The sequence below is a fragment of the Pseudoalteromonas sp. S4492 genome, assembly GCF_005886115.1.
Classification (GTDB): domain Bacteria; phylum Pseudomonadota; class Gammaproteobacteria; order Enterobacterales; family Alteromonadaceae; genus Pseudoalteromonas; species Pseudoalteromonas gelatinilytica.
In genome coordinates this window covers 1-57,671 of the sequence record NZ_PNCP01000027.1, presented here as the reverse complement: position 1 = coordinate 57,671, position 57,671 = coordinate 1, and the positions used below count along the sequence as shown (strand labels likewise).

Here is a 57,671-nt window from a genome sequence, read left to right as displayed (position 1 = left end):
AGTTATTCAACAAATGATGTGCAATCGAGTGAGAGCTTTAGATATTGACAGGGATTAGTTGAAAACACTTATTCAGCACCAACTCACAATAATAATCTAAACTTTTCTGGCTTAACGTGAGCAACTAACTCCAGACAGTGAATTGATATTTTAAAATACTCGCTAGTTTTGACCTAACTTCAAATAAAAAGAAGTAGTACGCTACTTCCCTAATTCGATAACCCTTTACTAAAGATTCGTTTTAAATTGACTGACGGCCTCAACCACTTCTTTAGCACCTTTTTGAATATCATCGATTACACTCCCTGCGCTATTAGATAACTCTAATGCATCTTTTGCTTCTACTAGGCTAGATTCAATTTGAGTTACAGCATCTTGTGTAAGTACTTTATTTTCAGTCACGACACCTATTATCTGCTCAGTAGCGGCACTCGTTCTTGATGCAAGCTGCCTTACTTCATCAGCTACAACAGAGAACCCGCGTCCTTGTTCTCCTGCTCTTGCTGCTTCTATTGCAGCATTGAGAGCAAGTAGATTAGTTTGGTCTGCAATACCTTTAATACTATCGACCAAGTCAGCTACTTTAGCTGACTGTACATCTAATTTATTGATACCTTCACTGGCTGTTTCGAGTTTCTTAGACAGGGCGTTCATCGTTGATATTGTTTGCTTTACAACTTCTAATCCGCTTTCTGCATCGGCGTCTGTTTGCTTTGAAATATCGTAAGCAATCTCTGCAGTCTGTGAGATTGCTTGCTCTCTTCTCATTTGCTCTGTAATGACAGTAGCGAACTTAGCAACTTTATATAAAACACCATTGTCGTCATGAATTGGGTTATATGAGGCTTCAAGCCATACCTCATTCCCGTGGCTATCAATCCTTTTAAAACGGTCTGAAATAAAGCGCCCTTGCTTCAACTCAGACCAAAACTGCTGGTAAGAACTCGATTCAACTTCATGTGAGTCACAAAACATACTGTGGTGCTTTCCTAAAATTTGATTTTGAGAGTACCCCATGGCTTTCAAAAAGTTATCGTTAGCATTGAGTATTATTCCATCCAGACTAAATTCAATCACAGCAGAAGAGCGACTGAGAGCAGTAAGCATATCTTCTTTCTCTCTTGATTGAGATATAGTTCTTGTCAGTTCAGCTGAGTACACGGCAAGTTCGCCATTTATTGGTTGTAAAATGCTTCTAAGCCACAGTTCACGACCTGTATTAGTTTGTAATTGTAAGGCACCGTGCCAATGGTTTAACTTATTTATTGCCGAGAGTAATTTTTGTGTGTGGGGTTTATTAATTGATTTTTTTAGGAGCAAATCATTTAGGTTTTTACCAACTAGATCATTCGCTTGAAGGTCTAGCGCTGCTGCAAATCGCTCATTTACTTCAATGATGGTGCTATTTTTATTCAGCAAAAAATACAACATCTCTTCTTTGAGCTCATGCTTTATATTTTCGTATTCAGCAGCCTGCTCTTTTAAATAAATATTTTCGGATAACAGTTTGCGATTAGTAAACCACATTAGAAATATTCCTTTGAATTATGAACTCAAGATTTGAGAGGTTCTTATCATCATACAAATATAATTAGTTATTAATAGTACATTAAGATGAATGGGTACAAAGAGAAGTTAGAAACCATGTAAGTTAACTCTAAGCTCCAAACGTAGTTTTAAACAATACTTTCACACCAAGATCGTTCCGTTACTTATTGCACTAACGTGGTTTGCTCACGCGTTGATACTCTCTGATGAACTTATATTTGGATGTACTCATGCGTTTCCAAGTTAGTGTTTGACCTAACACTAACTTGGCTTACGTGATGGTAACAAATGGTAAGTAACACGATAAGTTTCATTGCTGTGTTACGAAATACTTAAAGTGAAAATTGAGAAAGAAATGAGTAGCCTCGTTGCGTCATGAGCAAGCCCTGATAAATCCTAGTATGGGATTTCAAGGCTTATTTAAGATGACCTAACTAAACTTTACTTTTTTAAAGGCAACATACGTTTTAAGGTATTATCAGCCAAAATGTAATGATGGAATAATGCAGCTGCGGCATGCAAGCCTATTAAGTAATAACCTACTTCACCCACAGTCTCGTGTATTTCTTTGATAGTTTTAGCAAGATCTTTATTTTCACTTGCTAGAGGAGGTAGCTCTAAGCCAAAAAATGGCACTGGTTTACCAGCCATACTCAATATCAGCCAACCTGCTATTGGCATTGCAATCATGAAGACATAGAGCGCTAGGTGCACTAGTTTGGCCAATGTATTTTGCCACATTGCAGGCTCAGGTTTTATTGCAGGCGTTGAGCCTGCCAGCACACGCACCACTAACCTGATACCTACTAGAGCTAAAACAGATAAACCCAACATAAAATGCCACATTTTAAAAGCGTCGCGGGTTTCAGTGCTTTTATCAAATAACTCGCGTAATTCAATACTGCCAAACACTGTCACGATTAAAATAAACATAAGCCAGTGCAATACAATCGAGAACGAACTGTAATGAGTCGTTGTATTTTTAATCTTCATAATGCCCCTTTCGTAAAACACGTTCAGATAACTGCTAAATTTATGGATAACAGGTAGTTAGAATTAACCTATCTTGTGATCTTTCTTGTTGTAATGATCTAAGACAAAGAACAGATATCTATAAAGGATAAATTACTTGTTCATGGGGTTACTGTATTAATTTAAACTTAAAATAAACTTAAGTTATTTGATTAAATAAGCTTTCTACTCCTTAATTGCCCTAAAGCCTCGCCATGCATTATCGATGGCAATACGCAGTTTATTGCCCTAACTGAAATGCATATTTACGAAACTCTCACCATCTACTTCTATTTGAGTTCGTAGACTTTGAAATAAAACTTTCTGAACATTACCGTGAGAATAACAATCCACTTTTCCGATTGCTACAATCTTTTTATTCCATTTTAAAGATGGGCAATAATGAGCAATACTAAACGCATCAAATTATGAGAGTTAGGGTATTCAAAATGATTAAGACAGTTACTTTTGCAATGATGCACTTCGCAATCGCTTTCACAGTAACCTACTTTTTAACAGGTAGTTTTTTAATTGGTGGCTTGGTTGCTATTGTTGAGCCAGCTGTGAACACTGTTGCGTTTTACTTCCACGAAAAAGTATGGCGTAGTCTAGAGGGTAAGGATAGCTTAAAACAAAACCCAGATGGAATAATGTTTGCCTAACGACTAACAAAAGATAAACCTAGCATTCAACGAATTACGTACTTATTCATTGGAATTCATAGCTATGGTTGTAAAACAACCTTATTCACTGTTTTCGTTAAAAAAATAAAAAATAAAATATATTCATATCTATTATTAAAATATAGTGTATAGTTTCTGCAGCTCAAATAGCGAGCTATTAATGAAAATATTTAGTACAAGTTCATCTCAGTTTCTTTTCGAATCTATTCGTCATATATGCCCTGCGACTCTTCTTCCTTCATTTCCGATTTAGTAGCTAGAAATTAAAATTTATAAATATATCGAGGTATATATGTCTAACAAGACAACTGGTTCAGTAAAGTTCTTTAACGAAACTAAAGGCTTTGGCTTTATCTCTCCAGACAATGGCAGTCAAGATGTCTTTGTTCATTTCAAATCAATTGAAGTTGATGGGTTCAAAACTTTGCGCGAAGGCCAAAAAGTAGCTTTCAATATAGAGAAAGGGACTAAAGGTCCACAAGCAAACAACGTCACACTAGGCTAAGCAGCAACTAAAGAGGTATAACTAAAATGTACCTCTTTTTTAATCACGACTATTCATTTAGTTTCTTTTCTTAATTGACAAAATCCAAAATCTCTATTTTAAATCAATAGTTACTTAAGATAGAAAAAACACGAAGAGTACCGGGAGTATAATGAAAAAGAAAATAAAAAAACCCAAACGCGTTGGTGACATTATCAACCATGATGGCATTAAGTATAAAGACATTCACTCTGTTAGACGAAAAATTGAAGACATCCTAATTGAACGTGAACGTTTAAAATTACTGGAATTATAAAAATGAAAAAATCAAGAAAACCACAGAAAAGTACAAAAAAAATAAAAAAAAGTAATTTCGAAGAAAAACTAGAACAACTTGTCAACGAATATCGAAATGAAAAAGAGTATTTAGATAATTTAGTAGAAGGCAGCATTGAGTTTAATCAGCAAAAGATAAAGTGCGACTCTCTATACGCAAAAGCAGAGAGATTTATTAATAAACAAAGTTAATCCCTATAGTTAGTACAACCTCCTACCAAAATTAAAACCCTATTAAATCAACAACAATTTAAAATATTCATAAAGTTCATTAATGCATCAAAAAAAATATGGCTCTGTTATTGAAGCCTTCCCCCCTATTCAATCAATTTCAACAAACAAACTCTGTGTAGTATTTAGAGATAGAAGCAACCTAAAACGCGTTAATTTCAAAAACTCATTAGAAAAACACGCATTTATTTCTTGGTTACTACAAATGTAACCAAGCAGTATGTAAAAAGCGAGCATATCCATATTCCCAATAAAAACACTCATAGGCTTACCTATACTGAGTTCTGTCTAGGCTAAGTTTAGTTAGTCAAACACTAGATGATGGCCACCTTTCATTAGAGCTAATACTCAAATTAGGCTTGCAATTATCAGCTTTCAGCTTACACTTGTGCGCAAAGTGAGCGTACACTTGTAAGCTAAAGGCGAAAAATGAGAGCGTTATTAAATTCATTATCAAAACATTTATTGCATCATCAGTCATGGGTAGGATACTGGGAGCCGGTGGTTCAGTGCTTTAAACCCGGTTGGCGCGAAGGCTATTTTCGTGCACAAGTAAAACATGTACAGTTGTTTGCTGAACAATGCGTTGAGTTGATTATTGAGCCAGAAAAATCATGGCCAGTTCATCAAGCAGGCCAGCACATTGCGTTAACAATCCAAACAAATGGACGATTGCTTACGCGCGTGTTTACCATCGCAAGCGAACCACAATTGGCAAGGCAGCAGCGACAAATTCGTTTATTGATCCGCAGCCAAGAGTTCGGCGCATTTACATCAAAGCTAATAACTTTGAGGCCAGGGCAATGGCTTAATATTTCTGAGCCTAAAGGCCAGTTTGTTATACCAAATACCGCGCGCTCTTTAATCATGCTTGCCGGTGGCTCAGGCATTACGCCATTTATAGCCATGCTTAAATCTTTACCTGCAGATAGCAAACACACTATAACCCTGCTTTACTATGCAAAGCCGAACAGCCACTGGCTTAAAGATGAGCTTGAGCAACTAAAGCAATCACTGAGCAATTTTGATTATCACTTACTTGAGCGCAACAAAGATGGCGATGCGACGACATGGCTGACAACAAATGCGCATAAACACTGGTTAGTGTGCGGCCCAGCTGCTTTGTATAAGCAAGCAGCCGCTTTAGCTAAGCAATTAGATACGCCTATCGACAGTGAGCATTTCAGTGCAGTCCCTGCTGTTTTAGCAACCTCTGATAAGCACGAATTAACACTCACTCATCAGGGCAAAACATTCACTATTGATAACCAACAAACCTTACTGACCCACTTACAAGCGAATAAGCAACCTGTAACAGTTGGCTGTGGTATGGGAATTTGCCATCAATGCCAATGCGTTAAAAAGCAAGGCATCGTACGTGATATTCGCACCGGTGAGCTCTCTGATAGCTCAGAGCAGTTAATTCAACTTTGTATATCGCAACCAGTCAGTGACGTGGAGTTATCAGCATGAAGACAACAAAAACAGTCAATTTTGAAAAATTAGCAGCTCAACTCGATAGCGTTAAAGCAGATGTAAAATCAAAACTCGGTGAGCAAGACGCGAAATACATTCGCCGCGTTATTGTTTTCCAGCGAATGTTTGAATGGAGTGGCCGAATTTTATTAATGCTAGGCTTTATTCAGCCTGTTTTATGGCTAGTGGGTGTGCTTAGTTTAGCCACAGCAAAAATCCTCGATAACATGGAAATTGGCCACAATGTGATGCATGGCCAATACGACTGGATGAATGATAAATATATAAATTCAAAGTCTTACGAGTGGGATATAGCATGCGATGGAGCTAGCTGGAACCGTGTTCACAACTACGAGCACCACACCTATACCAATATTATTGGTAAAGATCGCGACTTCGGCTATGGATTACTGCGCTTATCGAATGACTTTCGTTGGCGAGTAAAAAACCTATGGCAATTTGTCACTTACTTATTGCTCAGTGTGCTGTTCCAATGGGGTGTGTCGTACCATGAAATGGCAGCCGAGCGAGTATTTTTTGGCAAGAAAAAAGATGACCGCGATTACAAAGTACCGCACAGTGAACTGAAAAAGCGCTTTTTTAGTAAAGGTGCACGCCAGCTAGTGAAAGACTACCTGCTCTTTCCACTCCTTGCTGGGCCTTTATTTTTGTGGGTTTTGGCGGGCAACCTAGTGGCTAATTTATTACGTAACCTGTGGACCTCAACCATTATTTTTTGCGGGCATTTTACCGGTGAAGTTGAAACATTTAACCAGCAAGACTGCGAAAATGAATCACAAGGCCAGTGGTATTACCGCCAAGCGTTGGGGTCATCAAATATCAAAGGGGGTAACCTGTTTCATGTAATGACTGGGCACTTGAGCTATCAAATAGAGCATCACTTATTCCCTGATTTACCCGCAAAACGCTACCGCGAAATTGCCCCTAAGGTGCAAGCTATCTTTAAAGAGCACGGTATTCACTACAATACCGGCGGCTTCTTTCGCCAGTACTTTTCTGTTGTAAAACGGATTGTGCGCTACTCTTTTCCATAATTGATAAACGCCAGTGCATAGCGCTGGCTTTTTTTTAATAATTTTATGGTAAGGAATTAGCTTCGAGGATCAGTTCGTTAATTTCTAACTGTAATTCATCATCTGCTGCTTGTTCCGCGAAAGTTAAAGCTGTATTAGCAAAATTTAGCGCTTGGGCCTTATTAGCTTTCTCTAGGTAGTTCTCTGCAATCGCAAAATTAATCGACGCTAAATAATCCTCTAGTTTGAATAGCATTGCTAACTCTAGCGCCTTGAAATAATAGCTAAGTGCAACTTCTGGCTTTTGATAGGTAAAGTCAGCGAGTGTTTCCCATTGAAACGGATGATCAAGCGGTGTGCCTGCAAACTTGTCGCATATTTCTTTTATTTTATTGTACGCCGCCCACTCTTGTTGTTTATTTGGAGCATTAACAATATCAAGCGCAAGTTGATGAATCGCCTCATAATGAGGTGGCTTTTTAATTGATTCAACCTCTCCAAATTGTGCCTTATGCATTCCCTGCCCTTTCTAAGCTAATTAAATCTCATTCGATTCAGACCAAACCCGTAACTCATCGAGAATATGCAGTGCTGAGCGGCCAAAGTCAGTAAGCTCATAAGTCACCGCTATCGGGCGGGTGCTAATAACATGACGGGTGATCATCGCTCTACTTTCAAGCTCTTTTAGACGTTGGTCTATCATCTTTTTGCTTGCACCACCCAGCATACGCGTTAAATCATTAAAACGCACAGGGCCATCTTTTAAATGATAGATAATAGATCCCGTCCATTTACCGCCAATCAAACGCATGCCTTTTTCAATGGCACACGGCTCCATGCAAGCATTTAAAACTTTTTTTCTACCCTTACTATCTGTTTCTACTGAACTTTCCAAAACATCCTCGCATTTTTCAGACTAGTTACAAAAAGGTGACTGGTTGATTAAATAATCTAGGTTACTATTATATACCACATAATGTATTTTGAACACGATAAAGTAACTAGCAAACGGATACTCAACTATGAAAAACGTATTAATTCTTAACGCACATCACTATTACCCTTTTTCTGAAGGTAAGTTAAATGCTGCTTTAATCGAAAAAGCCGACGCTTTTTTTCAAGCAAAAGGGTATCAAACTCGTGTGGTTAATACACAAGACGAATTTGATGTAGAAACTGAACTTGAGAACCATCAATGGGCAGATATCGTCTTTTTGCAATCACCTATTAACTGGATGGGCATGACTTGGTCATTCAAAAAATACATGGATGAAGTGTACACCGCGGGCATGGGTGGAGCGCTTTGCCATGGTGATGGTCGCCATCAAGACAATCCAAAAGCCAATTACGGTAAAGGCGGCACCTTAAATAACACTCAATATATGATGTCGCTGACTTTAAATGCACCTGCAGAATCATTTGCAGATGCCACTGACTTTTTTGAAGGTAAAAGTGTTGATGACCTTGTTTTCCCAATGCATATGAACTTTAAGTTTTTCGGTATGCAAGGGTTACCTACTTTCGCCTGTTATGACGTGATGAAAAATGCAGACATCGAGAGCGACTTTGCGCGCTTTGAAAAACACTTAAACGAAAATTTTTAAGGAACACTCATGAGTAACGAATCTGTTTATAGCAATAAACTCCATCCGGGCAGTGCATTTCCTAGTATTAGTGCTGCACTTTTGAATGGTGAAGAGGCTGTTCTTGGTCAACCTCAACACGGTGCAAGCTGGCAGCTTGTGGTTGTTTATCGTGGTAAGCATTGCCCTTTATGTACTCGCTATTTAAATAGCCTCGAGCAGTACAAAGCTGCGCTATTAGAAACGGGTGTTGATGTAATTGCTGTTTCAGGTGATAGCAAAGAGCAGTTAGAAGCGCATTTAGAGCAGTTATCTGTGTCATTTCCACTTGCTTACGGTTTGACTACAGAGCAAATGCAAGCATTAGGTACTTACATATCTGATCCCCGTTCACCGCAAGAAACAGATCACCCTTTCGCAGAGCCTGCACTGTTTGTGGTTAACGAGCAAGGTAATGTACATGTGGTTGATTATTCTAATAACCCATTTGTAAGACCTGATTTAGCAACCTTGGTAAGTGGGCTTAGCTGGATACGCGACCCAAAAAATAACTATCCAATTCGCGGTATGCATAAGTAGAGAGTAGCCATGAGCAAATTTACAACTTTGCTGATTGGCTTGGTGAGCATAATGATGTGCTCACCACATGCTTTTTCAGCACAGCTTCCCCATGCACATATTGCTTCACCTAATCACTATGAAGTATTGCTAGATAACAGTGAAGTACTTGTTTTGCGTATGACTTTAGCACCAGGTGAGCAAGATAATTGGCACACGCATAATGCCGAAACTGTCTATTTTGAGACGGGTGGTAAGGCAACCATCAGTACAAAAGAGTCACAAACAACACTTGAGATCCCCAATGGCTATGTGATGTGGCATGACGCATGGACTCATCAAGTCAAAAATGAGGGTGAAACCACCATCACTGCAATTATTGTCGAAAGGAAATAGGTAGGATCAAGTATGGCATTAGAAAACCACCCAATGTGGCGCTTACCTAAGCATCACCTAGATTTAAAAAGTTCACATGACCATGTTCATTGGGTTGAATTATTTTATGATCTTATCCATGTGGTAATCATTTTTTTGCTAGGTAATTTTTTAAGCGACCACTTACATTTAAGTGGTTTTCTTACTTTTGCAGGTTTATTCATCACCGTATGGTTCGCGTGGGCTGACTCCAGCGTTTTTAACTCACTCTATGTCAGTACCGATGTAAAACATCGGCTGATCATGGCCTGCCAAATTGTCACCGCCATGGTTATGGCAGCCTCGATCCCTCATGTACTTGATAAAGGCTGGACATATTTTGCATTAGCCTATGCCGCAAACCGCCTTATCACGGCTTATTTATTTCATCGCACCAATCAATTGGGGGTCGAATCAACAAAGTTAGCACGCAGTGTGAGCCGTAATTACTTTGCTCTTGCTATCATCTTTGCTATCACAGCCTTTATGCCTGCACCCTATCGTTATTGGGTGTTTGGCACTGCGATTGCCGCTATCCAGGTTTTATATATGGCTCCAAAAATTGGTGTACTTGAAAATAAACGCTTTTTACCACGCCTTGGGCATATGTCTGAACGCTTTGCCCTATTACTGCTCATCGTCGTAGGCGAAGGTTTCTTTAAATTGGTGATTACTTTATCAGAAAAAGGAATTTATAAAGTCGACCCCTCTGTACTAGTAAACTTTATGTTTGGTGGTATTGCAGTATTTGTGCAATGCTGGATTTACTTTGACTTTGTTGGCAATGGTAAGCCCAAAAATCAGCACAAATGGACACTCGTAAGTTGGTGGTTAGCTCACCTGTTTTTAATGTTATGTGCCATTATGGTTGGCGTTGCACTCGCCGGCGAAGTGAAAGGCGGGTTTTGGCAGCCGTACCCCCTAAAATATGGTGTCATTGGTTGTGTAGGGTTAGCAGGCTACTTATTGAGTTTATTGTGGATCCAGCTAATGATCGAACACCGTGTGGCCCATCGTTTTGCAACAGCTAAAGTAAGAATGTTTGGCGTTATACTCGCTTTAGTTACCATTCCCATTTTACCCTATGTACCTTCGCTCATTGGCAACTTACTTTGGGGCACAGCACTGATTTCACAAATTGCCTACCCAGTCACTCGCGCATACTTTACCCTTTCAAAAGAAGAAGCTAATTCATAACAATTAAAACACCTTTGCAAAAACGACAAAGGTGTTTTGTTATCCCTGCTGTTTTTCGCAAAAACTTTCCTCGCCATAATACCGTTATTCAATCATCCCTTTTCAGGGGTTGAAACAAGCGTTAACGGACTCATGTCTGTACTAAAGGCAATGAGAAATGCCGGTGTGAATCACATTGGCCTGCACTTTAGACGTAACGAATTCCCCATCGAATGGGCATTAAAGCACATCGGCGAACATGTTTTGCCCAAGTTCCATAACTAAGGAGTTATGATGTCACAATCAATTATGCCAAAACTGGGTTTTGGTACATTTAGATTACAAGACGAAGTTGCATATCAAAGTGTCCTAACAGCTATTGAAGAGGGCTTTAGACACATCGACACCGCGCAAATATACGGTAACGAAGAAGCTGTTGGCCGAGCGATTAAAGACAGTGGTATTGCACGTGGTGAGTTATTTATCACCACCAAAGTATGGAATGATAAGTTAAATAAAACGGACTTTATTAACAGCGTCAAAGAAAGCCTGACTAAACTCCAACTAGATTACATCGACTTATTACTTATTCATTGGCCAAGCCCTGCCAATGGCGAAAGCATGCATGAGTATTTAACCGAGTTACAATCAGCAAAAGAGCTTGGTTTAACGAAAGAAATAGGTGTTTCAAACTTTACCATTGCGCAAATGGAAGAAACCTTGCGTATTTTGCCAAAAGGCGCGTTATTTACCAATCAAGTTGAAGTTCATCCATACCTAACCAATCAAAAGGTACGTGATTTTTGTGCGCAAAACGACATTCTCGTTACTGGCTATATGCCATTTGCGGTAGGCAAAGTACTTAACGATCCAACCATCAAAGCGATTGCAGACAAACACCAAGTGAGCTCCGCTGAAGTGGTCATTGCTTGGGAATTAGCGCATGACATGGTGACGATACCGTCATCGACCAAACGCGAAAATATGGCTACCAACTTAAAAGCCCTTTCGCTTAGCTTAAGCCAAGACGAGATTGATCAAATTGATGCCCTTAGCTGCGGCGACAGGCAAGCAAACCCGGATTTTGCTCCTGACTGGGATCATGATGAAGTAAAAACAACTCATGCTTGGCAATTTCAAGGGGCTGATAAAGTGCTCGCTTTGGGATTAAAAGCTGTACCAGCACTTAAAGCAGGACAAATTTTAGTTCGTAACCTTGCGATTGGTATCAATCCAGTTGATTGGAAGTTTATTCAAGCTGATCCTATTAATTGGCCAGATACACACACACCTGGCGTAGACGGTGCTGGGGTTGTTGAGCAGGTAGGCGATGGCGTAGATACCAAACTAATTGGTAAAACAGTCGCTTATCATCATAGCTTAAGTGAAAACGGCAGCTTTGCTAAGCACTCGGTTCTTTATGCTGAACGTGTTATGCAGTTACCAAAAGAGTTAGCTGCTAATGTTGCTGCTGCATTGCCTTGCCCACTGCTTACTGCGTGGCAAGCCTTTAGCAAAATACCATTACGCAAAGACGAAAAAGTATTAGTTACCGGCATGGGAGCAGTTAATAAACTACTGACGCAAATGCTGAACCACAGTGGCTTTGAAGTTCATGCATTATCAAAAAGCTTAACGGCAGAGCAAGCAGAAAAGCTTGGCGTTAAGTTAGTATTACGCGACGCACCATCTGAAGGTGGCTACTTTGCACTCTTTGATGCTAATGGCCCTGAAGAAGCTAAAAAGTTAGTGCCACTCCTACAAGCAAATGGTCATGTGATCAGTATTTTAGGGCGTATTGAAACCCCAGTCGATGAGCCATTCACACGCACTATTTCTTATCATGAAATTGCCCTTGGCGCATTACACGATTATGGTGATACACAGCAATGGCAACGTCTTGTAAGTGATGGCGAAAAGCTCCTTAATGACATTGCGTCGGGTACTTTAAATGTTGAAGAACCTACAGACTTTGAATTTAACAATCTCAACGATGCGCTTGAGTTTTCTAAAGTTCAAAAGCAAAAAGCCGTTGTCGTTGTTTAGTTATCATTTAAAAGGCCTCTTCTGAGGCCTTTTTTATTTTATGCGACTGTTTCGTTGGCTGTTTTATTGATTACAGCTAGGTGATAAATAATCACTAAGTTTGCAATAAACCACAGATCTTTAATCACAAATTGACCAAGTCCTGCTAAAACCGTCGAACTGCTAAGCGCATTCGGTGCGGTAATTAAAAATGTTTGCGTCATGATAAAAACAGCGCAACAGGCAAGCCCTGCCAATACTATTAACTTATTGTTTTTAATCAACAAGCCAACACAAAGCAACAGCACACTGACAATATCAAATACACCAATTACATTCGATGCACCCTGCACACTAAAAACCTGATATAACCACGACATAAACGGCGATGTTTCGACAAGTGTTACAATCCCCTTCGCTTCAAAAGCAAAAAACTTCATGGCGCCAATCCAAACCAGCACTAATGCCACCGATGCATAATTTAAAGCAATATGCGCTTTATCACTCAAAGCATCTTTGTAAAACACAAATAAAAACAGCGGAATAACAGCAAAATACTTAATGATCCCCTGCCCCGACCCAATTACAGGAAAGCCCCCTTCACTTGCAAGCCAACGATTAGCGCCAAACAATGTAAGTAAGCAGACAAGTGCAATGACAAGAGCTGTCACGGTAGGAAGCGCCCTATTTATAAACCCTAAATGTGAATGAAGGCTGGTAATGCCAACAAAGCAAAATGCAAAGCCTGCGATCATACTCATGATGTGAGCTGGCACCTGAGCGTCTAATTTATAAAATGAAAAGATACTGCCAATGGCATTGGGGTTTGCTCCCAAGATAAAAGACAAACCCAATAACGAAAAACTGATGGTGATAAGTGCAATCACTAAATTATTTGATGTACGTAAATTCATTTAAACCCCTCTCTACTGCTTGTTTAAAAGACCTCAGTTAGGGATAAAAACATTCACACTGAATTAAAATATAAGAAAATTCTGATAGTCATTTTTTATAAACCATTGAAAAATTATGAAAAGAATCGACACTGCTTGATTTTATTTAGGCAAAAAATAAACCTCTTTTTTTTCAATATCAGCAATTTTGTTCAAGTTTTTAGGTTGCCTGCTTCGCTATATTGGCGTAGGAATAATAACGAAGCGCACAACCTTCAGGAGCATCTGTGAGCAAAGACAATCACTTTAAGTACATCAACAACGAACAGCATCAGAGCATCTCGATGTTGACTGCGACTATGAGTGATTTTACCTATGCAAAGCATGCTCACGAAGAGTATTCAATTGGCATTACTCTACAGGGGCGGCAAGATTTCTTTTGTCGTAATGCGTTTTATAAAAGCGTACCTGGCAATGTTATTTTGTTTAACCCTGAAGATATTCACGATGGTCACTCTGGCACTGAGCAAAACCTAGAGTATCTAATGCTGTACATTCATCCCGATGAATTTCAGCCTTTGTTCAAAGCGCTAGGATATCAGCAAGATTGTACATTACGTATGGCAAACACCTTGTATGCTGATCCATTACTGCGTAATCAAGTGATTCACTTATCAAAGCTTTTACAAACCAATAGCACCAGCAAAATAGAGCGAGAAGCTGCAGTATTGCAAATGGCGCAATCTTTAGTAAGGCTAAACGGTAGCCTTGATTTACCGGCTTTAAGCACCCGAGTTGATAGCTTACTTCTGCACGCAAAAGACTACATTTTGGCAAATATCGACAATGACATTTCTATTGATGACATTGCCCATGCTGCCACTATGTCGAAGTATCATTTTATCCGCCGCTTTCGCGAGCACTTCGGTATTACTCCACATCAATATGTTTTGAACTGTCGTATTAATTATGCCCGTAGAGCGTTACAGGTTGGCCGCGATGCCACCAGCGTAGCGGTTGAATCTGGCTTTGCAGATGCCAGTCACCTCAATCGTAACTTCAAACGAGTATTCGGTATGACACCAAAACAATTTCAACTGCAATGGGCTCGTAGATAGAGCTAAATGACTGATTTGGAGCTGTTATGGCAGATATTTTTGCATATGCTATTGGCATTATGTACACCCCTGGGCCAATCAATTTACTCGGCTTAAGTAGTGGCTTAAATAAACAAACTCGTTCACACCTTGGATTTTTTATTGGCGTGGGTAGCGCGATGTTTATCTTATTTGTTCTGCTTGGCTACCTTGGCTTACAAGTGATCAATCCGCAGTTTTTGCCTTATGTGAGCTTAATTGGTTGCGGCTATATTTTGTATATTGCTTGGAAGGTCGCAAAAGCAAAAGTACAGGTGAGTGATACCTCAGCGGATGCCTCACTTAGCTTTTTCGATGGCCTGTTTATGCAGCTATTAAATCCAAAAGCCTTAGTGGCCACTTTGCCAATTGCTACGATCCAGTTCCCAAGTGCAGATATTACCGGCGCTGCAATCGTATTTTGGTCTCTTATTTTAGCCATTCTTGCCTTTGGTGCGCCTACAAGTTACTCGTTAGCGGGTTTAATGCTTGGCAAGCAAGCATCACGGCCGGGTGTTTTTAACATGTTTAATAAATTAATGGCTGTTTTGTTGGTTTATGTCGCGCTAATGATTGCCTACGAGCATGTGCTAACCCCGTTAATGGCCTAAAATTGATCATCCCTCGCAAACAGGCATAATAGCGTTATTCAGCAAACGGTTATCACAAAACAATGCAAGGCAATCTATCTATTCGCTCTTACAGTACTAAGCCTGTTAGTCATAGCCATGACTATCATCAACTTGTACTGCCCTTAAAAGGTGTGATTGCTATTAGTGTGGGTGATTTTCAAGGTAAAGTCGCCCCCGGTGAATGCGTGGTTGTCAAAGCCTCGCAAACACACCTGTTTACCGCAATGCCAGAAGCCCGATTTGTGGTGGCCGATATGCCCAAGCTACCAGATAACCTGGCCACTGCTGAGCGCTGCGTGTTTGCTATTAATCAATCACTTTGGGCATTTTTGCAGTTTGTGGCAAAGCAACTTGAGCAAGCGGTTAATCGTGAATTAGAACTTGCCATGTTTAACACCTTCAATTTGCTGTTAGCTGAGCAAATTATGCAGCCTAAGGTCGACAGCCGAATTAGCGAGGCACTGCTTTATATCGACAGTCACTTAGGTACTCCTCTTCAAATCAAACACCTTGCCAGCATTGCCTGTTTAAGCCCAACGCAATTTAAGCTGCTGTTTAAGCAACAAACAGGATTGACTGTTATGAACTATGTAACCAAACAGCGAATGGAAAAAGCCCAAGCCTTACTCAGCCATACCGACTACCCGTTGCAGCGCATTAGTGAGTTAGTTGGTTACAATGAGCTTTCATCTTTTAGCCGCAGTTTTTCAAAGTACTTTGGCTTATCACCGAGTAAATTCAAAAAGTAACTTTAGTTTTTAACGCCAACAAAACCGTCCTTTTTGTCAAAAACTGCACATCAATTTTGATTATGCTTTTGATATCTTAAATTTACAGCGAATCATCAATGAACCATACCATCGCGACCATTGCCGTTTTAGTTGCCAGTGTATTTTGGGGCACAACAGGCACAGCCGCAAGCTTTGCACCAGACATTAGCCCTTTTGCAATAGGTGCGTTTGCGATGGGATTTGGCGGCGTATTACTTTGCCTAACCTCAATAAAACAGCTAATAAACAATGCTAGTACACTGCGAAAGCACTACCCCCTAACCCTACTAGGTTCAGCTTGTGTTGCTATTTATCCGCTGGCATTTTATACCTCTATGAATAGCGCAGGTGTGGCAATTGGTACCGTTATTTCGATTGCCAGCGCCCCATTATTTACCGTCTTATTAGAATACTTAATTGAAAAAAAGCCCATTGCAACTCGCTGGCTAGTCAGCTTTTGCTTTGGTGCTATTGGCATTGGCTTAATTGCGTTAGGTAAAGAACATAACCTTGCTGCTAAGGGGCTGTTTAGCCAAAACATCGGCATTTTACTTGGCTTAATTGCAGGGCTTACCTATGCGGGTTACTCATGGGTTGCCAAACGTTTAATTAGCAACGGCGTTCATTCAAGAGCGACCATGGCAAGCCTATTTGGCGGCGCAGCATGTATACTCTTGCCTTCGTTATTAATTACTGGAGATGCGCTTTTTGCCACAGCTACCAATACCAGCGTGGCGCTTTACATGGCCATAGTACCGATGTTTTTCGGTTATTGGCTATTTAGTATTGGTTTAAAAACCATAGCGGCTAGCCAAGCTGTGCTCATTACGTTACTTGAGCCTATCATCGCCACCATACTGGCTATTGTGATTTTAAATGAGCAATTTCAGCGAATTGGCTGGCTTGGCATTGGCTTAGTGAGCATTAGCTTGGTAATTCAAACGGTCAATATTAAGCAGTTCGTGATACACTGCAAAAAACGCATATTGACGATTTAAGATGAGAAAAGACAGCCGACTATCACGGGTTTTACATGTGCTGATCCATTTAGACAGCTACAACCACCCTGTTACATCAGAGACATTAGCAAACATGTTAATGACCAACCCAGTGGTCGTGCGCCGTACTATGGCGTTACTGCGTCAAGCAGGTTATGTATCGGCAATCAAAGGTCACAATGGCGGCTGGCTACTGGCCACTCCCTTAACAGACATCACCTTATTTGATATTCACCAAGCGCTTGGCGAAAAGAACCTGTTTGTCATTGGTCTAACCGATGAGCACAGCAACTGCCCTATCGAACATGCAGTGAACAGCGCCCTGCAAAATGCGATGGATGACGCAGAAGCCCTGTTATTAAAACGTTTTGCTGAAGTGTCGCTTGCAGAGCTTGCCAGTCAATTTAAAAAGTAGACTTACCTTGAAAAACTTGGTGACTTCACAAATTCATACAGCACCTTAATTGGCAGGGGCTTACTAAAGTAATAGCCTTGTACTTGAGAGCATTCAAGCTCTTTAAGTATGTTCAGCTGCTGCTCGCTTTCAACGCCTTCAGCAATTGACTCCATATTTAACGCACTGGCTAAATCAATCATGGCTTTAACAATTGCTTTATCAGCATCGCTGGGGTTTTCTAAATCATCAATAAATGATTTGTCGATTTTTAGCTTATCGAGAGCAAAGTCTTTTAAGTAATTCATTGACGAATAGCCTGTGCCAAAGTCATCAATCGACATTTTAAACCCTGCTTCACGTAGTTTTGTAATCGTGTTTAATGCAAATTTAGGATTCCCAATAGCAATGGTTTCCGTTAACTCAAGTTCAATACATTCAGGCTCAATAGAATAAGTTTGCAACACCGAAATTAAATCACCAAGCAGCTGTTTTTTAACAAACTTCGTTGCCGATAGATTTATTGCAAAAGTAATTGGAGGCATGTTGTCATCTTGCCACTGGCGAATTGTTTTCACGGTATTTTCGAATACCCAGTCATCAATTTCGCTAATGCGGCCACTGCTTTCAGCAATAGGTATAAATTCAGCAGGTGATACATTGCCTAGAGTTTCGCTGTTCCAGCGTAATAATACTTCAACAGCCACCACAGCGCCTGAGGCTATATCTATTTGTGGTTGAAAAACTAAATAAAGCTCATTATTTTCAAGGGCAAAATTAAGAGCATTGATGATTTGTAATTGCCTAAGGCCAGATTTATTCATTTCTTCGGCGTAAAATAACGCATTGTTTCTACCCTGCCGTTTAACCTCAAACATCGCTGATTCTGCTTTTTGCAGTAGCGGCTCAAATTCTTTGCCATCCATCGGATACAGCGAAACCCCCACCGATGCCGTAACAACAATGAGTTCATCATTTATCGTAAGTGGCTCACTGATCACCCTTAATAGATCGTGGCTGCTCTTATTTATAGCGCCGGTGGAGGTATAAGGCGTAATAAATGCAAAGCGGTCGCCTTGCAGCCGTGCAACCATAATATCCTCACCCATGAAATTACAAATTCGCGCACTCAAGGTTTGTAGCACAAGGTTGCAACTCGCCATTCCCAATGCTTTATTGAGAATCTTAAAGTTATCCAACCCAATTAAAATAAAGGCTGCTTTTGTATCTGCTTGAAGCTTAATGGTTTGTTCAAATTCCATCTGCAACTTGTCTTGGTTTGCAAGCCCTGTTAGCTGATCAAAATAAGAAAGTTGATGTATGAGGGTTTCACTTTCGACTTCTTTAGTCACATCATGCTGAAACGAAATGTAGTTACTGACTTTCCCTTGTTTATCCATTATTGGGTAAATGGTCGTTTGCTCAACAATCACTTTACCGTGCTTAGTCATGTTAACCAAAGCACCCACCCAGGCTTTGTGATTATTTAGATGCTCCCACATAGCTTGATAAACAGCAGGTTCAGTTTGCCCGGCACTGATTTTATGCGGGCTCTGGCCTATTAGTTCATCATACTCGTACTGACACATATCAAGATATGCGCGATTCATATATTCAATTTTTGCATCAGTATTGGTAAACATAATGGGGTGTGGATTTTGCTCAACCGCTTGAGACAGTATGTGCATGCGTTTGTTTAAATTAATTTTATGAAACCATTGCCACACTGACTCAGCCCAAACCGTTAGCATGTTTTTATCTTGTACACTAAACACCTTGGTTTGATGCTGCAAAATAATGGCCATATGACATTGACTATGGCGTATCACGGGCACCACTAACAATGAGTTAGAGTCACTTGGTAACCCGAATTCTTTTGCATGTTTACGATTAACAATGACAGCTTCTCCTGCTGCTATTTTGGCTTGTAATTTTTCAGTGCATACTTCAAACGTATTGCCTTGCTCAGCACTGTAGGCATGCTGTTTTAGCTCGTTGCAAATAAACAAAGCCGCACCATCACAATTGGTAATTTCGAGGGCTTGGTTTACAGCATAATTTAACAACACATCTTGATCGTCTTGAAACGATATTTCGGTTAAGTGTAATAAACCCCGATTAAACTTACTTTGCTGGGCAAGTGCCGCCATACGCCCTACTTTCTCTGACACATCGCGGGCGTTCACCAAATACGTTGGGCCATCATTATCGTGCTCGAACAAAGTCACCGAAAATTCAAAATGAATCACCCAACCATTTACGCTAATGGGTAAGGTATTGACCAAACAGACACCTGATTTTTTTGCCTCCATTAGCGTTCGCATAAAATCTTGCGTATCTGATTTCGCAAACATATTACTAATATTTTGCCCAACCATCGCTTTAGTAAACACATGGCTATCGGAGTTATCACTGAATACTTCACGAAAGGTACCGTCTTTTTCTAGCTCAAAAACCGAGTCTGGCAGTGCGGTGAGCGTTGCTTTTAACTGATTAGAGGAGTTATCTAGTGCCGCATACGGTTTAGTGACGGTTTCAACAAAGAGGATTTTATACAGCAAAAAGTAGGTGAGCCCTTTATAAACATGCCCAAAAAAGTTAAAGGTGTTGGTGGTGTGTGATGCATCATTAAACATCACAAAACAAGCCTCACTTAAAATAGCTAATAGACATACTAATGTTTTACCTGCAATGTTTAAGTTTGCTCTAGGTTTACGAAGCTGTGTCGCGAACATGACGACGGCGGCACCGTAAAGCCCCAAAACAAGTAGCTCAATTAAAAACTTAATATGACTCCCGCCTACTCCTTCAATATATATTTCTGGCAGTAAATCAGGAAAGTAAAAGAATGTGCTTGCGATAGTCAAACAACAAAGCAACAAAGAGGTAAGCAAAGCACGCGCGTTTAACGGTTTATAATTAACCCAAATTCCTGCCGCAATAATTAAAAATGCAGCCCCATTAAACAACCGAGCAATAAGCCAAAAACTCAATACCAGATTCATATCAGCATGGCCGTCATGCATGCTATCAAAGGCTAAAAAATGTAATGAATCAAAAATAGCAACGCACAACATTGTGCAAGACAGTAGTAATAGTTTGTAGTTATTCGTGAAGTGCCAAGTGTTCCAACCAATCGCAAATATTAAAAACGAAATCACAACTGAAAATAATTCGACGCTCGTATGCATCGCTACATAAAAAGGAATAGCAGCAATAAGGCCTAATCGCTCAAGTAGCAAAACAACAGCCAGCAGCAATACCCCTAACGCAATATAAGGTACAGTGTGTAAAAGCTCTTTTTGATGTGATGGATGAATAACGTATTTCACTATAGCTTTTGACTATATTTAATTAATACCCTTAGAAAAAAGGATAGTAAAAATAACCAATAACGACAGTGAAATACCAAAAAAGATGAGGTAAATGCGCTAAGTATGACTTAGCGCATCTTCTATTTAGCTTTATTGAATGGGTTGCGGGTGTCTTGGTCGGCATCGAGATTACGCATCAAAATTGCGTGATCTAAATCGATATCTTCTGGCAGAGGAATTTTAACAATATGGCCAGAACCTTTTGCATCGCTAATGGCTTCGCCTTTTTTGTTTTCCATAAAATCCAGCTTGAAGTTGATGTTGCCTTTTGGTGTCATAAGCTCAAGTGAATGACCAGTACAGAACTTATTTTTCACATCAATTTCAACTAAGCCATTATCGTTGCGACCTAATACTTCACCCACAAACTGCTGTTTATCTGACACCGAATGACCGTACTCATAGTTTTGATAGTCTTGATGAGCATGGCGTTTTAAAAACCCTTCTGTATAACCACGATGCGCTAAGTTCTCAAGAGTTTTAAATAAGTTTGCGTCAAATGGACGACCAGCAACGGCATCATCAATGGCTTTACGATACACTTGTGCAGTACGAGCAACATAGTAGAAAGACTTGGTACGGCCTTCAATTTTTAAACTATGCACGCCCATTTTCGTTAGTTGATCAACATATTGAACTGCACGTAAATCTTTTGAGTTCATTATGTAAGTGCCATGCTCGTCTTCAAAAGCAGGCATGTATTCACCAGGGCGGCCCTGCTCTTCAAGCATGAATACTTCGGTACTTGGCGCACCATCACCTAGGGTTGGGATCACCGCTTTAGGGTCGATTTTATGCACCATTTCGCCGGTTTCATTTTCGGTGCCTGGTTTCACATCGTAGTTCCAACGACATGCATTAGTGCACGTTCCTTGGTTTGGATCGCGTTTATTAATATAACCCGATAACAAACAACGGCCAGAGTACGCCATGCAAAGTGCACCGTGAACAAACACTTCAAGTTCTGTATTTGGGCATAGCTCACGAATTTCAGCGATTTCTTCAAGCGATAATTCGCGCGATAAAATGACTCGCTCAATGCCCTGCTGAGCCCAAAAGTTCACTGTGGCATAGTTCACCGCATTGGCCTGCACAGATAAGTGAATCGGCATATCTGGCCATTTCTCACGCACTAGCATGATAAGCCCTGGATCTGACATGATCAGCGCATCTGGCTGCATCTCAATGACAGGCTCAATATCGCGTAAGTACGATTTTACCTTGGCATTATGAGGAGCAATGTTCGACACTACATATAATTTTTTATTTTGCGCATGCGCTTCGTTGATACCGGTTTGCAGGTTATCTAAGTCAAACTCATTGTTACGAACACGAAGGCTATAACGAGGTTGGCCAGCGTAAACGGCATCTGCACCATAAGCAAAGGCATAACGCATATTCTTTAAACTACCCGCAGGTGATAACAACTCAGGTGTAAAAGGGCGAGGGTTCAAAATAGGTGACGACATGAAAGCTCCACACATCGAACCGAGTACAAGTCGGTTGCATGAATTAATACGATAATGAAGCGCGGCAGTATAATAACCTGCTCAGTAATTTTATTGATCTAGATCATGATTGATTCATAGAGCTTATTGATGAGTAGGTGACAAACGAAAAAAGCGCCATAAGCGCTTTGGTCATAACAACAATATAGGGGAATAGTTAATGGGCTGAACCATCTCCGCCGCGTAATACATTACTAGATGCTTTACACCCATTTTCAGCGATATAATCAACAGCCGCTTTTGCTTGCACTATGCCCCAGCCGTAAGCATGATCATAACCCATACTCCCCTGATCATCGGCTGATGCTCTCAGTGCTAAACGAATGCCATTTGCAGAACACTCAGGGTAATTACTCCATACCAATGCAGCTACGCCGGAAACATGAGGAGTTGCCATCGAAGTACCTGATTTAAAGTCATGATCTGAAAACTCAGCGACAGTTATTGTGGTTTCTTTACCGAGGTTGTCCATTAAATTAAGACCCTCATTTCTTGTCACAGAGCCAGCAATCATAGAAGTAGGGTTAATAGTACCGATAAGCTGGCTTTGGTTATTATTACGAATAATAACTCCCACACCGCCATCCGCTTCACACTGCTCTACTTTTTTATAAAACGGAATTTCCCCTCGTTCGATTAAACAGATTTTTCCTGTTACATCACCACAGCTCTGAGTACCTAAACCACAATCAACTAGCTCCCCAGTAACAGTACCAAAACGCGAGCCATCCATACCATAATATTGGAAATTAACACTTTCTTGCGTGACATTAAATTTTGAAAAGCGCGCGCGGTTAACAGGCACAGTTGAGAAAACATTAACGCCTGGCGCTGCTAGTTCAATTTGACTGCTTCGCTGAGAAAAGCTTGCATGATTTTTAGTGCTATCAACCGCTGCAACTGAAATCACACTGTCATAAGATGCAGGATAGCTATGTGAAGCTTCACCAGCATTTCCTGCTGCCGCAACCATTAATATATTCGCACGAGCAACTTTATCTAACGCTTTTTCTTCAATCGGGCTTGAATATTTTCCACCAAGGCTCATCGAAATAACCGTTGAACCAGCTTGTTGACACTCATCAATCGCACCAGCTAAATCCGAAGCGTAAGCCCAGCTACCATTACCAGCAAAAACACGCACAATGTGCATATCAAGAGAATGATCATCGACAATCCCTGTCGTACCAAACTCATTGTCGATTGCGGCAATCGTGCCCGCAACATGAGTGCCATGACCAAATGGATCTTGATACCACACTCCAGCACCGCCATCGTCTGAGCCTGTAACACCAGCACTCGGCAAATCTGGGTGTTCTAAGGCATAACCGCTATCGATTACACACACTTTTTGTCCGCCTTGGTATTGAACTTGATCAGCTTGAACCATCGCTAAACCATACGGAATATATTGCGAAGCGCCTTCAGACATTAACTTTCTTGGTACGTCAGGGTAAAAAGTCTTTACGTTTGTAAGCCCTTTAACGTTGGCTAACTGAGTTTTATCAATCGAAATTGCAAAACTTTCTAGTGAACTAAGCTCTTTTTCTATTTTAATATTATTTGATAACAACTCAGATTTAAGCGCAGAGGCTTTATTACTATTTGCTTCTAGAACAATTCGCATTGATTGATCAGCTAAAGAAGGAAAACTATAAGCAAGAGCAATGCTTGCCGCTAAAACTGTTTTTTTATTTATCATCATTAAACTCCTTCTCTACTCTGCGTTGTCGTCATTTTTGCTACTTGGGCAATCTTTCACTTGTACATTGCCACTTATTGTTCCGGCATTGTTATAGCCTTGGTATGGACCAGACTCGAGTAACATCACATTCAATAACCCATTTGCACCAAATCCAGATTTAATACCTTCAGAAATATCCATCATACATGCAAAGCCAACCCCCTCTCCAGGCAGGCTAGGATTGGTTGAGTTATAATTAAACTCAACTTGATACATCCCCTCAGTGCAAATATCTTGTTTGCAAAATAATCGCTCATCACCAGACTCAGCCCCATCAGGTGATACAGGATCTTCACTACATAAGCCTGCACCATAAACCTGTGCGTTAAATGATACTCCTCCAGATTGTTGCCAATCTAATGCAGTTACATCTTTGTAATTTACTTTTCCGCTTACTTCTCCATCACAACGAGCTGCATGTGCTGTAAACACAGCTTTTCCAGCCCCACCCTTTGAATTAAGAGTGCCGCCAGCGTTAACTTGAGCGTCTAACTTTGCACATCCACCCATAATAGCGAATGATGTGATTAACAACCCTAACTGCGTTTTTTTCATATTAATTCCTTGTTGTTTGTTTTTATTAAAAACAGCTAAAACCACTCAATAGTAAAATATATTTAATTTATACAATTAGTTATGAGTGACAAAATAAGTAATAGAGGAAGTGAAATGAGAATTCAACACACTAAAAAGGGTAAAAACCATGGCAAAAAAAACGATTAAATTAATTGTAAAAAAACGCCTTAATTAACATGCCGTTAAATATTTATTTACAAAAAATAAAAGTGTATCAATCTGTACCAAAATGTAATCAAGCACTTAAATATTATAAAAACAGATACAAACTAGCACTTTAGAACTACAGAAATTAAACTAAGTAAGGACTTATACAGAAAAGAAAAAGGTGACCAATCCTATGGCCACCTTTTTAGATCAAACTCAATTAACTATCCAGGGTAATTGGTTTGGATTTGCTAATGTTAACAGCAAAGCCCTTAACATTGATATTTTTATACGCCAGTTAAGCGTTCTCGGCGTTTTTTCCACAATAAGAACTGATAACCAAGTAGGCCATCGGCCTGAATATTGATCCGCCCACCTGCGGCTTTTATCACTTGCAATTGCTTTGGCTTATCGTCGAATTCAAATTTGAATTTATATGACGTCAGTGTTTGCTTAATCAAACTAATGGCAAGCTCCTGCTCTTTTGCAGCCTGAATGGTGACCATTTCATCCTGATTAAAGCGGTACTTAATTTGTTTATTTGTTGCGATTAGTTTCGGCATCAAATTAGCGATATGTTCATTCCAGTGCGCAGACTTTTTTGCGTATTCCATTGAAGCCGCTTCATCCAGTTCCCATGTGGTCAATAGCTCTTCAGGAACATTAAACCCTTTGTTGCTTGAGCTTGCAGCTTGATGGGTTTGCGCACTAGCTTGATCAGGAATAAAGCTTAGATTACATAACCATATTATTGTTATTAATGAACTTTTATACATTAGCAGGCCTTTGTTACAAAGATATTGAAATAAAGGCCCAGCCACCTAGCCGGACCTTTAAGCGCTGAACACAAAATGGTATTAGTCATTAATATGTGCGCAGCGGCCAAATTCAGCACCTGCTGACACCGCATCAACCACTTGCTTAGGGAAGCTAAGTTCACGGTCGCGGCCGTTATCACATACAAATGCCTTATTCGCATCGATTTCAATTGATAACACTGCGCCAGCAATGCCTGCCATGATCTCAGAACCATCAGCACTTAGGCCAAACATGTTATCGGTAAGTAAGCCTTTTGCTTCAGTAACACCTTGCTTAGCAAAGAACTCTGCTGATGACATCCAGCCAATATCTTTTAAATAAATAGCGCCAACAAAACCGCCAGATAGAGGGCTACCAGCACGTCCGGTGATCATCGATAAGTCCTCATTTGCATCAAGAACCATCACTGAAGGTAAGCCAAATCCTAGTTCAACTAATTCTTCATGGCTGTAGCCTAGGTCGCAATAGTTGGTCCAGAAACTTATCGCAGGAATGTTGTCACACCAACGTAAGCTACCAATTTTTTGAGTTGTATTGGTTACTGTATCCCATACTTTTACGCCAGCAGGGCGACGGTTTTCGATTGCTCCGAAGGCGACATAACGACCATTTTCAGAGATAACTGAATTGTCGATTGCACCAAACTCCGTGTAAGTATCAACAAGCTCACCATTCACCCAGGCAATTTGTGTAAAGCCATTCGTTGAACCTGTAATTGTTTCGCCATTACCAGAGATACGATCTGCTCGCGCCCATGCCGTACGACGAATTTGCTCATCGCCATTCATAATAGCGATTTCTTTACCACTGCCATAAGAACGGTCAACCATTTGGGTGCCAGGTAAAACGCTTGCTTTACCCGTGTTTGCATCCCAAACAGTAGGCATACCAACTGAACGCGCAGCTTCGCCTTCAGCACAGCGATTTGAACCATCGTATGGGAAGCGTGTTGTACCAACAATCAACTTACCATCATCATCCATATCCCAGATGCTATGTGAGCTTTGCCCCTGCTGACTTGAAAGCGAGCAACTATTCCCCGTTAAATCTTCAAGCATTGATACTTTGCCAGAGTTTATATCCCAGACGCCGCCTTGCATCACGCCATTATCATTAAAGTGTGCGGTAATAGCAGCTTTAGTGGCTGTTTTGTTCATTGCTGTGCTTGTAGAGCTTAATAAAGCGTAGCCATCAGGGCTTACTAAAGTATCAAACGAATTAGTCGCACTGTCGTATAAGAAAGGAATACCCGAAGAGGTTGTTCCAAGTGCTTTTTTACCGTTTTTAGCGTGATCCATTACAAACGCTGAAATCAGTGGCGTATATTGAATACCATCTTGATAACCGTTGAAGTACATCTCAAGCTGTTTAGTTTCACCCGCTGAAACAACTATCTCTGTCATCGCACAGGCATTATCTATTCCCGGGTTTGCACTTTCGTTGTCATTCCAATATTCAGCTTCAGAAAGAATATTCGTTTGCTGAGTTGGATAACCACCTGCATTGATCTCTTGAGTATAAAGAGCATAACGTGCCCCCGGCGTTAAGCCATTAATGGTAAATGAGCCATCTGGGCCGATACGGCCTTGTGTCATGTTACCTGACTGTTGGCTGATCACATCTTCGTAAGGGTTATCAAGGTTACGCGCTATTAAATTCACCCCTGAGTACTCTACTCCCTCTTTTGTTAAGAGCTTACCTTGAATAGAGCCAAACTGTGATTGGTACTGCGCCGTAGGATAAAGATCTGAGATATTAACAATATCGTCTTTCACATTAATGGTGTGTTGATTTGCACCAGCACTGCCGCGCACATTAATAAACGGAAACATGGTCTCAATGGCAGAATAATCCAACATACTAGAGCTGGTAAATTTAGTGACACCCTCACAACCTGGTACACCGTCATATTGCGGGCTATAACTTGCCGACATATACACTAAATGGCCATTTGCTTGTGAGTGAGACATATTGATCGCATGGCCAAATTCATGGGTGAATACTCCACCAACTTGTGTGCCATCGGTATCACTAATATCAACAAACCAGCCATTCATTAAAGCTGTCGCTTCAATAATTTCGCCGGTTTCTTCGTCGGCCCATTCAGGGAATGCAATACCTAAAACAGCGCTTCTTGGCACACCAAAATAGTTTTCTAAAATGCTACCATCAGTGTCGTAATTGACCCAAAAGCCATAACCATTCTCAACACCATAAATTTGATCAACATTTTCTGCAGTCACATCCGCAATGCCTGTTTTCTCAAAAATCGTGCCCTGTACTGACATCTCGAAAGTTGACGTTTCTACATCAGACCACTCTTTCACAGCATTCGCCGTTACTTTGTTGGCTTGCTCAATCGTTAAAAACGTATAATCTCGGTCAAGTTCAGTGTATGCAGGGATCACTGTGCCATCAGGTAAGGTAACATCAACGTTAAATACAGTGCCTTTTTCAAGTACAGTGAAGGTTTCGACATCGTTACCGTCTTTATCTTTGATAAGTTGGCCGCCATCTGTCCACACTGGAATACTGCCTTTTGAGGTGTCCCATTTATATGGCTGCATTGTCGGTTCATGAATATAGAGTGGGCCACCGGCTAACGCACCTGTCGAAATAGTTGCAAGGGCTAATGCTGCTGCGATTTTAGAAAATTTCATTATTGTTGTACTCCAGACAGTTTACCTACTAAATCCATAAAAACTCCCACATCGACTGCACCTGGCGTGGTTAAAAGATTTTGTTGCTCTGCTGATAAGCTGCTGGTATCTAACCCTTCAAAAACACCTTTGTTAGCAAAAATGTTTTCTACTTTGCCATTGCGCACTACAAATTTACCTTGAGCAAGGCCTACGGTCGTTTGAAACCCTGTGATTGATGCTGGCTTATACATAAAGGCAATCACTTGTTCGCCTTCTTGCCATTTAGAAAAACCTTCAGGCGTTGCGCCTAAATACACTTTGCCATTGCCCATAGAGCGGGGTTTTATCAGGCCAAACTGACGAAAAGTATAATTTGAATCGTCTTTTAACTTGCCTTTTGCATCTGACGAAACCTGAATAGTCACTTCGGTATAGGGACGATTGTTATCAAAACCATCTGTTACGCTTACCACCTGGCCAGCAATAATGCTCTGTGACTCAACAGCCATCTCTTGTAAGTTTTGTTGTTTTAGTTTCATTGCATTGGCTGCGGGGCTCAAAGTCAGCATGGTGCCAAGTGCAAAAGCTGACGCGCATGACAACTTAGAAAGTGCACTGCGTAGTTTCATTGTTCTCTCCTTTGATTATTCAAATTAAAATGAAAGTAAGATTTTTTGTTTAGAAAAAATCAACTCACTAATATTTTATGATTGAATAAGTTCAGGAATTCACGAAAAACCATGTAGCGTTTTGTACACTTAAAATTAACATTTCGATTACAATTTTATTGTTGCTATTTTTCTCTGAAAAGATAGATTAAATTCACACGAAAAAATTAAAAACCAATTATTTTCAAAAAGTTAAAACATCACCACTTTATCATGGGTAATTAGCTTACCCATGATAAAGTGAACAAAAGGTTAACGGCAAAGTGGTGTTTTTACATTTTTTAAATGTGTAATGGAGCAGGTAAATTTATACCAATTAGCTTAGCTGGATGAGCAAATTGTAAGCGAGTAGAGATTGGGTATGTCAGCAGAGAAGCCCCGCTGACAATAGCTGATTAATAGCAATTTAAAAAAGCTGCACTTCTTCAGTTTCAAGCGCAAAGGTTTTGCCATTTGCAAAACTTATATCGATATAAAAAATATGACTACTCTCAACTTCTGGAGCTTGGTTAGGTTTTAGTTCAATAAATATAGGTGCAGTCGTCGGGAATACGCTTGCGAAGTCTTCAACACTGGCATAGTTGCCATCACTATAATAATCAAAATCACTATTATACATTTCTTTGATATCAAACAGGCTATTTAAACTCGTACCCGCGGTGAACTCACTGTTGTAATCAGCGCTTGAGTAAATATTAATAGCTGTAATGGTATTCGCGCTCCCTAGTACCACTGCTGGGATAGGACAGTCTGCATATTCTTTATTAGGGTCAGGCTCATCTCCTTCACTATAAACACCTTTGCCAGCACCGCCTAATTTTATGATATAGGCATCATAAGCGAGTGCTGTGTTAGCCTCGTTTTGCCCTGGGGTGACAACATAATTATCAATATCGATTGCCAGGGGAAAAGGGTGGCACGTTAGCTCATCATTTGAGTCTGAATTACAACCCGCTAAACAACTTGCGAGTAGACTGACCAGTAAAAGCTTTTTCATAATTGTCCTTATTAGTTTTGTCATTTCCTAAGATAATAATTACTTATTAAACTGCTCATAACAAGTGCTTAGCGGTGCAAGCACGCTCATTTTTTATACTCAATTTGCTATACGTAGTGAGGGTTCATGAAAATGCCATCAAATGACTATTTAATAAAATTAGGAATTTTCACGTAAAGCGCGTATAATTCGCGCCCGTTAATATTTAACCTTTAAATTTAAAAATTATTGGAGCATAAAGATGGCTTTAGAGCGTACTTTTTCAATCGTAAAACCTGATGCAGTTGCTAAAAACCACATCGGTGCTATCTACAACCGTTTCGAAACTGCGGGTCTTAAAATCGTTGCAGCTAAAATGGTTCACCTTTCAAAAGAAAAAGCTGAAGGTTTCTACGCTGAGCACAGCGAGCGTCCTTTCTTCGGTGCTTTAGTTGAGTTCATGACATCTGGTCCAGTAATGGTTACTGTTCTTGAAGGTGAGAACGCAGTACTTAAAAACCGTGAAATCATGGGTGCTACTAACCCTGCTGAAGCACTAGCTGGTACTTTACGTGCTGACTACGCAGACAGCATCGACGAAAATGCTGTTCACGGTTCTGACGCTGTTGAATCAGCTGCACGTGAAATCGCATACTTCTTCGCTGACGAAGAAATCTGCCCACGTACTCGTTAATTTCGAGTTCACAGCTAAGTCTGTGATGCAGAAGAAAAAGGGCTTTCGGGCCCTTTTTTAGTCATTAGCTAAGCCTATTGTAAATCTGTTTAGCTAATGACTAAGTCGATTAAATAATGTACAATCGCGCACCCAAACTACTTACCACCGTCACTGATTGAGGTTGTTTCATGACCACTGAAAAAAAGATTAATTTATTAGATTTAAACCGAGATGCAATGCGTGAGCTTTTTGTATCATTCGGTGAAAAGCCATTCCGTGGTGATCAGGTGATGAAATGGATTTATCATTTTGGCGTCGACAATTTTGACGACATGACAAACGTCAACAAAAAGCTGAAAGAAAAACTAAAAGCTGAATGTGAAATTGTTGCTCCTGAGATCTCAGTTAAGCAAGTAGCAAGTGATGGCACCATCAAATACGCACTTTTACTTAAAGGTGGCCAAGAAGTAGAAGCTGTTTGGATCCCAGAAAAAGACCGTGCAACTTTATGTGTATCTTCACAAGTAGGTTGTGCCCTTGAATGTACGTTCTGCTCTACAGCACAACAAGGCTTTAACCGTAACCTAGCGGTGTCTGAGATCATTGGTCAAGTTTGGCGTGTAGCGAAAGACATTGGTTTAGACGGCGACAGTACTAAGCGCCCTGTGACTAACGTGGTAATGATGGGTATGGGTGAGCCACTACTCAACCTTAAAAACGTCGTACCCGCAATGGAACTTATGATGGACGACTGGGGTTTTGGTTTATCAAAACGTCGCGTTACATTAAGCACCTCAGGTGTGGTGCCTGCTCTTGATTTATTAAAAGAGAAAATTGACGTAGCGCTGGCTATTTCACTTCACGCGCCAAACAATGAGCTGCGTGATGTACTGGTACCAATTAATAAAAAGTACCCGATTGAAGAGTTTTTAGCAGCGTGTCGTCGTTATATCGACGGCTCTAAAGCAAACAAAGATGTGACTATCGAATACGTTATGCTACAGGGTGTGAACGACAGCACAGATCAAGCACACGAATTGGTTAAAACATTAAAAGGAACACCTTCAAAAGTGAACCTGATCCCGTTTAACCCATTCCCAGGTAACGAATATGGCCGTTCAAGCAACAGCCGAATTGACCGTTTCTCTAAAGTACTACAAGCTGCGGGTATCACCTGTATTGTTCGCCGTACTCGTGGTGATGATATTGATGCTGCCTGTGGTCAATTAGTGGGTGACGTTGTTGACCGTACAAAACGTTTAGCGAAAAAGAAAATGCGCGAAGATAACGCAATTGCGGTAAATGTTCACCAAGCATAAGCGACATATTTAAAGACAAGCCTTTGTGACAAACTCGTTATTTTTAAAATAATAGATGCAACACAAAGGCTTTTCGGTAAGATAGGCATACGGAATCAAAGAAGAGATTAGGTAATGCGTTCTATACTTGCCATTACTGTTAGTGCATTCGCATTAACAGGGTGTGTTACAGAAAACAGCTACGACGGAAGCGACAGACCCGTTGTAGAAAAAAAGATTAATAATACTGGTGCTGCTCGTACTCGTATCGCCCTTGCGTTACAGTACTTAAAAACGGGCAACAACTCGCAAGCAAAATATAATCTAGAACGTGCCGCAGAATTTGCACCTGACCTTCCTGAAGTCCACTACTCTTTAGCCTATTACTATCAACAGGTTGATGAACCTGATCTCGCTGATAAAGCCTATCAACGCGCTTTAAAAATCGCCCCGAATGATCCAAACACCTTAAACAATTATGGTGTCTTTTTATGTGGCATTGGCAAATACGACCGTGCAGCAGAAGAGCTTCTTAAGGCAATTACCGTTCCTAGCTATATCCGTGTAGCTGAAAGTTACGAAAACTTAGCCTTATGCGCGATTGAATTTGATGACTTTGAAAACGCAGAAAAATACCTAAAATCAGCGCTAAACCACAGCTCGCAGCGCCCTTCTTCAATGATTAGCCTTGCCGGTTTGTATTACGCGAAAAGCGACCTTCATAAAGCTGAAGACGTGATTGAAAAATACGAATCTACCGGTCGCGTGACCCCTCGCGCACTTATGCTTAGCTACCTTATTCAGCAACGTATGGGCCATATCGAAAAAGCCGAAACAACCGCAGGTATTATTTTACAAACCTACCCAGGTTCAGTAGAAGCAAGGGCTATTTCATCAGGGCAAACTAAACGCTCAGAATTTGAAGTTCTGCGTGAAAAATATCGTCAAGCGCAGCTTGAAGAGTTGAAAATATCAAGTGATAACAGCACGGTTAGCAAAGATCAGCCAAAAATTCGTATCGTGAAAAGAAAGGCACCTGCTAAACAAACCGTTGTTGCTGAGGCGTCAGTGGCTACTGCACAGCAGAGCCCTGTACAGACAACACAGGTTCAACCTTCACAAGTAGAGCCAACACTCACTCAAGCAGAGCAAGAACCAGAAATCGTAGCGCAAAGCAATAAGCAGGTGACAGCTGAGGTAAACTCAGACAGCGAAGAGAAACCATCAACAGAGTCACTCGCCTCTGTGCAACCACGCGAAACAACGCCTAACGCGCTCACTGAGCAAACAACTGACGAAGGTTTCCAAACGGTTAGCTCTCGTAAAGTTGAACAGGCCGCTGTTATTGCACAGCAGCAAACAGACGCGCAAACACCAGCGCAAAGTAATGATGAAGTGACCATAGTGTCATTTGGTGCACCGCAAACGCCAAGCGTTCAACAACAAACGCCAGCAAACTCGCAAAATACCAAAAATGATGCCAGCACTGTGGTGTTTTACGAAGCAGAAAAAGACGAAAACGTATTTAGTGGCAGTCAAACAACGGCGTCAACCGCAAATAGCACTGACTTTAGCGTGACAAACGAGCCGCTTAACTTACCCATGCTGAACGCAAATGTACCGGCGCTGAATATCCCGTATCATATTATTGAAAATGGTGAAAACCTCTTTAGCATTTCGGTGCGATACAATGTTAAACTACAGAAGATTTTGCTGTGGAATGGCTTAAAAGAATCGGATCGTGTACAAAACGGTACTCGCATTTATTTGAACGATCCGAACATTTATCACGACATCAATGATGGCGACACACTCTTTAGCATAGCCACACAGCATAGCGTATTGATCGATCAGTTAATGCGCTGGAACAAATTGAGCCCAGATGTCGCCCTAGAACCTGGGCATAGACTCTTATTGGTAGATCCAGACTCATACGCATTATGAATGAAGAAAACAATTTAGAACAACCGCAAGAAACGCTCGGCCAAGCGCTAAAAAAGCGCCGCGAAGACGCTGGAAAGAGCCTTGAGCAACTTGCTGGTGCATTAAAATTATCCGTTTTACAGTTACAACGATTAGAAAACGACGAGCACGAATTACTTGGCCCTACGACCTTTGTAAAAGGTTATATCAGAAGCTATTGCCGTGAGCTGAAAATCGATAGCCAAGCCATGCTTGCATTATTGCCAGAGCACGTTGAGCCTGCAAAAAAATCTAAAATGCAGAGCTTTTCTCGCCGTACAGAAAAAGAAGCACATGACAGCCGCTTAATGCTGTTTAGCTACTTCATTTTAGCGGTGATCATTGGCTCGTCAGTATTTTGGTGGTGGCAAAATAGCAACCAGAATATCGAACAGCCCGTAACGACTCCGATGCCAAATCAGCTTGAAAGCAGTGAGATTTCACCTGATTTAGCTTTAGAAGCGCCTGCTGAAGAAACCATTCAACCACTCGCTGACGACGAGCAAGAAATCGTTCAGCCAGAAGCTGATGTGCCAACAAGCAACAACGAAGCACAAAACCAAGTTGCTGCTCAGCCAGAAACTGAAAAGGCTGATCCTGAGCACAGCGAAGTGGTGATGCACTTCAATGAAGATAGCTGGGTAGAAATTCACGATGGCAACGGCGATCGCATCGCATTCGGTGTTAAAAAAGCAGGTTACGTTATGACAGTAACCGGCCCACAGCCTTTTAGTGTGGTACTAGGCAAACACCAAGTGGTTGATATTACTTTTCAAGGCCAAGCCGTCGATACTTCACATCTTGCCAAAAATCGTTTAGCTAAATTTACTTTACCGTTATCAGAGTAACCGCAATGTTTTCAGAATCTCCTATTAAACGTAGAAAATCGACCCGTATTAACGTAGGTAATGTGCCAATTGGTGATGGTGCACCGATTGCCGTCCAGTCGATGACTAACACCAACACCCTAGATATCGATGCAACGGTTGCACAAATTCAAGCTATTCAAGATGCTGGCGCCGACATTGTGCGTGTATCAGTACCCACCATGGAAGCTGCTGAAGCATTTAAAAGCATTAAAGAACAGGTCACTATCCCGTTGGTAACGGATATTCACTTTGATTACCGTATTGCATTAAAAGTGGCTCAGTATGGTGCGGATTGTTTGCGTATTAACCCTGGTAACATCGGCAGCGAAGAGCGTATTCGTGCCGTTGTAGACTCAGCACGCGAGCACAATATTCCTATTCGTATTGGTGTTAATGGCGGTTCATTAGAGCGTGATTTACAAGAAAAATACGGTGAGCCAACGCCAGAAGCTTTACTTGAATCAGCTATGCGTCACGTTGAGATCTTACAACGTTTAGACTTTGATCAATTTAAAGTCTCTGTTAAAGCGTCAGATGTATTTTTAGCGGTCGGTGCGTATCGTTTACTTGCCAAAGAAATTGACCAGCCACTGCATTTAGGTATTACCGAAGCAGGCGGTATGCGCTCAGGTTCAGTTAAATCAGCTGTTGGCTTAGGTATGCTACTTGCCGAAGGCATTGGTGACACACTGCGCGTATCACTTGCAGCCGATCCGGTACAAGAGATCAAAGTGGGTTTTGATATTTTAAAATCATTACGCATTCGCTCACGCGGCATTAACTTTATTGCCTGTCCGAGCTGCTCACGCCAAGAGTTTGATGTGGTAAGCACCATGAACCAACTTGAAGAGCGCCTCGAAGACGTGGTTGAACCTATGTCAGTGTCGGTAATTGGTTGTGTGGTAAATGGTCCGGGCGAAGCACTTGTAAGTGATATTGGCCTTGCTGGTGCAAACCGTCGCTCAGGCTTATACATCAATGGCGAGCGCCAAAAAGCACGTATCGATAACGATAACATTGTCGACCAACTTGAAGGCTATGTGCGTGACTTTATCGCTAAGAAAGAGAAAGAAACGCCAATCGACATCAAAATCGTTGAATAATTCGCATATACTCGGCAAACCCTCAGGTTTGCCGTTTACCTTTAGAACCCAAACGGTATAATAGCGGGTCAATTTTTAGTTTTTCTTGAGGCGCGATTTTTTTTCAGCGCACGTACAGTATTTAGGATTTATCAGTGGCAAAACAAATTCAGGCAGTTCGTGGTATGAACGATTGTCTGCCAGGCGATACGCAAATTTGGCAGAAAGTAGAAGACATTTTACGTGAAACAGTTTCATCGTTTGGTTATCAAGAAATTCGTTTTCCAATTGTTGAATCAACCGACCTATTCAAGCGCTCTATCGGTGAAGTAACCGATATCGTAGAAAAAGAGATGTACACCTTTGCTGACCGTAATGGCGATAACTTAACACTTCGCCCTGAAGGTACGGCAGTCTGTGTGCGTGCAGGTAATGAAAACGGTTTACTGTATAACCAAGAACAACGTTTATGGTACATGGGCCCGATGTTCCGTCACGAGCGTCCGCAAAAAGGCCGTTACCGTCAATTCCACCAATTCGGTTTAGAAACATTCGGCATTGCCACTGCTGATATTGATGCAGAAGTTATTTTGCTGACAGCCCAATTATGGAAAGAGTTTGGTATCAGTGAGCACGTTCGTCTGGAGCTTAATTCATTGGGTTCAAATGAAGCACGTGCAGACTATCGTGATGCACTTGTTGCTTACTTAGAGCAACACGTCGATGTACTTGATGAAGACTCTAAGCGTCGTATGCACACCAATCCATTACGTGTGTTAGATAGCAAAAACCCTGATGTACAAGCCATTTTAACTGATGCGCCTAAACTATCTGAGCACTTAGACGCTGAATCAAAAGAACATTTTGAAAATTTATGTGAACGTTTAGACGCTGCTGGCGTCGAATACACGGTAAATGAAAAGCTTGTACGTGGCCTTGACTATTACAACCGCACCGTTTTTGAGTGGGTTACTGATAGCCTAGGCGCACAAGGAACCGTTTGTGCCGGTGGTCGTTACGATGGTCTAGTTGAACAACTAGGCGGTAAAGCAACACCAGCGGTAGGTTTTGCAATGGGTCTTGAGCGTTTAGTGTTATTACTTCAAGCACTCGAATGTGTAGGTGACATCCGCCGTAGTGCTGATGTATATTTGGCAGCCATGGGCGATAAAGCCAGCATTCAAGCGCCTATCATTGCCGCTCAATTACGTAAAGATGTTGCCGGTCTTCGTGTTATGGTGCACGCAGGCGGTGGCAACTTTAAAAAGCAATTAAAACGCGCAGATAAAAGCGATGCTCTTGTAGCGGTTATTATCGGCGAAGATGAATTAGAACAAGGCGTTGTGACAATTAAGTACTTACGTGAACGTAAAGAACAAGTCACCTTAAAACTAGAAGAAGCGAAAACGCTACTAGCTGAGCTTATTTAAGCCCAGCTAGCAACAGAGGTAAGCATGGAAATTTATTCAACAGAAGAACAACAAGAAGAAGCGCTCAAACGCTTTTTCCGTGAAAATGGTTTAGCACTTGCAATTGGCATTGTTGCAGGTTTAGGTGGTTTATATGGTTGGAAAGCTTATAACCAAAACCAAATCACCACAGCTGAGAAAGCATCTGACTCTTTCACACAACTTGTTGAAAGCGGTGCCGTGCTAGAAAAAGCGGATACGTTTATCAAAGATAATAGCGAGTCAAGCTACAGCACGCTAACAGCATTTGTAGCGGCAAAAGAAGCCGTTGAAAAGAATGACCTTGATGCAGCAAGCGAAAAGCTTAACTGGATCATCACCAACGAGCAAAACCCTGAGCTAAAAGCAACGGCAACAACGCGCCTTGCTCGTGTTCACCTTGCGCAAAAGCAATATGAGCAAGCGCTAACAACGCTAAATGCCCAGCTTCCAGCATCATTTGCTGCTGCAGTCGCTGAATTAAAAGGCGATGTTTATGCTGCACAAGGCGACAAAGACCAAGCACGCAGCCAATACCAAGCAGCGGCTGATAATGGCGGCCTTGAAAATAACCCGTTATTACAAATTAAACTTGATGACTTAGCACAAACTAGCCCAGCGGCGTAAGGGGTTAAGATGAAGAAGTTAACAGCGGCAACACTTGCTCTGTGTATCGCAACCCTAACTGGGTGTTCGTCAAGTGATGACGAAGATGAACTGGTACTGCCTGAAATTGTTAATCAATTTGAGACAGAAGTGGTTTGGCAAGAATCAATTGGTGATGGTGTTCAGCATTATTTCTCGCGCTTAACACCGGCTATTCATAACGATGTTGTGTATGTAGCAAACCGCGAAGGTGAAGTTGAAGCCCTATCGCTTGAAAATGGCGATACTCTGTGGGAAACCGATGTTCGTGAAAACCCAGCCTTTTGGCCTTGGGAAACCACAGAAAGTGCCAAGTTATCGGGTGGTATTTTACAAGCTTACGGCAAGATTTTTGTTGGTTCTGAGCATGGTTATTTAACCGCTCTAGACCGTGAAACAGGTGAGATTGTTTGGCGTAAAACAATGCCAGGCGAAGTACTTGCTAAACCTGCTGCAGGCGACGGCTTAATTTTTGTAAACCTAGGCTCAGGTAAATTATTAGCTTTACACCCAGATACAGGTGAAGAGCGTTGGAGCTTTGAACAAGAAGTGCCTCCATTAACGTTACGTGGTCAAAGTTCACCAACCGTAGCAAACGGTGGTGTATTGCTAGGCCTTGAAACAGGCAAACTTAGCGTATTAATTTCAGAAAATGGTTACTCTGCGTGGAGTGCTGAAATTGCTTCTCCAAAAGGTGCCTCTGAGTTTGAACGTTTAGTCGATGTGGATACACAAGCGTTAATTAGTGGTCCATATGCGTATGCAATCGCCTATAATGGTAACTTAGCAGCCGTTGATATTCGTTCAGGTAATGTTGTTTGGAAACGTGAATACAGCAGCTACCGTGATTTATCGATGGATAGCCAGTCTATCTATGTTGTTGATAGCGATGGTGTTATTTACGGTCTAGATAAAACATCAGGCATTGAGCGTTGGAGCCAACCGGCACTACGCGGCTGGTACTTAACAGGCCCAACTGTGGCTGGTAAATATTTAGCACTGGGTGACCAAGAAGGTAACCTACACTGGTTAGACAAAGAAACGGGCGAGCTTGTATCGCGCGAAGACTTTGACAGCTCAGGTTTCTTTATTGAGCCTGTTGTTGCCGGTGACAAATTAATTTTATACACCCGAGATGGTGAAGTTAGCGCGGTTAAAATTCCAAACTAACTTACTAATAGTAAACGTTATTTTTCTAAGGCTTCGCTTGGCGAAGCCTTTTGTTGTTTTTTTAAGAGGTAGTTTATGCTTCCCGTGATCGCTCTTGTTGGGCGACCCAATGTGGGCAAATCCACATTATTTAACCGTTTAACACGTACTCGTGACGCCCTCGTAGCCGACTTTCCTGGCTTAACACGAGATAGAAAATATGGCCAAGCAGATTACGAAGGCTATGAATTTATCGTGGTAGACACGGGTGGTATTGACGGTTCTGAGCAAGGTATCGAAACCGAAATGGCTGAGCAATCGCTACTCGCGATTGAAGAAGCCGATATCGTATTATTTTTAGTGGATGCCCGCGCAGGTATGACTGCCGCTGACCAAGCAATTGCTAACCACCTTCGTAAACAACAGAAGAAATGCTTTGTTGTAGCAAACAAAGTGGATGGTATTGATGCAGACTCATATTGTGCAGAGTTCTTCCAGTTAAGCTTAGGCGACGTACATCACATTGCTGCAGCGCATGGCCGTGGTATCACGCAATTACTTGAAACAACCTTACAGCCAGTTATTGCTGAACTTGCCGGTGAAAGTGAAGAACTTGAAGAAAGTGATGACGAACTGGTTGATCTTTACAGTGAAGATGAAGAAGGTGAAGACAGCGAACAAGCCTTTGCAGATAAGCCTGTAAAACTTGCTATCATCGGTCGCCCTAACGTTGGTAAGTCAACACTTACAAACCGTATCTTAGGTGAAGAACGTGTAATCGTTTACGATATGCCGGGTACAACTCGTGACTCTATCTATATCCCGATGACACGCAACGACAAAGAATACATTCTTATTGATACTGCGGGTGTTCGTAAGCGTAAGAAAGTAAGCGATGTTGTTGAGAAGTTCTCAGTTATTAAAACATTACAAGCCATTGAAGATGCCAACGTGGTACTTTTAGTGGTTGATGCACGCGAAGGTATTTCTGATCAAGACTTAAGCCTATTAGGTTTTGCTTTAAATGCGGGTCGTTCATTGGTTGTTGCTGTTAACAAGTGGGATGGCCTTGATGATTACGTTAAAGAACGTATTAAGTCAGAGCTTGACCGTCGTTTAGGTTTCATCGATTTCGCACGTTTACACTTTATCTCTGCTTTACACGGCACCGGTGTGGGTCATTTATTTGAGTCAGTAGACGAAGCGTACGAATCAGCAACTAAACGTATTAGCACAGCGATGCTACGTCGTATCATGGATATGGCACAAGCCGATCACCAACCGCCACTTGTTCGCGGTCGTCGTGTAAAACTTAAATATGCTCACGCAGGTGGCTATAACCCACCACGTATCGTGATCCACGGTAACCAAGTTCATGACTTACCTGATAGCTATAAACGCTACTTAATGAACTATTATCGTAAAGCATTAAATATCATGGGTACGCCGATCAAAATTGAATTTAGAGAAGGCGATAATCCATACGCAGGCCGCTCAAACAAGGTGACCTTATCACAAAAACGTAAAATCCGTGCGTTTGCGAAAGAAAACCGCAACAAGTCGTAGTTGCCACGTAAGCTTTAAGTATTAAAAAAAACCTTGTAAGTATGACTTACAAGGTTTTTTTATTGCTAAAACTATGCTTTATTTAATAAACGAATAATAAATAGAGTTGCATAAATGGCATTTTTAAGTCAGGTTATTTACGTCGATAACGTAGAAGAAGTACTCGACTTTTACTATCAAGCATTTGGATTTAATACCAATCATATCAGTGACGATGCCGAATACGGTGAACTTGTTACAGGATCCGTTAAACTTGCTTTTGCAACCCACCCGCATGCGCAATCATATTTTAAGCAGGGGTATATTCGTGCCCACCCTAAGCAACCTGCACTTGGTTTTGAGCTAAGATTCAGCTGCCACAATTTAGTCGAAAGTTACGATAAAGCCGTGCTTGCTGGTGCTGAGCCATTGTGCCCGCCAACTAAAAAAGATTCTCAACATTATGCGTATGTTCGCGCTATTGAAGGCACATTAGTGTGTTTAGTAGAAGATTAGCCTTTTGTAAGGTCCGTTTTTGTTAGGTCAGTATGCAGCTCAAGGGTTAATTCACGTAGTAACTCGATTCGCTCTAAACTCATGTTTGAGCCCGCCATTAACTTGGTTGATAATTCTTCAGCATCAATTTTAAGCTGCATGCCCTGCTCGGTTAACGAGATTACTTTTTTACGCTCATCTTCATTTGATACCTGACGCGTCAATAAACCTTTTGATTCAAGGCGTTTAACTATCGGTGTTAAGGTGCCTGAATCGAGGTGCGTGTCATGAGAAAGCGCTTTTAAACTCACTTGGTTATTATACCAAAGCGAATGCATCACAATATATTGCGGATAGGTTAAGTCATAAGCTTCGAGGATTGGTCGAAACGCTCTGATCAACGCATTGGTTGCACTATATAAAGTGAAACACACATTGTCTGATAAGTTGTTGCTCATGTAATTACCCTAAACTGAAATAAAGCCGTATTATTGCCGCAATTTAGTTTGCGCGCAAATTATTTTCCTACAGTCTATTGCCTTTTACTGTAAAGATCATTAAATTGATCGCAAATAGTTTGCGCGCAAATATTTTGCACAATTCATTAATTGATTCTGATCTAGTTCATTCGAGGTTTATATGGCGACAAGTCAACAAATTCATTTAGTTTCACGCCCAACAGGTATACCAACACAAGCCAATTTTGCGCAGGTAGACGTAACACTTCCAGATTTGAACGACGGCGAAGTATTAATTAAAAATACCTGGATGTCAGTTGACCCTTATATGCGCCCGCGCATGATTGATCGTAAATCGTATATCGCGCCATTTAACTTAAACGAAGTAATGGAAGCCGGTGCTATCGGCGAAGTGATTGAATCGCGCAATGACGACTTTCCTGTAGGAAGCAAAGTAAGTCATATTAGCGGTTGGCGTACCATGCACATTAGCAATGGCAGCGACTTAACATTACTGCCAAACGTGCCACTACCAGACCAACTATTTTTAAGTACCATGGGTATGACCGGGTTAACCGCATGGGCAGGTCTAACAAAGGTAATTAACCTAAAAGAAACTGACACTGTGTTTGTATCAGCAGCGTCAGGCGCGGTAGGTAGCATTGTTTGCCAAATTGCCAAGCTAAAAGGTTGTAAAGTGATTGCATCGGTTGGCTCTGACGAAAAAGCACAGATGGTTAAAGCGTTAGGTGCTGATGCGGTAATTAACTATAAAACGGTCGCAAACCTAACAGAAGCCCTTGAACAAGCGGCACCACAAGGTATTGATGTTTACTTTGAAAACGTAGGTGGCGATCACCTTGAAGCCGCACTCAATGTAATGAACGATTACGGCCGTATTCCTGTATGTGGCATGATCTCAGGTTACAATAACGACACAGCACAGCCAGGGCCAAGCAACCTGTTTTATATCAACTCGAAAAAGCTCACCATGCAAGGGTTTATCGTGATTGATTATTTTGATCAGTTTCCTGAGTTTATTGAGCAAATGGGTGCGTGGATCAGCGAAGGTAAAATTAAATCTGAAGAAACGGTATACCATGGCATCGAAAATGCCGTTGATGCATTTCTTGGTCTGTTCGAAGGTAAAAATAAAGGAAAAATGCTAGTTAAGCTTTAACGCTTAATTACAAATAAAGCCTGTATCTTAGTTGTTACAGGCTTCTTATTTTCAGTCATTCAAAATCGATAAATACGCAAGTTCTGCTAGTTTTTCTAAAGATGACGCGGCTTTAGACTCAGGCTTTTCAGCATGAACAGAGTAACGCCTTTTCGGGATTTTAACTTGAATAAAACCATGATTATTGGCCATATCAATACGCAGCATTTCACGTTCTTTTGGCGTTAAATGATTTTCATGGATCTTTTCAAGCTCACCATGATCAAGCCAAATAGCAGCACAATTTGGACATTCGTCTATTTCAACCACTTTTAGTGGCGTAAAAAAACGTCGCATCATCACTATGTCAGGGCACTTCGGGCAATTAATACGCGTTGCTAAATCAACACATTCTGTTGGCAGGCTTTGTAAATGAGCCAGCAGCACTTGCGCGGGTTTTAAACTCGGATCGCTAAAGTGGAATATTTGTCGGTTATCAAAAAATACGCCTCCACTTTTTGATAAATACACCTTAACGTCGCCAATGCTTACTGCTTCTAGGGCTGTTTTAGTACGCGGGCAAAACATAATACATCCTTGTTTTACAATTAATGTAGCGCTTTTGTTATTAACGGTTTAAGTGGCTCTGGTAAGCTGATGTTACCAGCTAGCACAAAGTCATGTGCTTCGTTTGACATCTTTTGCCAGGTTTTACGAATAATACCCAACCATTTTTGCTCATCGTAATCAGGCTTACTACTTGCAAAATCAAGCATGTAATGCTCAATAAACACAAGGCTTGCGATGTCTTCAATCAATTGGCTATCAGGGTTTCGCTTTATATTCTTTTTTGCCACTGCTGCGTATACACGCTCACACTCTTCTGATGCGTAACCAGCCGTTTTCATAAGGGCTGTTACACGCTCTGCATGGAAATCATATAAAGCCGTGCGCCATTGATAATAACCTTGCTTACCCATAGGGAAATCACTGCGAGGAGAGCGCCAGCGCTCAATATGTTGACCTCGTGCGGCAATGTGCATCAACTCATCAGCTTGTGGATTGAAACGGTTTAGCATATCGGTCATACGCATTGCGTATAATGATTCTTTTGCAAACTCTTGATCATCTTGTTTCACACGATTTGGATCGACAGCATTCGCTGCATCTATGGCTTTTATCACGGCTTGGTACATAGCGTTTAATCTTACTTAAGTTTGTAATCTATTGTATTTAGGTACAAATAATTCTTTAACATGCTAAAAATTCAACTAAAATCCTAGCTCTTAGCTAGACAATCAGGTAGCCCTAAACTAGTATTTTTAAAAGCAAACTTAGTACTTAAATACATACCTCATTCAGGGATGCCTTTGCGTAATATTACATATTTTTCGTTGTTATTTACTTCTTTTTTTCTCAGTTTCTGTTTATTTTCGGCTATCGCGCTAAAAGTGTTTTACGATAGACAAGAAATGCATGAAATTGAGCAAAATGCAGCACTTAACAGTTACAGCAGTAATCTTGAAAAAGCACTTGATAGCGCACTCCTTGGCCCCTACCTTGTTCGCGCCGCAATGCGTGACTTTGCATATACACAAACTGAATTCGAAACCCTTGCCACAGAGATTTTAACTCACAGTGATGGTAGCCAAACTATTCAACTCGCACCAAAGGGGGTAATAAAATACAGCTACCCGTTAACCAGTCACGAGAGCGTGATTGGTATCGACTTATTCAAGATGCAAAGCATTCAAGCGTCATTACAAACAGCGATTGATACGCAAAAAATGCAAATCGATGGACCTAAAGAGTTGGCTCAAGGTGGTCAAGGCTTAGTCGCTCGATTACCGATTTTTAATCAGAATGAGTTTTGGGGTTTTGCAATCGCGGTGCTACGTTTTCCTGAGTTTATTGCAAATTTACGACCTGACACGACTTCACACCCTCACCTCTATGAGGTTTGGCAAAAAACAGCTAATAACTACGCGCCGCTTTTAAATAACCACAGTTTTGAGCAAAAGCAATGGTCAACCTACAATCTCGATGTTGAAAATCAGCATTGGGTTGTGGGTATTAAAGATGAGTTTGCTTATCGGGCGCATGTTGAATTTTTAGTGCTGTTACTGATTGTCCTGCTATTTTCATCGGTTAGCTGCTATTTGATTACGATTACATGCCGATTACGGGAACACGAGCAAAACCTCGAAAAGCTCGTACAAAAGCAAACCTTGGAGCTGTCTGAGCAGGCACTTGAATTAAAACAAGCTCAGTTACTCAGTGGCGTGGGTAGTTGGCATTTGTCGCCTGATAAAAGCATTCGGCAATTATCGGCTCAAGCAAAAGCACTATTTAAAGAACAAAGCAAAGTGCAATCAATTACGGATGTCTGTAAAAAAATCGATAGCTTTTATAAAAATACGTTTTTAAATTTTATACATACTAAGCCTAGTAGCCCAATCGAAATTGAATACACAATCAAACTCAATGGAGAAAAACGCTGGTTTCACGAGCACGCAGAATGGAACCCTAAAACCAATACCTTGGTAGGTACGATTGAAGACATCAGTGCAGAAAAACAGCGCCAACATGAGCTTTATCAGCAAGCCCACTTTGACTCAGTCACCGGCCTTGCCAATCGCCATTACAGTGAAAAGTATATCGCCAGTTTATGCCCTGAAGACCAATACAGTAGCGGCCTGACTTTATTGTGCGCCGAGATCAAAGGCTATCGACAATTAGAAGATATTTACGGTCAAGATTACTTAAATGAACTACAAACGACCATTGCTAACCGGCTAATTGAGTTTTCTGACTTACATCAAGCGTTTTGCGCGCATATCAAACAGGGCTGCTTTTTAATGTTACTAAAAGAAGCTATTTTTGATGAAAAGCTCGCCGCCCTATTAGACAAATTTCAGCATCAGGTCGGCGGCATAATTGAAACCGCTGGTAGCGCTCATTTTTACCACTTATACATTGGCGTCGGCTATCCGCATTTACAAAACATCGATGCTGCTGAGCAAATCAATACTGCTCTGATTGCGATGAATGAATGCCCCCGCACGCAAAAACCCTTTACCGTTTATAGCCAATCTCTGAAAGAGAAGCTCATTGCACAAAGTAACCTCGAAAGTGACTTACGCCATGCGCTTTCGACTAACGAGCAGCTAAGTATGGTGTATCAGCCAATCGTTAACACTCTAGATGGTACACTGATTGGCTGTGAAGCATTGGTTCGCTGGCAACACCCTGTTCGAGGCTTTGTGTCACCTGTGGAGTTTATAGCCATCGCTGAACAATCTGAGCTCATTAATTTATTGTCTCGTTGGATTGTTGCTAAAGTTGCTGAAGATTGCCATCGCATGGTTGATAACAACATTCATATTAAAGTGTCGATCAACCTCTCACGTAAGCAGTTCTCTGATGTGCATTTAGTGAAACGACTGAGTAAAGAAAAAGCCAAGCTATTCCCAGCTAATCAAAAAATTAATCTTGAGATCACCGAATCTGCCCTATTTCAAAATACCCAGTACGCTATAAACCTAATGCATGAACTTAAATTAGCGGGTTTTAACTTATCACTCGATGACTTTGGAACAGGTTATTCATCACTGTCGTCAATTCAGCAGTTTCCGCTAGATAACGTTAAGATTGATCGTGCTTTTATCTGTAACTGCGTGGATAACCCACGAGATGGTTTATTTTTACAAACGATGAGTGATTTAGCCCATCAACTTGATTTAACGATTACCGCAGAAGGGGTCGAAAGCTCAGAGCAGTGGCAATTGGTGAGTGATAAAGGCATTGATTATATTCAAGGTTACTTAATCTCAATGCCCTTATCTATTGATGATTTTATAGCGTTTGACCCGGTTGCGTAAGATCCACTGCCAAGCTTTGTTTTGGCTTTTCGATCATACGGGTAAGCTCTTTTTCTCCATCAAGGACAATAATGGTTGGCGTATACAGTAAGTCGTGCTGTTTTGCTAACCCTGCAGGGTCAAGTTTATCGTAGCCAACAGCCACTAATTTAAGTGAGCCTAACTGTACTTTCGCTGTATCGAGAAGTTTTAAAAATCGAGGTACTTCTCGTTTTGAGTCATGACACCAAGTGCCTAAAAACACCAAAACTTGCTTACCTTGTAGTGTTTTTATCGTGGTTAACTCTTCTTCACTCGGTGTGTATTCATTGTACTGTTCACTAAATGCAGCGTAGTCTTTAAGTAAATCATCTCGACTTATCTCTCCACTGTATGGAGCGGTGTCTGCAAATATTAGGGCAGAAAATAACAAAGCGGCGATATAAATTAGTTTTTTCATTGAGTCTCCTTTTTCACCACTATAACTAAGTGAAAAATAAAGTCACAGTTTTTTGCTTATTAGCTGTTCGATGCCTTGCGCTTTATGATACAGCCAACCTTGATGGAAATAGACTTCTTTTGCCAACAAGTAATCAGCCTGAGCTTGGGTTTCCACCCCTTCAGCAACAATATCAATCTCAAGTTTTTTAGCCAGTTCGATTAACGCATCAAGTAAAATAGCCAGCTGTGAATTAGTGCCAATGGCTGCGGTGTAACTTTGATCGATTTTTAAAATATCAAAAGGCAATGATTTTAAATATTGCAGGCCAGCATAACCCGTTCCAAAGTCATCAATAGCCACTCTGACCCCCTGCTCTCTAAATAGCGTAATGGTCTCTATCACTTCAGTATCGTCAGATTCAATCAGTTCGTTTTCGGTTATTTCGAGTACCAAATGTGGGATCTGGGTGTTCAACTCAAGAGCAAGCTGCTTAAATTTGTCATCTTTGAGGTGTTCACCGGTAATGTTGATATTCACCTTTAATGTTGGATGCCACTGGGTGAGCTTTACTAAATCTTCGGTGATATTTTCAATCACAGCATAGGTCAGTGCTAAGTTAAGGCTATTGCTTTCAATATCCGGTAAAAAGCGATTCGGCGTTAAGACTCCCTCTAGTGGATGATTTAACCTTACTAACACTTCAACCCCTGCAAACTGTTTTGTGTTTGCATTCCAAATAAGCTGATAAAAGTTAATAAAATCACCAGAGTTTAAATGGTTAATCAGCTCATTTTTACGGCTACGGTAATTTTGATGGTACGCTTTAGAAAAGAAGAACAATAAAACAAATACAAACACATACAATGAAATACTTGCCAAAGGCGGGGTATAAACACCTCTGTATAAGGTATCAACATTGACAGCGACGACCAAAGCAAGACTCGGGATATCTTTGACAGGCTCAGCTAGTAAATAGTGCTGATGTGTATCGTCAAACCGATGATCATTAAGCTCAGTCGTTTTCGTTAAAGGAAACAAATCATAGTCAAGTGGCAAGGTATAACCACCCACAATCGTGATAGGTACACCCAATTTTGCATCGACTAAAGCAACAAAATCATAGGGTCTATCAAGCTCATTTATTTTTCGGCTCAATAATGGCTGCGGCAATAAAGCATTAATCTCAAAGCCATCACTGCGGGTTTTAGCTATAACCAAAGCAGCTTCACCAATGTAATTGGTATGAATTGGCCCAAAATAACGCAGCTGTTGGCTTTTAACAGGCTTAGGGCCTATGGTCTTTATTGGCTCAGGTGGAGCCCCCCAACTGGTACAGGTTAAATAGCCATCTGGGTTTACAACACCAAATTCGGCAACATTCGAGATATGAAAATGGGCTTGGCGAAGCGCTAGCAACGTCGTGCTTGAGCAGCTCGGATCAAGCGTATCTGACTGAATAAAAAAATCTTTTAATTGCTTAGTTTGCTTATCAAGATCTGATTTAAGCCATTGGTAGTCTGCCCGTATTTGCTCTCGCGCAACCTGCTTTTTTGCCGCGACTTCCATTGGGTAATCGATAGCAAAAACAAGCATCATTCCAATACTCGCAAGCGTTATGGCTTTAATTTTGTATCTGCGTTTAGGCAAAGTGCAAACTCAATATGTTATCTGATAATAAGCATTGCACATTCTAACTTAAATGCCATAAAAAAGGTGTACCTAAAAATACAAATAACGCTCTTTTTTAGCATTGTCATAGAACTGAAAAACTCAACAATTATATTCGCTAAATTGGTAAAAACGAACTACTATATTAGATATATCTAATATAAGGTTTTACTATGCTTTCCTTAAGAAATATTGTGCTATGTACTGCATTACTTTCTCCTAGTCTGTATGCCGCAACAAACTCAGCGACTCTAGAAACCGAAGCAGCTGAGCGAGCAACTGAATTTGCCACGACGCTCAAATCAGCATTGGCAGCTGCAATCAAACAAGGCGGTTTAGTTGAAGGAATTAACGTGTGCAAAATGCAAGCCCCAGCCATTGCTGAAAGCTTATCAACCGATGGTTGGACTGTAGCGCGTAAAAGCACTAAAAACCGTAATCCAAATAATAAACCTGATGACTGGGAAGCTGAAAAAATCGCTCAGTTGCTCGATATGATCAGAAACACAGAAAGCATCGATAATGTGACTTTTTCAACCAGCAAAGATGGTCAATTTCGCTTTGCTAAAGCGATAAAAGTCGCGCCAGTGTGCCTCAATTGTCATGGTCAAACGATTGCGCCAGAAGTAAAGCAAGCGCTTAGCGAGCATTACCCAAATGATTTAGCGACAGGTTATCAGCTTGGTGATTTAAGAGGAATATTCTCTATTACCAAAGAACTCGACACGTCTGAGCCATAAAATATATGCCTTGTACTCGCATAGTTTGCTCTTAGCAATTAAAATACCCTTTTAAAATCAACCAAGGTGCCATTTATGTCTTTACCTCCTTGCCCACAATGTAACTCTGAATACGTGTATGAAGATCAAAACAACTTAGTATGCCCAGAGTGCGCTCATGAGTGGGATCCAAATGCTGTTAATAACGTTGATGTAATCGATGTAAGAGATGCTAACGGTACCTTATTGGTCGATGGCGATAAAGTGACCGTTGCTAAAGATTTAAAAATTAAAGGCAGCTCACAAGTAATTAAAATTGGCACCAAAGCCGTTATCCGCCGAGTGTTAGATAAAAAAGACCACGAATTAGACTGTAAAGTTGATGGCGTCGGTGAAATGATGGTAACTGCTAAGTTTGTTAAAAAAGCTTAATAAACATATTGAGCAGTGCCCAATATAAAAACACTGCTCAATTAGTATACTTTAAAGAAACAAAAAAACATTTCAAATAGAATAGCATTTTAATTCAAAGATATAGAACTTCACTGAAAATATATTCCATTTAAAATCAAAATAATAAGAACATACCCAAAAACAACACACTGATCCCAAAACAGATCCAGAACACTTACTTTAAGGTACAGGAATAATAAATTTATACTAATTATTTTGCATTAAATAATTATTCTCCTACACTTCTTTTCAATCATTATTTCTTGAATACGGAATATGATTTAAACCACGTTTAAAAAGCAGGTATTTTGAACACTATTTAGGAACTATAAATAGGTGTTCATGCAGTCATACAAATATGTTTTTAACAAAACTAATGTATTAATACTGCCAAACCTACTGTGAGGTAGGGACGGAAAGCCACGGGTCTTCTCTGAAAGAAGTAAGGAAATGGGAAGATAGCCGGGTTGTGGAATTTGGAATCCAGAACAATGAAACATCACATCTTTAGCACAGCATTACTTGCTGTCGCTTTCACATCAACAGCTTACGCAGTAGACGATCCGAATTTTGGTGCACAGTCATTGCGAGGCGAAATCGGCACGAAAGGAGTTTTCTTGACCATTCCTTACGATGAAGTTCGTTATGGTAATGGTGATAACAAAGCATATATAAAACCTGAAGAATACAAAATGATGTATTCGGATAGCATTGGCGGCAAAGTAACCTGCCCTGCTATTAAAGGGCCAGGTCTAAAAGGATTGAATTACCATCAATTCAAAAACGGCATTGAATGCTCATGGAAATCTCGCCCCGGTAGTAATGCCGAAATTATAACTTTTACTTTGATGCCAGGTGGAGACACAGGTAAGTCGCCAAAACACTATCGAGGAAAAAATAAAGTTGTAACATGGACAGGCATTATTAACGATGCTAATGGCCAAGGTGCTGTAACGAAAAGCTATAAAACAACCCTAAGTTTGGATATGTTCGATTACCGAAATGGTAACTCTCATAAAGCTTTTGTTTTCAAAAAGAATCATAAAGTGAAGCTTGGGGATTTTACGTCGACTAAAGGTTCAATCCGTGACTTTATTTGTGACTTCAATGGTCAAAAAATAAATGTACTCAAAGATCATGCACCTGTTGGTCAATTTGGTAAAAAAGGCGTCAAGTGCACTTACATGCTTAAACAAAATGGTAAAGAGCCTCATTACTATGGTGAAGTCGTGTTTAAATAATAATTTAGAAAAATCACAATAACTAGCTTTCCTTTTCATTCAAAGCCTAGCCTGCGCTAGGCTTTTTTATTTTACTTTTTTGTCACCACGCCTTCAGGTATATGTAAAGTACGTTGTGGGAAAGGAATTGTCAGGCCTGCATTCTCGATTGACTCTTTAACTCGTTTGTTTAAATCCCAATAGGTTTGCCAATAGTCTTCATTTTTAGCCCATGCTCTTAGCTGAATATTCACCGAGCTCTCAGCCATGGCTGTCACCATCACTTGCGCCGCTGGCTCACTCAGTAAACGGCTTTCGTTCGCGGCAATATCTTTTAGCACCGCAAAGCCATCATCGATTGAATCGGCATATGAAATACCCACAACAATATCCATTCGGCGTTTGCCATTTCGCGTGAAGTTTTTAATATTGTTACCCCACACTATACCATTAGGTGATGCGATATAAAGACCATCAATCGTTTGAAAAACACTGGTGAATAGGTTTACCTCAGAGACAGTACCTTGCATCGAGCCTATCTCAACAAAATCACCGACTTTAAACGGCCTTAATATAAGTAACATCATGCCTGCTGCAATATTACTTAAGGTGTCTTTAAGGGCTAACCCTATCGCTAAACCAGCAGCACCCATTAGAGCAATAAGGCTTGCTGTATTCACGCCAAAGATATCTAAAATAAACACCCCGCCAATAATATACACGGCATAACCTGCCACAGACGACAAAATAGGCAGCAAGGTATTATCAACTTTTTTAAGGGTAGCATTGGAGTTTTTGATAGCCTTTTTCACTGACTTAGCAAGTACTGCACTGGCAATTAAAATAGCAATTGCGAGTATCACTTTATAGCCTAGCGCTATAATTGTTTCTGAGTTATTGAGCCAAAACTCATTGATAGTTTGCTTCATAAAGGTCCTTGATTTTTTGAGTTCTAAATTGCATTTATTTATAAATTGAAAGGAAAAGCCATGCGTTATAGGCAATAAAAATCAGCAATAAACCAACGCCTTCAGCGCGATTTACCCTGCCAACACCACGGTGCCCATAGGCAAAAATTAATAAAAATATTGAAAGAGAGATCATCGCCAGCCAGTCTCGCGATAATAGATCCGGTGAAAGGTTAACAGCAGGCGCTATCATCCCTGCAATACCTGTGACAGCTAAAATATTAAACATGTTTGAGCCAATCACATTACCAATCGCAATGTCGTGTTCACCTTTTCTGGCTGCGGCAATTGAAGCTGCAAGCTCAGGGAGGGAGGTGCCAAGTGCCACGATTGTGAGACCTATAATGAGGTCGCTAATCCCCATGAGTTCAGCAATATTGACCGCCCCCCATACCAATAACCTTGAACTTGCAATGAGGACTACAAGCCCAACGATAAGCCAAGTAATAGCCGCTTTAAGTGACATAGTTTGCACGTTAAGTTCGTGCTCAACATCTTTTGCTAAGCTGTCATTTTTGCTTTTAAGGCCAGAATAAATACTCCAACCAATAAAACTGCAAAAACCAAATAACAAGATACCCGCATCGAAACGTGATAAGTCGCCATCAACAATCAGTAATGCAAATAGCGCACTTACTGCAAGCAGTAGCGGGATCTCTTTTTTGACAATCAAAGAGTGAACAGTAATCGGGGCTATTAACGCGGTTATCCCTAATATAAGCCCAATATTGACAATGTTTGACCCCACAGCATTGCCTAAAGCAAGCTCAGGACTGCCATCAGCAGCAGCCATAGCCGATACCAACATCTCAGGAGCCGACGTACCAAAGCCAACCACTATCATTCCAATGAGCAAACTTGGCATACCTGCATATTTTGCGCTTACAGCGGCGCCATCAACAAAACGATCTGCACTCCAAATCAGCAATGCAAAGCCAACGATAATGGCAAGAATAAACAAGATCATCGTGCTCTCCCGCAAAAGGGTGGCAAAGCGAAATGTGGTAAATAAAGCGATTTAAGAAAACAGAAATAACCATAACAATGGTTTTGAAATGTAACAAGCACGAGACGATTCCTTAGGGCGAAGAACAATAAGGCATACATCGTGGTCGCCCATTGAACCCGATACATGCCTTAAGTCTTGTCAATCCGGCTTGCGGACATGAACGCCACGAACATTGGTTCGGAGACTGTTGACGTTCATCTTAATCTAAGAGACTACTCCCCTAAGGTTAGGTACAGACTATATAGCTAAAAGTCATACAATTAAAGCTCTATTTGTTCCTTTTTTATTTATTTTTTAGAAGCTCAAATGCTCTACAACAATCCCCGTTACTTCACAATGTTCGCAGCTCAACTGCCAGCCAGCAGCCCATGTGGTTGCGCTAATATCTCCTTTGCAAAGTGGGCAAACTTCGCCAGCAAACGTACTGGGGGTAATATCTTTAGCTTGCTTAGAAAACGGTCTTAACAACCAGAGAATATTATCGTCGATACTGATGGTTAGATCGTGGCGTAACGTCTCGCAATAAACATCAAACACCGCTTGTTTGTACTGTTTTTCGTGCTCAGTAGATTGACTGGCATAAACACTCAATGCATTTTCGATGTCTTTTAGGCGCTCGGGCCATGCTTGTGCGTCTATATTCGCTTTGCAATCTAACAACTCTTCAAGAGTGTAACTTGCATAGTTTGGTTCAAACATCATTGCCATCCTTGCTTTGGGTTATTAATTCTTTGGGTATAGCGTACCATTTTGCTTTATTTGCAAAAGCCATTGTTCAAATAAATTGTTCGCGATATTCAGCTCTTCATCTGAGAGTGTCGGGTATTGTCTTTGCTCAAACCACGCATAACGATTATACACATCGTTATTTTGCGTGATTTCCATAATGAGTCGATTTATAGCGTAGGCTTTTGCTGCACTATGCTCACCAACTTGTTCGCTGTAATACATGCTCGCTAAACTCATCAGCGCTTGTTCACTGCCCTGCTTTGCTGCTTGCTCTAAAAATACGGTTTTACGCTCTTTAAAACTATCGCGATTTTTGATGAACTCGGCACGTGACAACTTCTCAGGAAATTGCGACTTCATGTAAAATTCGGGAGTTAGCCCAGCAAACGTTTGCTGCGCAAAGGCTGACCCCTTTTCTGCTGCCATTACCAAATAACGGTAAAAAGACCGCCGCGTTGCTAAATCTACCCCTTGGCAATACTCATATTTTTCTAAAGCACGGTTTTGCGTATCGCCAGCATCGCTAAATTCATAGCTTTCGGTTAATGTTGCTTCAAGCGCCTCAGCATCTAAAGGAGCATTAAAACAGTACTTAAGATTTTGTGCGATAAGATAGCTAGCCTCAGCATCACCTTGTTCAGCGCGTTGCTTTAGCTCTGTTAAGTGGTCAATTAACACACCATCAAAACGCCATTTCGGTGCATTTTTGATAATAAGTTCACGGCTGTCATTAACTTCACTCCCTTGCTCAGTTGATTCATCAGCTAACAAACTCGCAGCAGGCTTTGTGGCTGGTATGCTTGCTTGTGCCTCAACGTGCTGCGTAGCTTTTGTATCATTTGATAATTCTGAATTGGTTACAAAGATTGCAGCTTCTCGTGAAAAAAATATATAAATAACGAACAACAGTACCACAATTAAAAATGGCTTTATTCCTTGCCTAACAAAAGCATACCCAGACATAACAACCTACTTATCATTTTTGTTGCTAAGTAAGTTACAAGAAAACAATAATAAAAGCGAAACTCAACTGCGGTTTCGCTTCGTTTGCATTAAGCAAGCAATAACAATAAAACTAATCCCTAACAATTGTTGCCCATTTACAGGGCTATCTAGAATGGTTAACTGAAGAAGGTATGAGAATACCACTGACGTATAAATGAGCGGTGCCAGTTCAGAGCCGGTGGCAACTAGTTTATATGCTAAGCTTCTAAAGTATTGCGTAGCACTACTAAATACCGCTAATAGCACTAATAAACCTAACATTAACCACGCATTCTCAACCACCCAGCTGCCTGCTGCGAATTCAACATTTAGCCCACCAACGAACAGCGGCAGAATGAAAAATAGCGTACTGAATAGTGCCGCAATTAAAAAGCAAAAACCATTGGCAACCAGAACTGGGGTTTTCTCTTTACTAATTTGAAATAAACACAATTGCGAACAAGCATTAAAAAAGCCAGCCGCCAGACCAATTAATAGCTCCCAACGTAACGTAATCCCTTGGTCGGTCATACTTTGAATGATCAGCCCTATCATCATTAACAACAAAGTCGGTACGACAAACAAGTCGATTTCTCGCTTATACACCACACTTTCAAGCAATGGGATAAACAAAGGCCCGGTGCTAAACAACACAACTGCCTCAATTAACGTAAGTTTGTAAAGCGCTAAAATAAAAAATCCTTGGCACAAGGTGATAAAAACAGCCCGTAGCATCACATTTTTTAATGCAGAAAAACTAACATAATGCCAAAACCGTGCTCGTGCTGTTGCTAACATTAAACAACCAGGTAAGAGCAACCTTAAAAATAACAGTAAAATTATTGGCAGCATGGGGGTTAACAACTGGGTAACCAGTCCATTCAGTGCTAGAGTGAGGGTAGATAGCAGCATTAAGGCACTAGAGCGGTGACTAATATTCATTTACATTGTTTATAAAGCGAGTAGATGACGCTCACGATACGCTCTGCTGAAATTATAAAAAAGCGAATAAAACCGCATTAATATGTAAGAAAAACTAACATATGAAACACAATATCCCGCTCAAATCCTTATACAGTTTCATTGCCGTTGCAGAGACTGGCAGCATGGTTAAAGCCGCAGATTCAATTCACGTTAGTCACTCGGCTATCAGCCAAGCTATCAAGTCTCTTGAGCAACAGCTTGAGGTAAAACTGTTCGATAGGGTTGGCAGACAAGTGTATTTAAATGATGCTGGAAAACTATATTATCAACGCGTTTCGCCCGCCGTTCAGGCCATTATTTCGGCAAGCGAAGAAGTTAAAAATAAAGACAAAGATCATCATTCTATTTCACTCAACATGGTGAACTCTTTGGCATTACATTGGTGGATACCAAGGGTTGATAAGCTACAAAATTGCTATGCTGAGTTAGATATTCGCTTATCAAACTTTGTTGGTGATGTTGACCTCGAAAGACGCAACATCGACATGGCTATTTTTCAGGGCGATCCGCAAAACTGGCAAAAGTACCACTGTGAGAAATTAGCAGATGATGAACTTGTTTTAGTTTGCAGCCCGTCATTATTAAAGTCAGAAACTACAAACAACATCAATGAACTATTAAACCGCTTTCCCGCCATCCAGGTACTCAATGCCCGCAGAAACAATAACTGGCAGATTTGGGCAGAGCATAACCATATTGCCTGCCCTAAAGCACAAAAAAACCGCTCTTTTGAAACCACAGCTCAAGCATTGCAAGCTGTAACAAGAGAGCTTGGCCTACTGGTTACCCATAAGCAATTTGTTTTAGAAAAGCTCGAATATGGCGAATTAGTACAGCTAGGTAGTGCAGTTATCCATCCGCAGCAGTCATTTTTCTATGCCTGCAAAGCTGACAAATTAAAACATACCAGCATTCAACAATTGATCGCATGGCTAAAAAATGAATTTGTAGCGAGTTAGTAAAGTTTACTAATATTGCTTTTAAAGTTTGGTTTTCTTAGAGTTTTGATTGTATTTACCTAACTCCTATAAGTTAGGTTTTAAAATAAGCAGAGCATTTCTGTCAGTTTTTTACTAATTTTGGTCTTTAATAGGAATATTTTGTATGGAAGCATTACCGTATCTACAAAAGGTGACACTCAAACGAGAGCACGTTTTCTCTTTTGATACATATCCATTCTCTATTCCTGCGGTTAATCAGCTCTTTGAAATAGACTTTTCAAAGCATGTCACAATATTTGTGGGTGAAAATGGTTCTGGGAAATCGACTCTTTTAGAAGCAATTGCTATCGGCTTGGGTTTTAACGCCGAAGGTGGCTCTAAAAACTTTAACTTTCAAACTCAGCACTCGCATTCAGAGCTTCATAAGTACTTGCTACTCTCAAAATCGTTTAAGAGATACAAAGATGGATTCTTTTTACGTGCCGAAAGCTTCTATAACGTTGCATCAAATATTGATGACTTAGATTTGGGATTTTCTGGGGAGCCTAAACTGATAGATGCCTATGGTGGTACATCCCTTCATCACCAATCACATGGCGAATCTTTTTTAGCGCTTATGGTAAACCGCTTTTCCGGTAATGGGCTTTACATTTTAGATGAGCCTGAGGCCGCACTTTCTCCTTCTAGGCAGTTGGCTGTTTTGAGTCGCATGTTTCAACTAATTGAGCAAAACTCTCAGTTCATTATTGCCACACACTCACCGATTTTAATGGCATACCCAGGTGCGAGGATCTACCAAGTGGGAGCACAAGGTATTGAACAAATAAATTATGAGGATACTGAGCATTACCAAATTACAAAGGCGTTTCTAAACAACCCACAGCCAATGCTCGAAGAGCTTTTCAAGCCTGAAGGTGACTGATACCAATCAGCAATAATACTTAATCATTTTGAGGGATTAAACCTGTCGCTACCTGCGTTAAAAATTTCTGAGTTAGAACAACTAAATAACGAAATTTTTGCCTTGCTATCAACGAGGTTTCTTTGCCTCAAAATAGACTACTAAATTAAG

The 57,671-nt window shown here is 40.8% G+C and carries 56 protein-coding genes, 1 pseudogene and 1 riboswitch; of the genes and pseudogenes, 34 read left to right on the top strand and 23 right to left on the bottom strand.

Annotated elements, in window-relative coordinates:
* Positions 1 to 228: 228 nt before the first annotated feature.
* A complete protein-coding gene (locus CWC28_RS08420; protein WP_105173680.1) occupies positions 229 to 1,527 on the bottom strand; it encodes a PAS domain-containing methyl-accepting chemotaxis protein in 1,299 nt (432 codons plus the stop codon).
* 462 nt (positions 1,528 to 1,989) lie between these two features.
* Complete coding sequence (locus CWC28_RS08415) at positions 1,990 to 2,541, bottom strand: cytochrome b (protein WP_138624980.1); 552 nt, start codon at positions 2,539 to 2,541, stop codon at positions 1,990 to 1,992.
* 467 nt (positions 2,542 to 3,008) lie between these two features.
* On the opposite strand from CWC28_RS08415, the gene CWC28_RS08410 reads away from it, so the two are divergent.
* The 6 genes from CWC28_RS08410 to CWC28_RS08390 all read left to right on the top strand — a co-directional run bounded on the left by CWC28_RS08410 (position 3,009) and on the right by CWC28_RS08390 (position 6,824).
* The gene (locus tag CWC28_RS08410; protein WP_063704260.1) at positions 3,009 to 3,221 is read left to right on the top strand and encodes a DUF2061 domain-containing protein; all 213 of its coding nucleotides are present in this window, start codon (positions 3,009 to 3,011) and stop codon (positions 3,219 to 3,221) included.
* A gap of 313 nt (positions 3,222 to 3,534) precedes the next feature.
* A complete protein-coding gene (locus CWC28_RS08405; protein ID WP_063704258.1) occupies positions 3,535 to 3,747 on the top strand; it encodes a cold-shock protein in 213 nt (70 codons plus the stop codon).
* 151 nt (positions 3,748 to 3,898) lie between these two features.
* Positions 3,899 to 4,042 (top strand): hypothetical protein, encoded by a 144-nt coding sequence (locus CWC28_RS21920; RefSeq protein ID WP_171038298.1) that lies wholly within the window; start codon positions 3,899 to 3,901, stop codon positions 4,040 to 4,042.
* Between the two features lie 2 nt (positions 4,043 to 4,044).
* Positions 4,045 to 4,254 (top strand): hypothetical protein, encoded by a 210-nt coding sequence (locus CWC28_RS08400; RefSeq protein WP_105173681.1) that lies wholly within the window; start codon positions 4,045 to 4,047, stop codon positions 4,252 to 4,254.
* 468 nt (positions 4,255 to 4,722) lie between these two features.
* The gene (locus tag CWC28_RS08395) at positions 4,723 to 5,766 is read left to right on the top strand and encodes a flavin reductase family protein (RefSeq protein ID WP_138624979.1); all 1,044 of its coding nucleotides are present in this window, start codon (positions 4,723 to 4,725) and stop codon (positions 5,764 to 5,766) included.
* Positions 5,763 to 6,824, top strand: a complete 1,062-nt coding sequence (locus tag CWC28_RS08390; protein WP_138624978.1) for a fatty acid desaturase family protein — start codon at positions 5,763 to 5,765, stop codon at positions 6,822 to 6,824. The genes CWC28_RS08395 and CWC28_RS08390 overlap by 4 nt, the downstream gene beginning before the upstream one ends.
* 43 nt (positions 6,825 to 6,867) lie before the next feature.
* Here the strand turns inward: CWC28_RS08390 and CWC28_RS08385 are convergent, their stop codons facing one another.
* Both CWC28_RS08385 and CWC28_RS08380 read right to left on the bottom strand, forming a co-directional pair.
* Positions 6,868 to 7,320, bottom strand: coding sequence for a hypothetical protein (locus tag CWC28_RS08385; RefSeq protein ID WP_063704250.1), 453 nt, complete (start codon positions 7,318 to 7,320; stop codon positions 6,868 to 6,870).
* Positions 7,321 to 7,341: 21 nt separating this feature from the next.
* Positions 7,342 to 7,698: a winged helix-turn-helix transcriptional regulator gene (locus CWC28_RS08380; protein ID WP_054553546.1), complete on the bottom strand. Its 357-nt coding sequence runs from the start codon at positions 7,696 to 7,698 to the stop codon at positions 7,342 to 7,344.
* Positions 7,699 to 7,825: 127 nt separating this feature from the next.
* Between CWC28_RS08380 and CWC28_RS08375 the strand changes: the two genes are divergently transcribed.
* The 6 genes and pseudogenes from CWC28_RS08375 to CWC28_RS08355 all read left to right on the top strand — a co-directional run bounded on the left by CWC28_RS08375 (position 7,826) and on the right by CWC28_RS08355 (position 12,580).
* Entirely contained in the window at positions 7,826 to 8,407 is a 582-nt protein-coding gene (locus CWC28_RS08375) for an NAD(P)H-dependent oxidoreductase (RefSeq protein ID WP_063704248.1), read from the top strand.
* A 9-nt stretch (positions 8,408 to 8,416) separates the two neighbouring features.
* Positions 8,417 to 8,965 (top strand): redoxin domain-containing protein, encoded by a 549-nt coding sequence (locus CWC28_RS08370; protein ID WP_138624977.1) that lies wholly within the window; start codon positions 8,417 to 8,419, stop codon positions 8,963 to 8,965.
* 9 nt (positions 8,966 to 8,974) lie between these two features.
* Positions 8,975 to 9,340, top strand: a complete 366-nt coding sequence (locus CWC28_RS08365) for a cupin domain-containing protein (protein WP_234003601.1) — start codon at positions 8,975 to 8,977, stop codon at positions 9,338 to 9,340.
* Positions 9,341 to 9,352: 12 nt separating this feature from the next.
* Positions 9,353 to 10,555 (top strand): low temperature requirement protein A, encoded by a 1,203-nt coding sequence (locus CWC28_RS08360; RefSeq protein WP_138624976.1) that lies wholly within the window; start codon positions 9,353 to 9,355, stop codon positions 10,553 to 10,555.
* Between the two features lie 270 nt (positions 10,556 to 10,825).
* Positions 10,826 to 11,635: pseudogene (dkgB, locus tag CWC28_RS22520) on the top strand (2,5-didehydrogluconate reductase DkgB); the annotation flags it as partial.
* Between the two features lie 51 nt (positions 11,636 to 11,686).
* The gene (locus CWC28_RS08355; RefSeq protein WP_105173803.1) at positions 11,687 to 12,580 is read left to right on the top strand and encodes an alcohol dehydrogenase catalytic domain-containing protein; all 894 of its coding nucleotides are present in this window, start codon (positions 11,687 to 11,689) and stop codon (positions 12,578 to 12,580) included.
* A gap of 38 nt (positions 12,581 to 12,618) precedes the next feature.
* Here the strand turns inward: CWC28_RS08355 and CWC28_RS08350 are convergent, their stop codons facing one another.
* Entirely contained in the window at positions 12,619 to 13,473 is an 855-nt protein-coding gene (locus CWC28_RS08350) for a DUF417 family protein (RefSeq protein ID WP_105181674.1), read from the bottom strand.
* A 266-nt stretch (positions 13,474 to 13,739) separates the two neighbouring features.
* On the opposite strand from CWC28_RS08350, the gene CWC28_RS08345 reads away from it, so the two are divergent.
* The 5 genes from CWC28_RS08345 (at position 13,740) to CWC28_RS08325 (ending at position 17,403) form a co-directional block, all read left to right on the top strand.
* Complete coding sequence (locus CWC28_RS08345) at positions 13,740 to 14,570, top strand: AraC family transcriptional regulator (protein WP_138624975.1); 831 nt, start codon at positions 13,740 to 13,742, stop codon at positions 14,568 to 14,570.
* Between the two features lie 26 nt (positions 14,571 to 14,596).
* Positions 14,597 to 15,199, top strand: coding sequence for a LysE family translocator (locus CWC28_RS08340; protein WP_105181672.1), 603 nt, complete (start codon positions 14,597 to 14,599; stop codon positions 15,197 to 15,199).
* Positions 15,200 to 15,261: 62 nt separating this feature from the next.
* Positions 15,262 to 15,969: a helix-turn-helix domain-containing protein gene (locus CWC28_RS08335; protein ID WP_063530088.1), complete on the top strand. Its 708-nt coding sequence runs from the start codon at positions 15,262 to 15,264 to the stop codon at positions 15,967 to 15,969.
* Positions 15,970 to 16,067: 98 nt separating this feature from the next.
* Positions 16,068 to 16,988: a DMT family transporter gene (locus CWC28_RS08330; RefSeq protein ID WP_105181671.1), complete on the top strand. Its 921-nt coding sequence runs from the start codon at positions 16,068 to 16,070 to the stop codon at positions 16,986 to 16,988.
* A 1-nt stretch (position 16,989) separates the two neighbouring features.
* Entirely contained in the window at positions 16,990 to 17,403 is a 414-nt protein-coding gene (locus tag CWC28_RS08325; RefSeq protein ID WP_063704231.1) for an Rrf2 family transcriptional regulator, read from the top strand.
* Positions 17,404 to 17,405: 2 nt separating this feature from the next.
* Here the strand turns inward: CWC28_RS08325 and CWC28_RS08320 are convergent, their stop codons facing one another.
* From CWC28_RS08320 to CWC28_RS08285, 8 genes are all read right to left on the bottom strand, one after another.
* The gene (locus tag CWC28_RS08320; protein WP_138624974.1) at positions 17,406 to 20,714 is read right to left on the bottom strand and encodes a bifunctional diguanylate cyclase/phosphodiesterase; all 3,309 of its coding nucleotides are present in this window, start codon (positions 20,712 to 20,714) and stop codon (positions 17,406 to 17,408) included.
* Between the two features lie 122 nt (positions 20,715 to 20,836).
* Positions 20,837 to 22,225: a prephenate-dependent tRNA uridine(34) hydroxylase TrhP gene (gene trhP, locus CWC28_RS08315; protein WP_063704218.1), complete on the bottom strand. Its 1,389-nt coding sequence runs from the start codon at positions 22,223 to 22,225 to the stop codon at positions 20,837 to 20,839.
* A gap of 196 nt (positions 22,226 to 22,421) precedes the next feature.
* The gene (locus tag CWC28_RS08310) at positions 22,422 to 23,969 is read right to left on the bottom strand and encodes a S8 family serine peptidase (RefSeq protein ID WP_082874052.1); all 1,548 of its coding nucleotides are present in this window, start codon (positions 23,967 to 23,969) and stop codon (positions 22,422 to 22,424) included.
* A gap of 12 nt (positions 23,970 to 23,981) precedes the next feature.
* Positions 23,982 to 24,563 carry a hypothetical protein gene (locus CWC28_RS08305; RefSeq protein WP_063704214.1) on the bottom strand — a complete coding sequence of 194 codons (582 nt, stop codon included), beginning with the start codon at positions 24,561 to 24,563 and terminating at the stop codon, positions 23,982 to 23,984.
* 455 nt (positions 24,564 to 25,018) lie between these two features.
* A complete protein-coding gene (locus CWC28_RS08300) occupies positions 25,019 to 25,507 on the bottom strand; it encodes a hypothetical protein (protein ID WP_063704212.1) in 489 nt (162 codons plus the stop codon).
* A gap of 81 nt (positions 25,508 to 25,588) precedes the next feature.
* Positions 25,589 to 28,210, bottom strand: coding sequence for a zinc metalloprotease (locus tag CWC28_RS08295; protein ID WP_063704210.1), 2,622 nt, complete (start codon positions 28,208 to 28,210; stop codon positions 25,589 to 25,591).
* A complete protein-coding gene (locus tag CWC28_RS08290; protein WP_063704208.1) occupies positions 28,210 to 28,821 on the bottom strand; it encodes a hypothetical protein in 612 nt (203 codons plus the stop codon). Before CWC28_RS08290 ends, CWC28_RS08295 begins: the two co-directional genes overlap by 1 nt.
* Before the next feature lie 445 nt (positions 28,822 to 29,266).
* Positions 29,267 to 29,857: a hypothetical protein gene (locus CWC28_RS08285; protein ID WP_138624973.1), complete on the bottom strand. Its 591-nt coding sequence runs from the start codon at positions 29,855 to 29,857 to the stop codon at positions 29,267 to 29,269.
* Between the two features lie 241 nt (positions 29,858 to 30,098).
* Here CWC28_RS08285 and ndk point away from each other — a divergent pair, with 241 nt between their 5' ends.
* The 10 genes from ndk (at position 30,099) to CWC28_RS08235 (ending at position 41,026) form a co-directional block, all read left to right on the top strand.
* Positions 30,099 to 30,530 (top strand): nucleoside-diphosphate kinase, encoded by a 432-nt coding sequence (ndk, locus tag CWC28_RS08280; protein WP_036972405.1) that lies wholly within the window; start codon positions 30,099 to 30,101, stop codon positions 30,528 to 30,530.
* A gap of 170 nt (positions 30,531 to 30,700) precedes the next feature.
* Positions 30,701 to 31,831 (top strand): dual-specificity RNA methyltransferase RlmN, encoded by a 1,131-nt coding sequence (gene rlmN / locus CWC28_RS08275; protein WP_063704202.1) that lies wholly within the window; start codon positions 30,701 to 30,703, stop codon positions 31,829 to 31,831.
* A gap of 114 nt (positions 31,832 to 31,945) precedes the next feature.
* On the top strand, positions 31,946 to 33,754 hold the full coding sequence (gene pilW, locus CWC28_RS08270; protein ID WP_138624972.1) for a type IV pilus biogenesis/stability protein PilW: 1,809 nt from the start codon (positions 31,946 to 31,948) through the stop codon (positions 33,752 to 33,754).
* Positions 33,751 to 34,620 carry a RodZ domain-containing protein gene (locus CWC28_RS08265; RefSeq protein WP_138624971.1) on the top strand — a complete coding sequence of 290 codons (870 nt, stop codon included), beginning with the start codon at positions 33,751 to 33,753 and terminating at the stop codon, positions 34,618 to 34,620. Before pilW ends, CWC28_RS08265 begins: the two co-directional genes overlap by 4 nt.
* Before the next feature lie 5 nt (positions 34,621 to 34,625).
* Positions 34,626 to 35,744 (top strand): flavodoxin-dependent (E)-4-hydroxy-3-methylbut-2-enyl-diphosphate synthase, encoded by a 1,119-nt coding sequence (ispG, locus tag CWC28_RS08260; RefSeq protein ID WP_054553525.1) that lies wholly within the window; start codon positions 34,626 to 34,628, stop codon positions 35,742 to 35,744.
* Between the two features lie 134 nt (positions 35,745 to 35,878).
* Positions 35,879 to 37,153 carry a histidine--tRNA ligase gene (hisS, locus tag CWC28_RS08255; protein ID WP_063704195.1) on the top strand — a complete coding sequence of 425 codons (1,275 nt, stop codon included), beginning with the start codon at positions 35,879 to 35,881 and terminating at the stop codon, positions 37,151 to 37,153.
* Positions 37,154 to 37,177: 24 nt separating this feature from the next.
* Positions 37,178 to 37,798 carry a YfgM family protein gene (locus CWC28_RS08250; protein WP_138624970.1) on the top strand — a complete coding sequence of 207 codons (621 nt, stop codon included), beginning with the start codon at positions 37,178 to 37,180 and terminating at the stop codon, positions 37,796 to 37,798.
* 9 nt (positions 37,799 to 37,807) lie between these two features.
* Positions 37,808 to 38,986 (top strand): outer membrane protein assembly factor BamB, encoded by a 1,179-nt coding sequence (bamB, locus tag CWC28_RS08245; RefSeq protein WP_105173696.1) that lies wholly within the window; start codon positions 37,808 to 37,810, stop codon positions 38,984 to 38,986.
* A 75-nt stretch (positions 38,987 to 39,061) separates the two neighbouring features.
* Complete coding sequence (der, locus tag CWC28_RS08240) at positions 39,062 to 40,531, top strand: ribosome biogenesis GTPase Der (RefSeq protein ID WP_063704187.1); 1,470 nt, start codon at positions 39,062 to 39,064, stop codon at positions 40,529 to 40,531.
* A 114-nt stretch (positions 40,532 to 40,645) separates the two neighbouring features.
* Positions 40,646 to 41,026, top strand: coding sequence for a VOC family protein (locus tag CWC28_RS08235; protein WP_063704185.1), 381 nt, complete (start codon positions 40,646 to 40,648; stop codon positions 41,024 to 41,026).
* Here the strand turns inward: CWC28_RS08235 and CWC28_RS08230 are convergent.
* On the bottom strand, positions 41,023 to 41,463 hold the full coding sequence (locus CWC28_RS08230) for a MarR family winged helix-turn-helix transcriptional regulator (RefSeq protein WP_138624969.1): 441 nt from the start codon (positions 41,461 to 41,463) through the stop codon (positions 41,023 to 41,025). The two genes, CWC28_RS08235 and CWC28_RS08230, sit on opposite strands and share 4 nt — an antisense overlap.
* A gap of 181 nt (positions 41,464 to 41,644) precedes the next feature.
* Here CWC28_RS08230 and CWC28_RS08225 point away from each other — a divergent pair, with 181 nt between their 5' ends.
* On the top strand, positions 41,645 to 42,643 hold the full coding sequence (locus CWC28_RS08225; protein ID WP_105181660.1) for an NADP-dependent oxidoreductase: 999 nt from the start codon (positions 41,645 to 41,647) through the stop codon (positions 42,641 to 42,643).
* A 51-nt stretch (positions 42,644 to 42,694) separates the two neighbouring features.
* On the opposite strand, the gene CWC28_RS08220 is transcribed toward CWC28_RS08225, so the two are convergent.
* The gene (locus CWC28_RS08220) at positions 42,695 to 43,210 is read right to left on the bottom strand and encodes a TFIIB-type zinc ribbon-containing protein (RefSeq protein ID WP_138624968.1); all 516 of its coding nucleotides are present in this window, start codon (positions 43,208 to 43,210) and stop codon (positions 42,695 to 42,697) included.
* Positions 43,211 to 43,230: 20 nt separating this feature from the next.
* Complete coding sequence (locus CWC28_RS08215; protein WP_105173700.1) at positions 43,231 to 43,818, bottom strand: DUF4202 domain-containing protein; 588 nt, start codon at positions 43,816 to 43,818, stop codon at positions 43,231 to 43,233.
* Positions 43,819 to 44,073: 255 nt separating this feature from the next.
* On the opposite strand from CWC28_RS08215, the gene CWC28_RS08210 reads away from it, so the two are divergent.
* Entirely contained in the window at positions 44,074 to 46,503 is a 2,430-nt protein-coding gene (locus CWC28_RS08210) for a bifunctional diguanylate cyclase/phosphodiesterase (protein ID WP_158679740.1), read from the top strand.
* Here CWC28_RS08210 and CWC28_RS08205 read toward each other — a convergent pair.
* Both CWC28_RS08205 and CWC28_RS08200 read right to left on the bottom strand, forming a co-directional pair.
* Positions 46,478 to 46,942: a TlpA family protein disulfide reductase gene (locus CWC28_RS08205; protein ID WP_138624967.1), complete on the bottom strand. Its 465-nt coding sequence runs from the start codon at positions 46,940 to 46,942 to the stop codon at positions 46,478 to 46,480. The genes CWC28_RS08210 and CWC28_RS08205 overlap by 26 nt on opposite strands.
* A gap of 42 nt (positions 46,943 to 46,984) precedes the next feature.
* Complete coding sequence (locus tag CWC28_RS08200; protein ID WP_082874051.1) at positions 46,985 to 48,520, bottom strand: EAL domain-containing protein; 1,536 nt, start codon at positions 48,518 to 48,520, stop codon at positions 46,985 to 46,987.
* A gap of 245 nt (positions 48,521 to 48,765) precedes the next feature.
* On the opposite strand from CWC28_RS08200, the gene CWC28_RS08195 reads away from it, so the two are divergent.
* From CWC28_RS08195 to CWC28_RS08185, 3 genes are all read left to right on the top strand, one after another.
* Positions 48,766 to 49,332: a Tll0287-like domain-containing protein gene (locus CWC28_RS08195; RefSeq protein ID WP_063704160.1), complete on the top strand. Its 567-nt coding sequence runs from the start codon at positions 48,766 to 48,768 to the stop codon at positions 49,330 to 49,332.
* Positions 49,333 to 49,407: 75 nt separating this feature from the next.
* Positions 49,408 to 49,743 carry a zinc ribbon domain-containing protein YjdM gene (locus CWC28_RS08190; RefSeq protein WP_063704157.1) on the top strand — a complete coding sequence of 112 codons (336 nt, stop codon included), beginning with the start codon at positions 49,408 to 49,410 and terminating at the stop codon, positions 49,741 to 49,743.
* 400 nt (positions 49,744 to 50,143) lie between these two features.
* Positions 50,144 to 50,239, top strand: a riboswitch (cyclic di-GMP riboswitch).
* Between the two features lie 16 nt (positions 50,240 to 50,255).
* On the top strand, positions 50,256 to 51,005 hold the full coding sequence (locus tag CWC28_RS08185; RefSeq protein ID WP_063704154.1) for a hypothetical protein: 750 nt from the start codon (positions 50,256 to 50,258) through the stop codon (positions 51,003 to 51,005).
* 71 nt (positions 51,006 to 51,076) lie between these two features.
* Here the strand turns inward: CWC28_RS08185 and CWC28_RS08180 are convergent, their stop codons facing one another.
* The 5 genes from CWC28_RS08180 to CWC28_RS08160 form a co-directional block, all read right to left on the bottom strand.
* Complete coding sequence (locus CWC28_RS08180; protein ID WP_138624966.1) at positions 51,077 to 51,913, bottom strand: mechanosensitive ion channel family protein; 837 nt, start codon at positions 51,911 to 51,913, stop codon at positions 51,077 to 51,079.
* A gap of 34 nt (positions 51,914 to 51,947) precedes the next feature.
* Entirely contained in the window at positions 51,948 to 52,919 is a 972-nt protein-coding gene (locus CWC28_RS08175) for a calcium/sodium antiporter (RefSeq protein WP_063704150.1), read from the bottom strand.
* Positions 52,920 to 53,255: 336 nt separating this feature from the next.
* Positions 53,256 to 53,663, bottom strand: a complete 408-nt coding sequence (locus tag CWC28_RS08170) for a hypothetical protein (protein WP_138624965.1) — start codon at positions 53,661 to 53,663, stop codon at positions 53,256 to 53,258.
* A gap of 21 nt (positions 53,664 to 53,684) precedes the next feature.
* Complete coding sequence (locus CWC28_RS08165; protein ID WP_063704146.1) at positions 53,685 to 54,653, bottom strand: hypothetical protein; 969 nt, start codon at positions 54,651 to 54,653, stop codon at positions 53,685 to 53,687.
* 63 nt (positions 54,654 to 54,716) lie between these two features.
* Positions 54,717 to 55,586, bottom strand: coding sequence for an EamA family transporter (locus tag CWC28_RS08160; protein WP_462176229.1), 870 nt, complete (start codon positions 55,584 to 55,586; stop codon positions 54,717 to 54,719).
* Between the two features lie 131 nt (positions 55,587 to 55,717).
* Here CWC28_RS08160 and CWC28_RS08155 point away from each other — a divergent pair, with 131 nt between their 5' ends.
* The gene (locus tag CWC28_RS08155; RefSeq protein ID WP_063704142.1) at positions 55,718 to 56,617 is read left to right on the top strand and encodes a LysR family transcriptional regulator; all 900 of its coding nucleotides are present in this window, start codon (positions 55,718 to 55,720) and stop codon (positions 56,615 to 56,617) included.
* Between the two features lie 145 nt (positions 56,618 to 56,762).
* Complete coding sequence (locus CWC28_RS08150; RefSeq protein ID WP_138624964.1) at positions 56,763 to 57,521, top strand: AAA family ATPase; 759 nt, start codon at positions 56,763 to 56,765, stop codon at positions 57,519 to 57,521.
* The last annotated feature ends 150 nt before the right edge of the window (positions 57,522 to 57,671 follow it).

Bases quoted from the DNA above. Each gene is read 5' to 3' on its own strand.
- CWC28_RS08410 (WP_063704260.1), top strand. From the start codon at position 3,009: ATGATTAAGACAGTTACTTTTGCAATGATGCACTTCGCAATCGCTTTC.
- CWC28_RS08420 (WP_105173680.1), bottom strand. From the start codon at position 1,527: ATGTGGTTTACTAATCGCAAACTGTTATCCGAAAATATTTATTTAAAA.
- ispG (WP_054553525.1), top strand. From the start codon at position 34,626: ATGTTTTCAGAATCTCCTATTAAACGTAGAAAATCGACCCGTATTAAC.
- CWC28_RS08295 (WP_063704210.1), bottom strand. From the start codon at position 28,210: ATGAAATTTTCTAAAATCGCAGCAGCATTAGCCCTTGCAACTATTTCG.
- CWC28_RS08365 (WP_234003601.1), top strand. From the start codon at position 8,975: ATGAGCAAATTTACAACTTTGCTGATTGGCTTGGTGAGCATAATGATG.
- CWC28_RS08185 (WP_063704154.1), top strand. From the start codon at position 50,256: ATGAAACATCACATCTTTAGCACAGCATTACTTGCTGTCGCTTTCACA.
- der (WP_063704187.1), top strand. From the start codon at position 39,062: ATGCTTCCCGTGATCGCTCTTGTTGGGCGACCCAATGTGGGCAAATCC.
- CWC28_RS08285 (WP_138624973.1), bottom strand. From the start codon at position 29,857: ATGAAAAAGCTTTTACTGGTCAGTCTACTCGCAAGTTGTTTAGCGGGT.
- CWC28_RS08250 (WP_138624970.1), top strand. From the start codon at position 37,178: ATGGAAATTTATTCAACAGAAGAACAACAAGAAGAAGCGCTCAAACGC.
- CWC28_RS08400 (WP_105173681.1), top strand. From the start codon at position 4,045: ATGAAAAAATCAAGAAAACCACAGAAAAGTACAAAAAAAATAAAAAAA.
- CWC28_RS08375 (WP_063704248.1), top strand. From the start codon at position 7,826: ATGAAAAACGTATTAATTCTTAACGCACATCACTATTACCCTTTTTCT.
- CWC28_RS08405 (WP_063704258.1), top strand. From the start codon at position 3,535: ATGTCTAACAAGACAACTGGTTCAGTAAAGTTCTTTAACGAAACTAAA.
- CWC28_RS08340 (WP_105181672.1), top strand. From the start codon at position 14,597: ATGGCAGATATTTTTGCATATGCTATTGGCATTATGTACACCCCTGGG.
- CWC28_RS08385 (WP_063704250.1), bottom strand. From the start codon at position 7,320: ATGCATAAGGCACAATTTGGAGAGGTTGAATCAATTAAAAAGCCACCT.
- CWC28_RS08335 (WP_063530088.1), top strand. From the start codon at position 15,262: ATGCAAGGCAATCTATCTATTCGCTCTTACAGTACTAAGCCTGTTAGT.
- ndk (WP_036972405.1), top strand. From the start codon at position 30,099: ATGGCTTTAGAGCGTACTTTTTCAATCGTAAAACCTGATGCAGTTGCT.
- CWC28_RS08305 (WP_063704214.1), bottom strand. From the start codon at position 24,563: ATGAAAAAAACGCAGTTAGGGTTGTTAATCACATCATTCGCTATTATG.
- CWC28_RS08350 (WP_105181674.1), bottom strand. From the start codon at position 13,473: ATGAATTTACGTACATCAAATAATTTAGTGATTGCACTTATCACCATC.
- pilW (WP_138624972.1), top strand. From the start codon at position 31,946: ATGCGTTCTATACTTGCCATTACTGTTAGTGCATTCGCATTAACAGGG.
- CWC28_RS08415 (WP_138624980.1), bottom strand. From the start codon at position 2,541: ATGAAGATTAAAAATACAACGACTCATTACAGTTCGTTCTCGATTGTA.
- CWC28_RS21920 (WP_171038298.1), top strand. From the start codon at position 3,899: ATGAAAAAGAAAATAAAAAAACCCAAACGCGTTGGTGACATTATCAAC.
- CWC28_RS08150 (WP_138624964.1), top strand. From the start codon at position 56,763: ATGGAAGCATTACCGTATCTACAAAAGGTGACACTCAAACGAGAGCAC.
- CWC28_RS08195 (WP_063704160.1), top strand. From the start codon at position 48,766: ATGCTTTCCTTAAGAAATATTGTGCTATGTACTGCATTACTTTCTCCT.
- CWC28_RS08235 (WP_063704185.1), top strand. From the start codon at position 40,646: ATGGCATTTTTAAGTCAGGTTATTTACGTCGATAACGTAGAAGAAGTA.
- CWC28_RS08330 (WP_105181671.1), top strand. From the start codon at position 16,068: ATGAACCATACCATCGCGACCATTGCCGTTTTAGTTGCCAGTGTATTT.
- trhP (WP_063704218.1), bottom strand. From the start codon at position 22,225: ATGTCGTCACCTATTTTGAACCCTCGCCCTTTTACACCTGAGTTGTTA.
- CWC28_RS08370 (WP_138624977.1), top strand. From the start codon at position 8,417: ATGAGTAACGAATCTGTTTATAGCAATAAACTCCATCCGGGCAGTGCA.
- CWC28_RS08170 (WP_138624965.1), bottom strand. From the start codon at position 53,663: ATGATGTTTGAACCAAACTATGCAAGTTACACTCTTGAAGAGTTGTTA.
- rlmN (WP_063704202.1), top strand. From the start codon at position 30,701: ATGACCACTGAAAAAAAGATTAATTTATTAGATTTAAACCGAGATGCA.
- bamB (WP_105173696.1), top strand. From the start codon at position 37,808: ATGAAGAAGTTAACAGCGGCAACACTTGCTCTGTGTATCGCAACCCTA.
- CWC28_RS08205 (WP_138624967.1), bottom strand. From the start codon at position 46,942: ATGAAAAAACTAATTTATATCGCCGCTTTGTTATTTTCTGCCCTAATA.
- CWC28_RS08180 (WP_138624966.1), bottom strand. From the start codon at position 51,913: ATGAAGCAAACTATCAATGAGTTTTGGCTCAATAACTCAGAAACAATT.
- CWC28_RS08390 (WP_138624978.1), top strand. From the start codon at position 5,763: ATGAAGACAACAAAAACAGTCAATTTTGAAAAATTAGCAGCTCAACTC.
- CWC28_RS08395 (WP_138624979.1), top strand. From the start codon at position 4,723: ATGAGAGCGTTATTAAATTCATTATCAAAACATTTATTGCATCATCAG.
- CWC28_RS08200 (WP_082874051.1), bottom strand. From the start codon at position 48,520: ATGATGCTTGTTTTTGCTATCGATTACCCAATGGAAGTCGCGGCAAAA.
- CWC28_RS08310 (WP_082874052.1), bottom strand. From the start codon at position 23,969: ATGATGATAAATAAAAAAACAGTTTTAGCGGCAAGCATTGCTCTTGCT.
- CWC28_RS08225 (WP_105181660.1), top strand. From the start codon at position 41,645: ATGGCGACAAGTCAACAAATTCATTTAGTTTCACGCCCAACAGGTATA.
- CWC28_RS08165 (WP_063704146.1), bottom strand. From the start codon at position 54,653: ATGTCTGGGTATGCTTTTGTTAGGCAAGGAATAAAGCCATTTTTAATT.
- CWC28_RS08160 (WP_462176229.1), bottom strand. From the start codon at position 55,586: ATGCTGCTATCTACCCTCACTCTAGCACTGAATGGACTGGTTACCCAG.
- CWC28_RS08175 (WP_063704150.1), bottom strand. From the start codon at position 52,919: ATGATCTTGTTTATTCTTGCCATTATCGTTGGCTTTGCATTGCTGATT.
- CWC28_RS08220 (WP_138624968.1), bottom strand. From the start codon at position 43,210: ATGTTTTGCCCGCGTACTAAAACAGCCCTAGAAGCAGTAAGCATTGGC.
- CWC28_RS08215 (WP_105173700.1), bottom strand. From the start codon at position 43,818: ATGTACCAAGCCGTGATAAAAGCCATAGATGCAGCGAATGCTGTCGAT.
- CWC28_RS08290 (WP_063704208.1), bottom strand. From the start codon at position 28,821: ATGAAACTACGCAGTGCACTTTCTAAGTTGTCATGCGCGTCAGCTTTT.
- CWC28_RS08155 (WP_063704142.1), top strand. From the start codon at position 55,718: ATGAAACACAATATCCCGCTCAAATCCTTATACAGTTTCATTGCCGTT.
- CWC28_RS08325 (WP_063704231.1), top strand. From the start codon at position 16,990: ATGAGAAAAGACAGCCGACTATCACGGGTTTTACATGTGCTGATCCAT.
- CWC28_RS08230 (WP_138624969.1), bottom strand. From the start codon at position 41,463: ATGAGCAACAACTTATCAGACAATGTGTGTTTCACTTTATATAGTGCA.
- CWC28_RS08265 (WP_138624971.1), top strand. From the start codon at position 33,751: ATGAATGAAGAAAACAATTTAGAACAACCGCAAGAAACGCTCGGCCAA.
- CWC28_RS08300 (WP_063704212.1), bottom strand. From the start codon at position 25,507: ATGTATAAAAGTTCATTAATAACAATAATATGGTTATGTAATCTAAGC.
- CWC28_RS08190 (WP_063704157.1), top strand. From the start codon at position 49,408: ATGTCTTTACCTCCTTGCCCACAATGTAACTCTGAATACGTGTATGAA.
- CWC28_RS08360 (WP_138624976.1), top strand. From the start codon at position 9,353: ATGGCATTAGAAAACCACCCAATGTGGCGCTTACCTAAGCATCACCTA.